This is a genomic window from Actinomycetes bacterium (assembly GCA_035506535.1).
In the GTDB taxonomy this organism is placed as follows: domain Bacteria; phylum Actinomycetota; class Actinomycetes; order DATJPE01; family DATJPE01; genus DATJPE01.
Genome location: DATJPE010000003.1, coordinates 1 through 56,667, shown reverse-complemented (window position 1 = coordinate 56,667; position 56,667 = coordinate 1). Strand labels below are relative to the sequence as shown.

Annotated in this window: 55 protein-coding genes (1 of these 55 only partly in view); 31 read left to right on the top strand and 24 right to left on the bottom strand. The window is 72.6% G+C overall.

Annotated elements, in window-relative coordinates; translation table 11 throughout:
- The 4 genes in view from VMI11_00770 to hutH are tightly spaced (at most 58 nt apart) and all read left to right on the top strand, a layout consistent with a single transcriptional unit that may run on beyond the window.
- A protein-coding gene (locus VMI11_00770) for an MFS transporter (protein HTY70938.1) crosses the window boundary here: on the top strand, positions 1-1,501 show its 3' portion. It extends 20 nt beyond the left edge of the window; 1,501 of the gene's 1,521 nt are visible here — the last part of the coding sequence; its start codon lies off the left edge, out of view; it ends in the stop codon at positions 1,499-1,501.
- Between the two features lie 58 nt (positions 1,502-1,559).
- Positions 1,560-4,082, top strand: a complete 2,523-nt coding sequence (locus VMI11_00765; protein HTY70937.1) for a DUF4118 domain-containing protein — start codon at positions 1,560-1,562, stop codon at positions 4,080-4,082.
- A complete protein-coding gene (locus tag VMI11_00760) occupies positions 4,079-4,756 on the top strand; it encodes a response regulator (protein ID HTY70936.1) in 678 nt (225 codons plus the stop codon). Before VMI11_00765 ends, VMI11_00760 begins: the two co-directional genes overlap by 4 nt.
- Before the next feature lie 39 nt (positions 4,757-4,795).
- On the top strand, positions 4,796-6,337 hold the full coding sequence (hutH, locus tag VMI11_00755) for a histidine ammonia-lyase (GenBank protein ID HTY70935.1): 1,542 nt from the start codon (positions 4,796-4,798) through the stop codon (positions 6,335-6,337).
- Between the two features lie 7 nt (positions 6,338-6,344).
- On the opposite strand, the gene hutI is transcribed toward hutH, so the two are convergent.
- The 7 genes from hutI to hutU form a co-directional block, all read right to left on the bottom strand.
- On the bottom strand, positions 6,345-7,541 hold the full coding sequence (gene hutI / locus VMI11_00750; GenBank protein ID HTY70934.1) for an imidazolonepropionase: 1,197 nt from the start codon (positions 7,539-7,541) through the stop codon (positions 6,345-6,347).
- A 37-nt stretch (positions 7,542-7,578) separates the two neighbouring features.
- Entirely contained in the window at positions 7,579-8,058 is a 480-nt protein-coding gene (locus tag VMI11_00745) for an HNH endonuclease signature motif containing protein (protein ID HTY70933.1), read from the bottom strand.
- A 58-nt stretch (positions 8,059-8,116) separates the two neighbouring features.
- Complete coding sequence (locus VMI11_00740) at positions 8,117-9,277, bottom strand: hypothetical protein (GenBank protein ID HTY70932.1); 1,161 nt, start codon at positions 9,275-9,277, stop codon at positions 8,117-8,119.
- Between the two features lie 123 nt (positions 9,278-9,400).
- Positions 9,401-9,655 carry a hypothetical protein gene (locus tag VMI11_00735; GenBank protein ID HTY70931.1) on the bottom strand — a complete coding sequence of 85 codons (255 nt, stop codon included), beginning with the start codon at positions 9,653-9,655 and terminating at the stop codon, positions 9,401-9,403.
- Between the two features lie 413 nt (positions 9,656-10,068).
- On the bottom strand, positions 10,069-11,412 hold the full coding sequence (locus VMI11_00730) for a formimidoylglutamate deiminase (GenBank protein HTY70930.1): 1,344 nt from the start codon (positions 11,410-11,412) through the stop codon (positions 10,069-10,071).
- A complete protein-coding gene (locus VMI11_00725; GenBank protein ID HTY70929.1) occupies positions 11,403-12,590 on the bottom strand; it encodes an allantoate amidohydrolase in 1,188 nt (395 codons plus the stop codon). The genes VMI11_00730 and VMI11_00725 overlap by 10 nt, the downstream gene beginning before the upstream one ends.
- Positions 12,591-12,592: 2 nt before the next feature.
- Positions 12,593-14,251 (bottom strand): urocanate hydratase, encoded by a 1,659-nt coding sequence (gene hutU / locus VMI11_00720; GenBank protein HTY70928.1) that lies wholly within the window; start codon positions 14,249-14,251, stop codon positions 12,593-12,595.
- A 68-nt stretch (positions 14,252-14,319) separates the two neighbouring features.
- On the opposite strand from hutU, the gene VMI11_00715 reads away from it, so the two are divergent.
- Both VMI11_00715 and VMI11_00710 read left to right on the top strand, forming a co-directional pair.
- A complete protein-coding gene (locus VMI11_00715) occupies positions 14,320-16,617 on the top strand; it encodes an EAL domain-containing protein (GenBank protein ID HTY70927.1) in 2,298 nt (765 codons plus the stop codon).
- Positions 16,618-16,635: 18 nt separating this feature from the next.
- A complete protein-coding gene (locus tag VMI11_00710; GenBank protein HTY70926.1) occupies positions 16,636-17,901 on the top strand; it encodes a cytochrome P450 in 1,266 nt (421 codons plus the stop codon).
- An 18-nt stretch (positions 17,902-17,919) separates the two neighbouring features.
- Here VMI11_00710 and VMI11_00705 read toward each other — a convergent pair whose 3' ends face one another.
- Positions 17,920-18,291: a CBS domain-containing protein gene (locus VMI11_00705; GenBank protein HTY70925.1), complete on the bottom strand. Its 372-nt coding sequence runs from the start codon at positions 18,289-18,291 to the stop codon at positions 17,920-17,922.
- 110 nt (positions 18,292-18,401) lie between these two features.
- On the opposite strand from VMI11_00705, the gene VMI11_00700 reads away from it, so the two are divergent.
- Entirely contained in the window at positions 18,402-19,130 is a 729-nt protein-coding gene (locus VMI11_00700) for a hypothetical protein (GenBank protein ID HTY70924.1), read from the top strand.
- A 148-nt stretch (positions 19,131-19,278) separates the two neighbouring features.
- The gene (locus tag VMI11_00695; GenBank protein ID HTY70923.1) at positions 19,279-19,500 is read left to right on the top strand and encodes a hypothetical protein; all 222 of its coding nucleotides are present in this window, start codon (positions 19,279-19,281) and stop codon (positions 19,498-19,500) included.
- Positions 19,501-19,509: 9 nt separating this feature from the next.
- On the opposite strand, the gene VMI11_00690 is transcribed toward VMI11_00695, so the two are convergent.
- The gene (locus VMI11_00690; protein HTY70922.1) at positions 19,510-20,202 is read right to left on the bottom strand and encodes a TetR/AcrR family transcriptional regulator; all 693 of its coding nucleotides are present in this window, start codon (positions 20,200-20,202) and stop codon (positions 19,510-19,512) included.
- A 159-nt stretch (positions 20,203-20,361) separates the two neighbouring features.
- Here VMI11_00690 and VMI11_00685 point away from each other — a divergent pair, with 159 nt between their 5' ends.
- Genes VMI11_00685 through VMI11_00655 form a run of 7 tightly spaced genes read left to right on the top strand, consistent with a single transcriptional unit; the run spans position 20,362 to position 28,836 of the window.
- Positions 20,362-22,029: an amidohydrolase gene (locus VMI11_00685; protein ID HTY70921.1), complete on the top strand. Its 1,668-nt coding sequence runs from the start codon at positions 20,362-20,364 to the stop codon at positions 22,027-22,029.
- A gap of 41 nt (positions 22,030-22,070) precedes the next feature.
- Positions 22,071-23,741, top strand: a complete 1,671-nt coding sequence (locus tag VMI11_00680; protein HTY70920.1) for an ABC transporter substrate-binding protein — start codon at positions 22,071-22,073, stop codon at positions 23,739-23,741.
- Entirely contained in the window at positions 23,738-25,162 is a 1,425-nt protein-coding gene (locus VMI11_00675) for an amidase family protein (GenBank protein HTY70919.1), read from the top strand. Before VMI11_00680 ends, VMI11_00675 begins: the two co-directional genes overlap by 4 nt.
- Positions 25,144-26,145 (top strand): ABC transporter permease, encoded by a 1,002-nt coding sequence (locus VMI11_00670; protein HTY70918.1) that lies wholly within the window; start codon positions 25,144-25,146, stop codon positions 26,143-26,145. The genes VMI11_00675 and VMI11_00670 overlap by 19 nt, the downstream gene beginning before the upstream one ends.
- Positions 26,142-27,005: an ABC transporter permease gene (locus tag VMI11_00665; protein ID HTY70917.1), complete on the top strand. Its 864-nt coding sequence runs from the start codon at positions 26,142-26,144 to the stop codon at positions 27,003-27,005. The genes VMI11_00670 and VMI11_00665 overlap by 4 nt, the downstream gene beginning before the upstream one ends.
- Positions 27,005-28,018 (top strand): ABC transporter ATP-binding protein, encoded by a 1,014-nt coding sequence (locus VMI11_00660; protein HTY70916.1) that lies wholly within the window; start codon positions 27,005-27,007, stop codon positions 28,016-28,018. The genes VMI11_00665 and VMI11_00660 overlap by 1 nt, the downstream gene beginning before the upstream one ends.
- A gap of 5 nt (positions 28,019-28,023) precedes the next feature.
- The gene (locus VMI11_00655) at positions 28,024-28,836 is read left to right on the top strand and encodes an ATP-binding cassette domain-containing protein (protein ID HTY70915.1); all 813 of its coding nucleotides are present in this window, start codon (positions 28,024-28,026) and stop codon (positions 28,834-28,836) included.
- Between the two features lie 9 nt (positions 28,837-28,845).
- Here the strand turns inward: VMI11_00655 and hisN are convergent, their stop codons facing one another.
- Positions 28,846-29,661, bottom strand: a complete 816-nt coding sequence (gene hisN / locus VMI11_00650) for a histidinol-phosphatase (protein ID HTY70914.1) — start codon at positions 29,659-29,661, stop codon at positions 28,846-28,848.
- A 20-nt stretch (positions 29,662-29,681) separates the two neighbouring features.
- Between hisN and VMI11_00645 the strand changes: the two genes are divergently transcribed.
- Both VMI11_00645 and VMI11_00640 read left to right on the top strand, forming a co-directional pair.
- Complete coding sequence (locus VMI11_00645) at positions 29,682-29,990, top strand: DUF2087 domain-containing protein (GenBank protein ID HTY70913.1); 309 nt, start codon at positions 29,682-29,684, stop codon at positions 29,988-29,990.
- A gap of 48 nt (positions 29,991-30,038) precedes the next feature.
- Positions 30,039-30,566 (top strand): DUF2231 domain-containing protein, encoded by a 528-nt coding sequence (locus VMI11_00640; protein HTY70912.1) that lies wholly within the window; start codon positions 30,039-30,041, stop codon positions 30,564-30,566.
- Between the two features lie 3 nt (positions 30,567-30,569).
- Here the strand turns inward: VMI11_00640 and rsgA are convergent, their stop codons facing one another.
- Together rsgA and aroA are read right to left on the bottom strand one after the other, a co-directional pair.
- Positions 30,570-31,598, bottom strand: coding sequence for a ribosome small subunit-dependent GTPase A (gene rsgA / locus VMI11_00635; protein ID HTY70911.1), 1,029 nt, complete (start codon positions 31,596-31,598; stop codon positions 30,570-30,572).
- 7 nt (positions 31,599-31,605) lie between these two features.
- Positions 31,606-32,868, bottom strand: coding sequence for a 3-phosphoshikimate 1-carboxyvinyltransferase (aroA, locus tag VMI11_00630; GenBank protein ID HTY70910.1), 1,263 nt, complete (start codon positions 32,866-32,868; stop codon positions 31,606-31,608).
- A 74-nt stretch (positions 32,869-32,942) separates the two neighbouring features.
- Here aroA and VMI11_00625 point away from each other — a divergent pair, with 74 nt between their 5' ends.
- Positions 32,943-34,157 carry a Rieske 2Fe-2S domain-containing protein gene (locus VMI11_00625; GenBank protein HTY70909.1) on the top strand — a complete coding sequence of 405 codons (1,215 nt, stop codon included), beginning with the start codon at positions 32,943-32,945 and terminating at the stop codon, positions 34,155-34,157.
- On the top strand, positions 34,154-35,434 hold the full coding sequence (gene codA / locus VMI11_00620; protein ID HTY70908.1) for a cytosine deaminase: 1,281 nt from the start codon (positions 34,154-34,156) through the stop codon (positions 35,432-35,434). Before VMI11_00625 ends, codA begins: the two co-directional genes overlap by 4 nt.
- A gap of 73 nt (positions 35,435-35,507) precedes the next feature.
- Here the strand turns inward: codA and VMI11_00615 are convergent, their stop codons facing one another.
- Positions 35,508-36,977 (bottom strand): cytosine permease, encoded by a 1,470-nt coding sequence (locus VMI11_00615; GenBank protein ID HTY70907.1) that lies wholly within the window; start codon positions 36,975-36,977, stop codon positions 35,508-35,510.
- Between the two features lie 140 nt (positions 36,978-37,117).
- Here VMI11_00615 and VMI11_00610 point away from each other — a divergent pair, with 140 nt between their 5' ends.
- The 4 genes from VMI11_00610 (at position 37,118) to rsrA (ending at position 39,518) form a co-directional block, all read left to right on the top strand.
- The gene (locus VMI11_00610) at positions 37,118-37,840 is read left to right on the top strand and encodes an SOS response-associated peptidase (protein ID HTY70906.1); all 723 of its coding nucleotides are present in this window, start codon (positions 37,118-37,120) and stop codon (positions 37,838-37,840) included.
- A gap of 5 nt (positions 37,841-37,845) precedes the next feature.
- Positions 37,846-38,469 carry an alpha/beta family hydrolase gene (locus tag VMI11_00605; protein ID HTY70905.1) on the top strand — a complete coding sequence of 208 codons (624 nt, stop codon included), beginning with the start codon at positions 37,846-37,848 and terminating at the stop codon, positions 38,467-38,469.
- Between the two features lie 135 nt (positions 38,470-38,604).
- Complete coding sequence (locus tag VMI11_00600; protein HTY70904.1) at positions 38,605-39,210, top strand: sigma-70 family RNA polymerase sigma factor; 606 nt, start codon at positions 38,605-38,607, stop codon at positions 39,208-39,210.
- Positions 39,207-39,518, top strand: coding sequence for a mycothiol system anti-sigma-R factor (gene rsrA, locus VMI11_00595; protein HTY70903.1), 312 nt, complete (start codon positions 39,207-39,209; stop codon positions 39,516-39,518). Before VMI11_00600 ends, rsrA begins: the two co-directional genes overlap by 4 nt.
- 123 nt (positions 39,519-39,641) lie before the next feature.
- Here rsrA and VMI11_00590 read toward each other — a convergent pair whose 3' ends face one another.
- Positions 39,642-40,301, bottom strand: a complete 660-nt coding sequence (locus VMI11_00590; protein ID HTY70902.1) for a hypothetical protein — start codon at positions 40,299-40,301, stop codon at positions 39,642-39,644.
- Positions 40,302-40,311: 10 nt separating this feature from the next.
- Positions 40,312-40,965, bottom strand: coding sequence for a hypothetical protein (locus VMI11_00585; GenBank protein ID HTY70901.1), 654 nt, complete (start codon positions 40,963-40,965; stop codon positions 40,312-40,314).
- Positions 40,966-41,658: 693 nt separating this feature from the next.
- Between VMI11_00585 and VMI11_00580 the strand changes: the two genes are divergently transcribed.
- The 5 genes from VMI11_00580 to VMI11_00560 all read left to right on the top strand — a co-directional run bounded on the left by VMI11_00580 (position 41,659) and on the right by VMI11_00560 (position 47,257).
- Entirely contained in the window at positions 41,659-43,020 is a 1,362-nt protein-coding gene (locus VMI11_00580; GenBank protein HTY70900.1) for an HD-GYP domain-containing protein, read from the top strand.
- On the top strand, positions 43,017-44,300 hold the full coding sequence (locus tag VMI11_00575; protein HTY70899.1) for an HD domain-containing phosphohydrolase: 1,284 nt from the start codon (positions 43,017-43,019) through the stop codon (positions 44,298-44,300). The genes VMI11_00580 and VMI11_00575 overlap by 4 nt, the downstream gene beginning before the upstream one ends.
- 47 nt (positions 44,301-44,347) lie before the next feature.
- A complete protein-coding gene (locus VMI11_00570) occupies positions 44,348-44,563 on the top strand; it encodes a biotin/lipoyl-binding carrier protein (protein ID HTY70898.1) in 216 nt (71 codons plus the stop codon).
- Positions 44,564-44,642: 79 nt separating this feature from the next.
- Positions 44,643-45,731 carry a PilT/PilU family type 4a pilus ATPase gene (locus tag VMI11_00565; GenBank protein ID HTY70897.1) on the top strand — a complete coding sequence of 363 codons (1,089 nt, stop codon included), beginning with the start codon at positions 44,643-44,645 and terminating at the stop codon, positions 45,729-45,731.
- 71 nt (positions 45,732-45,802) lie between these two features.
- Complete coding sequence (locus VMI11_00560) at positions 45,803-47,257, top strand: histidine kinase N-terminal domain-containing protein (GenBank protein HTY70896.1); 1,455 nt, start codon at positions 45,803-45,805, stop codon at positions 47,255-47,257.
- Positions 47,258-47,331: 74 nt separating this feature from the next.
- Here VMI11_00560 and VMI11_00555 read toward each other — a convergent pair whose 3' ends face one another.
- The gene (locus VMI11_00555; GenBank protein ID HTY70895.1) at positions 47,332-47,583 is read right to left on the bottom strand and encodes a WhiB family transcriptional regulator; all 252 of its coding nucleotides are present in this window, start codon (positions 47,581-47,583) and stop codon (positions 47,332-47,334) included.
- A 312-nt stretch (positions 47,584-47,895) separates the two neighbouring features.
- Complete coding sequence (locus tag VMI11_00550; GenBank protein ID HTY70894.1) at positions 47,896-48,816, bottom strand: diacylglycerol kinase family protein; 921 nt, start codon at positions 48,814-48,816, stop codon at positions 47,896-47,898.
- A 60-nt stretch (positions 48,817-48,876) separates the two neighbouring features.
- Between VMI11_00550 and VMI11_00545 the strand changes: the two genes are divergently transcribed.
- Positions 48,877-49,254, top strand: coding sequence for a hypothetical protein (locus tag VMI11_00545; GenBank protein HTY70893.1), 378 nt, complete (start codon positions 48,877-48,879; stop codon positions 49,252-49,254).
- A 6-nt stretch (positions 49,255-49,260) separates the two neighbouring features.
- Here the strand turns inward: VMI11_00545 and VMI11_00540 are convergent, their stop codons facing one another.
- Genes VMI11_00540 through sodN form a run of 4 tightly spaced genes read right to left on the bottom strand, consistent with a single transcriptional unit; the run spans position 49,261 to position 51,327 of the window.
- Positions 49,261-50,052 carry an RNA polymerase sigma factor SigF gene (locus VMI11_00540; protein ID HTY70892.1) on the bottom strand — a complete coding sequence of 264 codons (792 nt, stop codon included), beginning with the start codon at positions 50,050-50,052 and terminating at the stop codon, positions 49,261-49,263.
- Positions 50,049-50,435, bottom strand: a complete 387-nt coding sequence (locus VMI11_00535; protein ID HTY70891.1) for an anti-sigma regulatory factor — start codon at positions 50,433-50,435, stop codon at positions 50,049-50,051. The genes VMI11_00540 and VMI11_00535 overlap by 4 nt, the downstream gene beginning before the upstream one ends.
- Positions 50,436-50,918 (bottom strand): GNAT family N-acetyltransferase, encoded by a 483-nt coding sequence (locus VMI11_00530; GenBank protein HTY70890.1) that lies wholly within the window; start codon positions 50,916-50,918, stop codon positions 50,436-50,438.
- Between the two features lie 28 nt (positions 50,919-50,946).
- Positions 50,947-51,327: a superoxide dismutase, Ni gene (sodN, locus tag VMI11_00525; GenBank protein HTY70889.1), complete on the bottom strand. Its 381-nt coding sequence runs from the start codon at positions 51,325-51,327 to the stop codon at positions 50,947-50,949.
- Positions 51,328-51,464: 137 nt separating this feature from the next.
- Between sodN and VMI11_00520 the strand changes: the two genes are divergently transcribed.
- Entirely contained in the window at positions 51,465-51,800 is a 336-nt protein-coding gene (locus tag VMI11_00520; protein ID HTY70888.1) for a S24/S26 family peptidase, read from the top strand.
- A 5-nt stretch (positions 51,801-51,805) separates the two neighbouring features.
- On the opposite strand, the gene VMI11_00515 is transcribed toward VMI11_00520, so the two are convergent.
- Positions 51,806-52,348: a PadR family transcriptional regulator gene (locus VMI11_00515; protein ID HTY70887.1), complete on the bottom strand. Its 543-nt coding sequence runs from the start codon at positions 52,346-52,348 to the stop codon at positions 51,806-51,808.
- A gap of 136 nt (positions 52,349-52,484) precedes the next feature.
- Between VMI11_00515 and VMI11_00510 the strand changes: the two genes are divergently transcribed.
- Positions 52,485-53,453, top strand: coding sequence for a zinc-binding dehydrogenase (locus VMI11_00510; GenBank protein ID HTY70886.1), 969 nt, complete (start codon positions 52,485-52,487; stop codon positions 53,451-53,453).
- 114 nt (positions 53,454-53,567) lie between these two features.
- Here the strand turns inward: VMI11_00510 and VMI11_00505 are convergent, their stop codons facing one another.
- Both VMI11_00505 and VMI11_00500 read right to left on the bottom strand, forming a co-directional pair.
- A complete protein-coding gene (locus VMI11_00505; GenBank protein HTY70885.1) occupies positions 53,568-53,747 on the bottom strand; it encodes a DUF6104 family protein in 180 nt (59 codons plus the stop codon).
- Between the two features lies 1 nt (position 53,748).
- Positions 53,749-56,667 (bottom strand): multifunctional oxoglutarate decarboxylase/oxoglutarate dehydrogenase thiamine pyrophosphate-binding subunit/dihydrolipoyllysine-residue succinyltransferase subunit (locus tag VMI11_00500; GenBank protein HTY70884.1); only part of this gene is annotated, 2,919 nt, incomplete at its 5' end.

Sequence of the window (56,667 nt, the reverse complement as noted above, 5' to 3'; positions counted from 1 at the left end):
CGAAGGCGCCGCGACCACCCCCGACCCCAGGCGCTGGCTCGCGCTGTGCGTCATCGGGCTGACCCAGCTGATGATCGTGCTCGACGCGTCGATCGTGAACATCGCCCTGCCGCACGCGCAGGCGGACCTGGGCATGAGCTCGATCGACCGGCAGTGGGTGATCACCTCCTACACCCTCGCCTTCGGCGGCCTGCTGCTGCTCGGCGGGCGCATCGCCGACTACCAGGGCCGCAAGCGCATGCTGATCATCGGCCTGCTCGGCTTCGCCACCGCGTCCGCGCTCGGCGGGGCGGCGCAGAACGCGGGGATGCTCTTCGCCGCGCGCGGCCTGCAGGGCGCCTTCGGGGCGGTCATGGCGCCGGCCGCGCTCGCGCTCATCACCACCACCTTCACCGAGCCGCACGAGCGGGCGAAGGCCTTCGGCGTCTTCGGTGCCATCGCCGGCGGTGGCGCCGCCATCGGCCTGATCATCGGCGGGATCCTCACCGAGTACACCTCGTGGCGGTGGTGCCTGTACGTCAACGTGCCGGTGGCCATCATCGCCGCCGCCGCCGCCGTCCCCCTCGTCCACGAGAGCCGGGCCCAGGGCGATCGCCGCTACGACATCCTGGGTGCCGTCCTGGTCACCGCCGGGCTGGCGCTGCTCGTCTACGGGTTCACCGAGGCCGGCAAGCCGGTCCTGGACGCGAACGGGCGGGCCGTCGGCACGGTGGGGTGGACCGACCCGGTCACCCTCGTCTGCCTGTTCAGCGCCGCGGCGCTCCTCGTGGGCTTCTTCGTGTGGGAGCGGATCACCGCCAGCCCGCTGCTGCCGTTGCGCGTGATCCTGGACCGCAACCGCGGCGGCTCCTACCTGGTGTTCCTGCTCCTCGGCGCCGGCCTGCTGGGCATGTTCTTGTTCCTGACCTACTACTTCCAGGTCCAGCTGGGCTACAGCCCGCTCAAGGCCGGCTTCGCCTTCCTGCCCTTCAGCCTCGGCATCATCCTCTCCGCGGGGCTGGCCTCCCAGCTGCTACCGCGCTTCGGCCCGAAGCCGTTGATGCTCACCGGGCTCTCCATGGGCATCGTGGCCATGCTCTACCTCACCCAGATCACCCTGACCAGCAGCTACCTGACCCATGTGCTGCCCTCCGAGATCGTCATGAGCATGGGCCTGGCCCTCGTCTTCATCCCGACCGCGAGCACGGCTCTGATCGGGGTGGCCCCCCACGACGCAGGCGTCGCGAGCGCCGTCCTCAACGCCGGTCAGCAGGTCGGCGGCTCCCTCGGCACCGGCCTGCTCAACAGCGTGTTCTTCACCGTCAGCACCGCGTTCGCGGCGGCTCATGCTGGATCGATCAAGGACCCGCAGGAGCTGGCCAACCTCGCGAGCATCCACGGCTATCACGTGACGTTCCTCATCAGCGCGGGCCTGTTCACCGTGGCGCTCATCATCACCGCCGCGCTGATCCGGGCCAGGCGCACCGACCTGCCCGCCGAACAGGTGGTCGCCGTGGCGTGAGACCTCGCCCGCGGTCCCGGGGGCCTGCGGGTCGCCCGCCTCCGCGACAATGCCGGTCATGGGACGCGGGCGGCTGCGGGTGTACCTCGGCGCGGCACCCGGCGTCGGCAAGACCTACGCCATGCTCGGCGAGGGACATCGCCGGCTCGCCCGCGGGACCAGGGTGGTGGCGGCCTTCGTCGAGGATCACGGTCGCGCGCAGACCCGAGCCCTCGTCGAGGGGCTGGAGGTCGTCCCGCGGCTGGTGGTCGAGCATCGCGGCGTCCGGCTCGAGGACATGGACCTCGACGCCGTCCTCGCGCGGCACCCCGAGGTCGCGCTCGTCGACGAGCTCGCCCACACCAACGCGCCGGGGATGCGCCACGCCAAGCGATGGGAGGACGTCGAGACCCTGCTCGCCGCGGGCATCGACGTCATCACCACGGTCAACATCCAGCACCTGGAGTCGCTGACGGACACGGTGGCGGCCATCACGGGCATCCGGCAGACCGAGACGGTGCCCGATACGGTGGTCCGGTCCGCGGACCAGATCGAGCTGGTCGACATGTCCCCGGAGGCGCTGCGCCGCCGCCTGGCCCACGGCAACGTCTACCCGGCCGACGCGATCGACGCCGCGCTGTCCAACTACTTCCGGGTCGGCAACCTGACGGCGCTGCGGGAGCTGGCGCTGCTCTGGCTGGCCGACCGGGTCGAGGAGGGGCTGGAGGCCTATCGCGCGGAGCACGGCATCGACGTCGCGTGGCCGGCTCGCGAGCGCGTGGTCGTGGCGCTCACCGGTGGACCCGAGGGCGAGACGCTCATCCGTCGGGGAGCGCGTATCGCGGGGCAGTCGGCGGGCGGGGAGCTCATCGCGGTGCACGTCGTCGCCGACGACGGGCTGGTGCACGGCGACCCAGCGGTGCTCACCCAGCAGCGCATCCTCGTCGAGTCCCTGGGCGGGACCTTCCGCACGGTCGTGGGCTCCGACGTCGCCGAGGCGTTGCTGACCACCGCCCGGGCCGTCAACGCCACCCAGCTGGTCATCGGGGCCAGCCGGCGCCGCGTCTGGGAGCGCCTGTTCGGGGGTGACGTGGGGGACCGCGTCGTCCGGGACTCGGGGGACATCGACGTCCACCTGGTCACTCACGCGGCCGCCGCCAAGGGGCTCGGGCGGGCCGCCCCGAGGGCCCTGGGGCACCGTCGCGTGCTGATCGGTTGGGTCATCGCGCTGCTGGGCCCGATCGTCTTCGTCCTGGTGATGCTGCCCTTCCGCGAGCACATCAGCCTGGCGTCCGCCCTGCTCGTGTTCCTCGCGCTCGCGGTCGCGGTCGCCCTCGTCGGCGGACGCTGGCCGGCGGTCGCCGACGCCGTGCTCGGGAGCCTGCTGCTCAACTGGTTCTTCACGCCGCCGTACGGGACCCTGACCATCGCCCACCCGCAGAACGCCTTCGCCCTGCTGGTCTTCGTCCTGGTCGCGGTGTCGGTGGCCTCGGTCGTGGACGAGGCCGCGCGGGTTCGCCAGGAGGCATCCCGGGCGGCCGGTGAGGCCGCCGTCCTCTCGACCCTCGCAGGCGGCGTGCTGGATGCGCCGGACGACCTGCCGGACCTGCTCGAGCACCTGCGCTCCACCTTCGCGCTCACCTCGGTCGTGCTCCTCGAGGCCGAGGCCCCCGGCTCCTGGGTCGCGGTCGAGGGCGCCGGATGGCCGCGCTGCCACGGTCCGGAGGACGCCGACGTCACGGTCCCGGTGTCCGCGAACCTCGTCCTCGCCTTCGTGGGTGGTCCACTCGACGCGGGTGACCAGCGGGTGGTGACCGCGTACGCCGCGCGCGTCGGCGCCATCCTCGAACGCACGCGGCTCGCCGACGAGGCCGCCGAGGCGCAGCGGCTGGCCGCGGGCAACGCGGTCCGCACCGCGCTTCTCGCGGCGGTGTCACACGACCTGCGCACCCCTCTCGCCGGCATCAAGGCGGCCGTCTCGAGCCTGCGGATGACCGACGTGAGCTACTCGCCCGAGGACGAGGCCGAGCTGCTCGAGACCATCGAGGTCTCCGCCGACCGTCTCGACGCGCTGCTGTCCAACCTGCTCGACATGAGCCGGCTGCAGACCGGCGCGGTCCACCCCCGGACCGAGGAGACGGCCGCCGACGACCTGGTCGCGCGCGGGGTGGCGGGTGCCGCCGTGGGTGGGGCCAAGGACCTCCAGGGCCGGGTGGAGGTGCACGTCGATGAGGACCTCCCGACGGTGCGCACCGACCCCGGCCTCGTGGAGCGCGCCCTGGCGAACCTGCTCGAGAACGCCATGCGGCACGCGCCGAGGTCCCCGGTCCTCGTCACGGCCAGCGCGGTGCCCGAGCGGTTGGAGATCCGCGTGGTCGACCGAGGTCCCGGCGTCAGCGACGCGGACAAGGCCGCGATGTTCGCTCCGTTCCAGCGGCTCGGTGATGCGCCGAACGGCGCCGGGGTCGGGCTGGGACTCGCCGTCGCCCGTGGCCTCACCGAGGCGGTCGGCGGGTCCCTCTCCGCCGAGGACACGCCGGGCGGCGGGCTCACCATGGTGCTGTCCCTGCCCACCGCCGAGGCCGAAGGAGGGGCGCCGTGACCCGGGTCCTGGTGGTGGAGGACGAGCCCCCGATCGCGCGGGCCCTGGCCATCAACCTGCGCGCTCGCCACTACGAGGTCGACGTCGCCCCGGACGGGCGTACCGCGCTCGACCTGGCCGCCACCCACCACCCTGACGTCGTCCTGCTCGACCTCGGGCTGCCTGACCTCGACGGCACCGAGGTGATCGCCGGGCTGCGCGGCTGGTCCGACGTGCCGATCGTCGTGCTCTCCGCCCGGGCGACCAGCGACGACAAGGTGGAGGCGCTGGACGCCGGTGCCGACGACTACGTGACCAAGCCCTTCGCCATGGACGAGCTGCTCGCCCGGCTGCGTGCGGCCCTGCGGCGCACCGCGCCCGTCGCCGAGTCCGACCTCGTCCTGGTCACGGCCGACTTCACCATCGACCTGCCCTCGAGGCGGGTCGTGCGCGACGGCCACGACGTCCACCTCACCCCGACCGAGTGGCGACTGCTCGAGGTGCTGGTCCGCAACCGGGGACGGCTGGTCTTCCAGAAGCCCCTCCTCCAGGAGGTGTGGGGGCCGGCCTACGGTCGGGAGACCAACTACCTGCGGGTGTACATGCAGCAGCTGCGGCGCAAGCTCGAGCCCGAGCCCGCCCGGCCCCGGTACCTCATCACCGAGCCCGGCATGGGCTACCGCTTCGAGGCATAGCCTCGCCCGCCCAGGCCCGACGTGGGCTTGGATGGGCGCATGGTCGACACCGTGGTCGTGGACGGGTCCGCACTCGCCGAGGCGGACGTGGTGGCGGTGGCTCGAGGCGGCGCGGGCGTCCGCCTCGCGCCGAGCGCGGTGGAGGCGCTGTCGGCGTCGCGAGCCCGGGTCGAGGCACTGGCGGTGTCCGACGTCCCGGCGTACGGGATCTCGACCGGGTTCGGGGCCCTCGCCACCCGGCACATCCCCGTCGAGAGCCGCCGGCAGCTGCAGCGCAGCCTGGTCCGCTCGCACGCCGCGAGCTCCGGGCCGGAGGTGGACCGGGAGGTCGTCCGCGGGTTGATGCTCCTGCGGCTGCGCACGCTCGCCAGCGGACGCACCGGGGTACGTCCGGGGACGGCACAGGCCCTGTGCGACCTGCTGTCCAGCGGGTTGACCCCGGTGGTCCGGACCTACGGCAGCCTGGGCTGCTCGGGCGACCTGGCCCCGCTCGCGCACGTGGCGCTGGCCCTCATGGGCGAGGGCGAGGTGCACGAGACCGACGCCACCCTCGTTCCGGCCGCGGCGGCCCTGGCCGCGCACGGCCTCGTCCCCGTCGAGCTCACCGAGAAGGAGGGGCTCGCCCTGCTCAACGGCACCGACGGCATGCTCGCCATGCTGGTGCTGGCCTGCCACGACCTCGACGCCCTGCTCAAGGTCGCCGACATCTCCGCCGCGATGAGCGTCGAGGCTTTGCTCGGCACCGACCGGGTGTTCGCGGCCGATCTGCAGGCGCTGCGGCCACACCCCGGGCAGCGCGACGCCGCGGCGAACATGCGCGCCCTGCTGGCCGGCTCGCCGATCGTGGCCAGCCATCGCGGGCCGGAGGACACCAGGGTGCAGGACGCCTACTCCCTGCGCTGCGCCCCGCAGGTGAGCGGTGCAGCCCGCGACACCCTCGCGCACGCGCGTATGGTCGCCGCCCGCGAGCTCGCCGCGGCGATCGACAACCCCGTGGTGCTGCCCGATGGCCGGGTTGAGTCCAACGGCAACTTCCACGGTGCTCCGGTCGCCTACGCGCTGGACTTCCTCGCGATCGTGGCGGCCGACGTCGCGTCGATCGCGGAGCGGCGTACCGACCGGATGCTCGACGTCGCGCGCTCCCAGGGCCTGCCGCCGTTCCTCGCCGGCGACCCGGGCGTGGACTCCGGGCACATGATCGCGCAGTACACCCAGGCCGGCATCGTCTCGGAGATGAAGCGGCTGGCCGTGCCGGCCAGCGTGGACTCCATCCCGTCCTCGGCCATGCAGGAGGACCACGTCTCGATGGGCTGGGCCGCCGGGCTCAAGCTCCGCCGGGCCGTGGACGGGCTCGCCCGCGTGCTCGCCATCGAGATCCTCTCCGCCGCTCGAGCCCTCGACCTGCGCGCACCGCTGGAGCCCGCGGCCGCGACGGGTGCGGTCCGGGCCGCGCTTCGCCGCGAGGTCGCGGGTCCGGGTCCGGACCGCCACCTGTCCCCGGAGATCGAGGCGACGGTGGCGCTCGTCATGGACGGGTCGCTGCTGGACGCCGCGGAGTCGGTGACGGGTCCCCTCGTCTGAGCCTGCGTCAGACGACCCGCTCCCCGCCGCGCCAGACCTGGTGCACGAGCGGTACGCCGGGGCGATAGGCCACGTGCGTGGCGGTAGGAGCGTCCAGCACCTGTAGGTCGGCACGGGCCCCTGGGGTGAGCCGGCCGACGTCGTCACGCCGCAACGCCCTGGCGCCGCCTTCGGTCGCCGACCAGATCGCCTCCTCGACGCTCATCCGCATCTCGCGGACCGCGAGGGCGACGCAGAGGGGCATGCTCGTCGTGTAGCTCGACCCGGGGTTGCAGTCGGTCGCCAGGGCCACGGTGGCGCCCGCATCGATCAGGGCGCGTGCGTCCGGATAGGGCGAGCGCGTGGAGAACTCCGCACCTGGGAGCAGCGTCGCGATCGTGGCGGAGCCCGCCAGCGCGTCGACGTCAGCGCGCGACAGGTGCGTGCAGTGGTCCGCGGAGACGGCCGCGACCTCCACCGCCAAAGCCACTCCCGGTCCCGGGCCGAGCTGGTTCGCATGGACCTTGGGCAGCAGCCCGCGGTCGATTCCCGCAGTCAGCACCGAGCGAGCCTGGTCGGCGTCGAAGGCGCCGCGTTCGACGAAGGCGTCCACGAACCGGGCATGGGGAGCGCACGCGTCGAGCATCGGCCCGGTGAGCAGCTCGAGGTAGGACTGGGTGTCGATGTCCGGCGGCACGACGTGCGCGCCGAGGTAGGTCGTCTCGGTCGTCACCTCGGCCGCGATCCGCACGGACCGCGCCTCGTCCTCGACCGTCAGGCCATACCCGCTCTTGCACTCGATCGTCGTCGTCCCCTGGCGCAGCGCCTCGGCGACGAGGCGGGTCAGCGTCCCTCGCAGCACGTCGTCACCGGCGGCCCGGGTCGCTGCGACGGTGGTGCGGATCCCGCCGGCGGAGTATGCCCGTCCCGCCATCCGCGCGGCGAACTCCTCGGCGCGATCCCCCGCGAAGACGAGGTGGGCGTGGCTGTCGACCCATCCCGGCAGCACGGCCCGCCCGGCCACGTCGACGCGGCGGTCCGCTGCGGGGGCGTCGCCGCTGGGACCCAGCCAGGCAACGCGGCCGTCCTCGACCACGAGCGCCGCGTCGCGGTGGACGCCGAGGATCCCCTCGCCGATGTTGGCGTCGCAGGTCACGAGCTCGCCGATGTTGGTGAACACCACGGCGAACGGGCTCGTCCCGTGGCCGAGGTCCGGGGCAGGCACGCCCGGACTGTACGCCCGCCCGGTGCGATGCCGGTGCTCAAGCGCCGGTGGTGCCGTAGCGGGTGGTGCGCACGTCGTCCGGGGGCTTCTCGTAGGAGTTGCCGCCCGGCGTCGTCCAGGTGCGCGTGCCGTCCGGCGCCGCCGTCGCCGTGAACCCGAGGAACGTCTTGAGGTGATGGGTGTGCGTGCAGTACGGCGAGAGGTTGTCGCGGTCGGTCCGCCCGCCCAGCGTCCAGTCCGTGGCGTGGTCGATCTCCCAGGGGGTGCGCGTGCAATAGGCACCGCGACACTCGGCGACCGAAGCCATGAGGTAGTCGCGCAGAGCGCGCGAGGGTCGGTACTGCTTCCGGCCCAGGTCGAGGAGCTGCCCGGTCGTTGGCTGGACGAGCAGCCGGCGCCATCTCGCGTCCACGGCGAGTGCCCGCCCGAGGTCCGCTGGGATCTCGCCGATGCCCTTGAGCACTCCGATGCCGGCACCCGGATCCTGCTGGAGGGCGAGGAGGTCGGGCAGCTCCATGATCAGGTCGAGGCGAACCTGTGGCGCGCCACGGGGGAAGCCCGCCGGGTTCCAGATGTCAGCGGGAGGAGGGTCGGCGAGCGTGGGCGCCGAGTCGGGCGGGGGTTCGGGAGGATCGCCGGTGGTTCGGGACTCGGAGCAACGGGCCAGCTCTCGCGCGCTGCGCGGCTGGCCGAGCTGGTCGGCGACGAGCCATGCGACGTCGACTGGGTCCGCAGACCCATCGGCTGACAGGTCGCTGTCCGGCGAGCAGGTTGGCGCAGCACGTTCGGCACGACCCGACGTCGGTCCCTTCCTGCGGGCCTGCGGCGTGGCGGTCGAGGTGCGCGGTGGTCGCCCAGCGCCAGAGTGCGGCGAGCTCGCGCATCCCGATCGGCTGTCTCGGCTGACCAGCCCGTGTCGCCGCCGCGTGCTGCGCACGTGCCTCGTCGCGGACGGCCTGGACAATGGGGCGGACCACGGCGGTGGGTCCGGTGAGCATCATGCGGGAGAAGCCGGTGTCGTCGTCCCAGCACGTCACGCGGGTCTCGTGCGGGATGGCCCGCTCGACCCGTTCGACGAACAGGTCCGGCCGCAGCGCACGTACGACCCGGCGGACGCTGCGGCGGAAGGACGCCGACGTCTGCGACAGGCCTCGCGGGAACACGCGTGCCTCGGCGGTTGCGCACTCCTCGTCGGAGAGCGGACCGGTGAGCTCGACGACGATGGCCGCCTTGATCGTCGGGATGCGACCTTCCGTCAGCATGGCGCGGGTGACCGGCAACCGGGTCGCGAGCGCGTCCGCCAGCAGGATGCGCGATCCGGCGTACTGCTCCGAGGAGCCCAGGGCAAGGCGGGTCAGCTCGAGCCGGACGCCATCGTCCGGGGCGGCCGTCGCCGCGGTGGCCGGCTCCGGCTGGCCCAGCGCGTGCACTCCCGCCAGGAGCAGGGAGTCGAGGTGGGCACGCTGGGCCTCGATGGCGCTCACGTACTCGACGCGGTCGTGCCCGTCGAGGAGACGAGGGTCCATGGCTGCAAGTTCGGCGAACGCGGTGACGCCGGTCGGGATGACTCCGGTCGTCTCGCGGGCGTCCAGCACCGAGCGGGCCGGCTCCACGCCGATGAACGTCAGGAACTCCTCGGGCGGATAGGCGTACGGCGCGTCGGAGAAGTCCGGCGGCCCCTGCGCGACGAGCGCCTCGAGCTCCGCTGGGGAGATCTCCTCCACCGCTTCGAACATATGTCCACACTAGCGATCGGGATCGGTGGAGTCAACCCTCATGTTGAAGAATCTCCAATGACCACAACGGTTTTCGGCGCCTCGCCCGTCGGGTGAGCGGAGGACCGAGTCCGCCCGCCTGGCTCAGACGGGTGTCGGTGTGCCGACGACGAAGGAGAGCCTGGGGTCGTAGCTCAGGGCCTCGCCCTCCCACGTGAAGTAGACCGTGATGCCGCCGATGGTGGCATCGTGCCCCGTCAGCTTCACGCCGATGACCACGTCCACTTCCTGGCCCGGTTCGACGGTGAACCCCTCGGCTCGCGCCCGGCCGGCCCACTGTCTCCGAAGGCGGGGGACCTGCAGGTCCAGCTTGGGTGGGTAGGTGTTGTCGGACCCCATCGACAGATAGCCAGTGATGGGAACCGCCCAGCTCCGAACGATCGTGCTCCCGGGGGCCTTCGACAGGCTGATCCGATCGACCCGATACGGCTCCTTCGTCCGGTTGTGGAGGATGACGACCAGAGACGCGCTGCTGGTCGCAGACGGCGGGAAGGTCCATTCCCACGACCTGTATCCGACGCGGGGCAGCGGGGGCTTGCCTGCCCGTGCGCCCCAGGGAGACCCAGCTCCTGAGGAAGCGCCAGCACAGCCGCTGAGTACCGTCGCGGCGAGCAGCCAGCAGGTGACACCTCGACGAGCTTTCGACCACATGGATCCCCCGATCCGGTTCCGCTTCGTCTCCACGCGTCGCTTTCACGCGGCACGCCGTGCAGCCGCTTGACCAGATGTCCGATTGTGACGCCTCGCCCGCGTCAGCGGGACACGACGGCCTCGATGGCTGCCTGCAGCATCGGGGCGACGTCGCCGAGGAGCACGTGGTGTCCCTCGCGGACCACGGTGCGCCCGCTCACCACCACCTCACGAACATCGGCGGCGGTCGCCGCCGCGAGCGCCACGGCCAGCGCGTCCGCGTCCGCGCCGCCGGACGTACGCACGCTCGTCAGGTCAACGGCCACGAGGTCGGCGACCGCCCCCACGGCGAGACCGCCGGCCTCCGGCCAGCCCAGGGCCGCGTGACCGCTCGCGGTCGCGATGGTGAGCAGTTCGGCTGCGCTGAAGTGGCCGCGGATGCCGGTCCGCAGCCGCTCGTACCCCTCGACCAGCCGCGTCTCCTCGAGCAGGTCGATGACCGCCTGGCTGTCGCTGCCCACGGCGAGCGGGATCCCGGCCGCTCGCATCCGCCCGAACGCGCCGATGCCGTCGGCGAGGTCACGCTCGGTGGTCGGGCACAGCCCGATGCGCGTGCCGGTCATGGCCAGCAGCTCTAGGTCGTCGTCGGTGAGGTGCGTCGCGTGCACGGCCGTGGTGCGGGGCCCCAGCACGCCGCGCTCGTGCAGCCAGGCGGTGGGGGTGGAGCCGTACGCCTGCTCGCACGCCGCGTTCTCCGCCGGCTGCTCGGAGACGTGCACATGCAGCGGGGCCTCGCGGCTGCGAGCCCACTCGGCGACCACCTCCGCGTCAGCCGCGGGCACCGCGCGCACCGAGTGGACCGCGGCACCGAGGCGCACCGACTCCCCGGCGTGGAAGCCGTCCACCCGCGCGGCCCAGGCCCCGGCCGTACCGTCGGAGAAGCGTCGCTGGACCCCCGCGAGGGGCTCGCCGAAGCCCGCGGACAGGTAGCAGGTGTCGAGCAAGGTGAGCCGGATGCCGGCCTCCGCGGCAGCGGTCGCCAGGGCGGCGGACATCGCGTTCGGGTCGGCGTACGGCTGCCCGTCGCCGTCGTGGTGCAGGTAATGGAACTCACCCACGCAGGTGATGCCCGCCAGCGCCATCTCCGCGTACGTCGCGCGGGCCAGTGCGAGCATCCGGTCGGGGTCGAGGCGCTCGGCGACGGCGTACATCCCGGTCCGCCACGTCCAGAAGGTCCCCTCGGCCGGCAACGCGCGGCCGCGAAGCGCCCGGTGGAAGGCGTGGCTGTGCACGTTCGCGAGGCCGGGCAGCACCAGCCCGCGCAGCGTGGTCGCTCCCGCGGGAGGACGCAGCACACCGGTCTCGACCGTGGTGAAGCGGCCGTCCTCGGCGCTGAGGACCACCCCGGACGCGGGTGCCTCGCCACCGAGCCAGGCGAGCTCGCACCACCACGACGTCACCGGCATGCGAGCTCCTCGAGGACGTCGGCGAGGGCCAGGACGCCGCTCACGCAGTCGCCGGGCTCCGCGTGCTCGACGGGGGAGTGGCTGACCCCCGACGGGTTGCGCACGAAGATCATCGCAGCCGGGACACCGGCCGCCGCCAGCACCCCGGCGTCGTGGCCCGCGCCGGTCGGGATGCGCGGTACGCCGCCCAGCGTGGCGGCCAGCCGCTCCCGCAGCTGCTCCGGGAACCTCGTCTCGGGCGACCACGACTCCTCGACCGGCTCGACGCCCGCCGCCGCGCCGACGCCCGTGACCACGGCCCGCACGGACGTCTCGTCCGCTCCTCGCACGTCGAGCCAGGCGCGGACCAGGCTCGGGATGGCGTTGGTGGCGTTCGGCTCGACGTGGACGCGACCGACCGTGGCGAGGGCGGCGGCGGCCTCGGCCTCCTGGCGTGCGGCCAGCACGGCGTCGGCGAGGTGCAGCATCGGGTCGTCGCGGTCGGCGAGCGCGGTGGTACCGGCGTGGTCGGCCCGCCCGGGCAGGTCCAGCCGCCAGCGCCCGTGCGGACGGATCGCGGTCGCCACCGCCACCGCCGCTCCTCGGTCCACGAGATCCCTGCCCTGCTCGACGTGCAGCTCGACGAACGCGCTCGGGGTCTGGAGCAGGTCCGCCGGGCCGGGAGGAGCGGGCAGGTCCAGCTCGGCGAGCGCGTCGGCGGCGGTGCGGCCGTCCCGGTCCCGCAGATCCCGCAGCCGAGCCGGGGGGAGCGCGCCCGACAGGAGGCGCGAACCGAGGCAGGCCAGCCCGAAGCGGGACCCTTCCTCCTCGGCGAAGACCGCCACCCCGAGCGGACGGCGGGGGGTCGCTCCGCGCTCGCGCAGCACGTCGACGGCGGCCAGCGCGGAGGTGACCCCGAGCGGGCCGTCGAAGGCCCCGCCCTGCGGAACCGAGTCGAGGTGGCTGCCGGTCACCACGCCGCCGACGGCGGGTGGTCCGGTCCGCCACCACGCGACGAGGTTGCCGTTGCCGTCGCGTTCCACCTGCAGGTCGCGCCGGCGCGCCTCGTCGAGGAACCACTCCCGGCACTCCCGCTCGGCTGTGCCGAAACCCGGGCGGTCATACCCCCCGGTACGCGCGTCGCGGCCGACCGGCGCCAGGGCCGCCAGCAGGTCCAGCACGCCCTCCGCCGCGCTCATGCTCACCCCAGGTCGGCCATCGGCACCGCGACCCCCCGGCTGCGCGCCACCTCGCGCGCCTCCTCGTAGCCGGCGTCGACATGGCGGATGACACCCATGCCCGGGTCGTTGGTCAGGACGCGGCGCACCTTCTCCCCGGCCAGCAGCGACCCGTCCGCGACGCAGACCTGGCCGGCGTGGATCGAGCGGCCGATCCCGGTCCCCCCGCCGTGGTGGATGGAGACCCACGAGGCGCCGGAGGCGACGTTGACCATGGCGTTGAGCAGCGGCCAGTCCGCGATCGCGTCCGACCCGTCGAGCATCGCCTCGGTCTCCCGGTAGGGCGAGGCGACCGACCCGCAGTCCAGGTGGTCGCGCCCGATCACGATGGGCGCGGACACCTCGCCCTTGGCGACCATGTCGTTGAACCGTTCCCCGGCCTTGTCCCGCTCGCCATAGCCGAGCCAGCAGATGCGCGCCGGCAGTCCCTGGTAGTGCACCTTCTCCCCGGCCATGCGGATCCAGCGGGACAAGGACTCGTCCGCGCCGAACATCTCGAGGACGGCGCGGTCGGTGGCGGCGATGTCCGCGGGGTCGCCCGACAGCGCTGCCCAGCGAAACGGGCCCTTGCCCTCGCAGAACAACGGGCGGATGTAGGCCGGCACGAAGCCGGGGAAGTCGAAGGCCCGGGTGTAGCCCGCGAGCTGCGCCTCGCCCCGGATGGAGTTCCCGTAGTCGAAGACCTCGGCGCCGGCATCCATGAACCCGACCATCCCCTCGACGTGGACGGCCATCGACTCGCGCGCGCGACGGGTGAGGCCCTCGGGGTCGTCGGCGCGCAGCTTCGGCCAGTCCTCGAAGGCCACGCCGATCGGCAGGTAGGCCAAGGGGTCGTGGGCGGAGGTCTGGTCGGTCACGATGTCGACCGGGGCGTCCCGCCGCAGCAGTTCCGGAACAACGTCGGCGGCGTTCCCGAGCAGGCCGACCGACAGCGGCCGGCGGTCACGGACCGCCTCCTCGCAGCGGCGAAGCGCGTCGTCGACGTCGTCGGCCGCCTCGTCGAGGTAGCCCTGCTCGATGCGTCGGTGGATCCGTGACGGGTCGCACTCGACGCACAGCGCGACGCCGTCGTTCATGGTCACGGCGAGGGGCTGAGCACCGCCCATGCCGCCCAGGCCGGCGGTGAGCGTGAGCGTCCCCGCCAGCGTGGCGTCGAAGCGCTTGCGGGCCACCGCGGCGAAGGTCTCGTACGTCCCCTGGAGGATGCCCTGGGTCCCGATGTAGATCCACGAGCCCGCGGTCATCTGGCCGTACATGGTCAGCCCGAGCGACTCCAGACGGCGGAACTCCTCCCAGGTCGCCCAGTCGGGGACGAGGTTCGAGTTCGCGATGAGCACCCGTGGCGCCCACTCGTGCGTGGTCATGATCCCGACCGGTTTGCCCGACTGGACGAGCAGGGTCTCGTCGGCGCGAAGCGCGCGGAGAGAGGCGACGATCGCGTCGAAGGCCGCCCAGCTGCGGGCGGCGCGTCCGCTCCCGCCGTAGACCACGAGCTGGTCGGGGTGCTCGGCCACCTCGGGATCGAGGTTGTTCATCAGCATGCGCAGCGCGCCCTCCTGCTGCCAGCCGAGGCAGGACAGCTCGCTGCCTCGGGGGGAACGGACGGGGCGCGCGCCGGGAATTGTGGTCACGGGTTCACCCTGCCACCACCGCGGGTCAAGCACGGCCGTCTTGGCGTCGATAAGCGACCATGGCGACGCGCCTGTCCGGTGCGCGGTCGGTCGCCGGCCGCGTCGCGTCGTCGCGTCCCCTGATCGTGGTGGCCCTCGCCGTCGCGGTGGGCGCGGGCCTCGGGTGGAGCGTGGCGAGCCTGCGGGACCGGGCCGACGACCATTGGCAGCACGTCGAGGCGATCGGCCGTGCTCAGGCGCTCGCGGACCGCGAGGTCGCGGCCGGCTGGGAGTGCGCCGCCACGCTCACGCCCACCTGCCGCGCCCAGCTGTCGGACCAGGCGGACGGGTTGGACCAGGAGGTGGCGCGGCTTGCCCGAGCCGGTGTCCACGGGGTGGCGGCGCCCCTGCGACAGCACGACCGAGCCGCGGCTGCCGCGCGCGCACAGCTCAGCGCACCCCGCGCGAGCACGCGGATCGCGGCTGCCAAGGTGCTGGCGGCCGAGGAGCCGTCGCTGTCCGACGCCCTGGACCACGTGGCCTTGGTCGAGCGCGGCCGGGCGCACACCGACTCGCGCCTCGCCGACCTCGAGTCGCTGCTGATCGTGCTTCTCGCGGCGGCCGTGGTCGTCGCCCTCAGCCGCCGCCAGTCCGCCGTGCGCGCGGCCTCCGAGGTCGCGGCCGCCGAGGAGCGCGCTCGCGGCGAGGCGAGGTTTCGCTCACTGGTCACCAACTCCAGCGATGTCGTGACCCTCACCGACGCCGACGGGGTCATCAGGTTCCAGACCCCGTCGGTGCGGCGGGTCCTCGGCTACGACCCCGAGGATGCGATCGGTCGCCACGCTCTGGAGTCCTGCCATCGAGACGACCACGACGTGGTCCGGTCGGCCCTGGCACGCACCCTGGCGGGGGAGGACCACGTGGTCAGCGTGACCCGGTGGCGCCACGCGGACGGGTCCTGGCGCTGGCTGGAGAGCGTGCGGACCAACCTCCTCGCCGACCCCGACGTCCAGGCGATCGTCGTGAACAGCAGGGACGTGACGGAGCAGCGCCGCCTCGCCGACCAGCTGGAGCACTCGGCGCTGCACGACGCCCTGACCGGGCTGCCCAACCGCGCGCTCTTCGTCGACCGGGTCGCGCAGTCGCTGCGCAAGGGGCTGCACCCGGCGGTCCTGTTCGTCGACCTGGACGACTTCAAGGCTGTCAACGAGCGCATCGGGCACGTGGCTGGGGACGCGGTGCTGCGCGAGGTGGCCGACCGGCTGGCGGTGGGAGCCGGCCCGGGCGACACCATCGCGCGCACCGGAGCGGACCACTTCGCGGTGATGCTCGAGGACGTGGCAGATGCCGGCCGGGCCGAGGAGGCCGGAGGGCGGATCCTGGCCGCGCTCTCCGCCCCGGTCACCGTTTCCGGCCACACCGTCGTGCCGGAGTCAAGCATCGGCGTCGCCGTCGCCGACGAGGACGTCCCCGACGCGGACGAGCTGTTGAGCCGAGCCGACCTCGCGCTCTCGGAAGCCAAGGCTGCCGGCAAGCGGCAGGTCGTCTGCTACGCCCACACCATGCGGGCGGCGGTCCTGGGGGCCGTCGACGCGCGGACGCGGCTGTCGCAGGCCCTGCGCCACTCCGAGATGGTGGTGCACTACCAGCCGATGGTCGAGCTCTCGACCGGCCTGGTCGTCGGGGTCGAGGCGCTGCTTCGTTGGTACGACCCGGTCCGCGGCGTCGTACCGCCCGAGGAGTTCATCCCCCTCGTCGAGTCCTCTCCCACCATCGTCGAGCTCGGGAGGTTCGCGATGACGACCGCCTGCCGGCAGCTCGCGGCCTGGCGGCGGGCGGCCGTGGTCGGGCCTCGGTTCACGGTCAGCGTCAACGTCGCCGCCCGCCAGATCGAGGCGACCGACTTCGTCGACGAGGTCGCTCGCTGCCTGCGGGAGAACGGGCTGCCGCCGGAGAACCTGACCCTCGAGGTGACCGAGGGACAGCTCGTTCGCGACGTCGACGCCTCCGCCTCGACCCTCATGCGCCTGCGTTCGCTCGGCGTCCGCGTGGCCATCGACGACTTCGGGACCGGCTACTCCTCTTTGAGCTACCTGGAGCGCCTCCCGGTGAACCTGCTGAAGATCGACCGTTCCTTCGTCTCCGGCGGTACCGACTCCGCCGACCACGACGGGTCGGTGCTGCTGCGTGGGATCGTCGAGCTCGGCCTTGCCCTGGGCCTGCAGGTGGTCGCCGAAGGCGTCGAGACCGAGGAGCAGCGCGAGACCCTTCGCGGGCTGGGATGCGTCCTGGGGCAGGGCTTCCTGTTCGCCGGTGCCTTGCCGGCCGAGGAGGTCTCGACGGTGCTGGCGCATCCGCTGGCCGCGGAACCGGCCTAGGGGTGCTTGCATGAGCCGGTGAGCACCGCGGCGCGACCGGACGGCCGCTGGATGCTCATGCATGCCTGGAGCATGGCGACCGACCCGCTGGGCTTCCTCGAGCAGACCTTCGACCGCCTCGGTGACGTGGTGGAGCTGCCCATGCCGCGCCGTCCGGTGCTGCTGATGAACGACCCCGAGGGGGTCGACCACGTGCTGCGTGCCGCTCACCGCCGCTACGGCAAGCGCACCGCCCAGTACGACGCCCTCGCACTCGTGACCGGCAACGGCCTGCTCACCACTGATGACGACGAGGCCTGGCTCGTGCACCGCCGGGCCAGCCAGCCCGCCTACCGAGCGACCCAGTCCCTCGCGGCCACCACGGCGACGGTCCTGGGCGCGGTCACCGCCGGCTGGGTCCCCGGCGAGGTGGTGGACGTCGAGGCGGCGATGAGCCACGTCTCCCTCGAGGTCGTCACCCGCACCCTGCTGGGGGCGGCCGCGGGGGAGGTCGCCTCCCTCGTCCGCGCGGTGGCCGTGGCCCTGGACCGGGTGATCGCTCGTGCGCGCAACCCCCTCGCACCCGCCCTGGGGGTGCCGACCCCGGGCAACCTGCGCCTGCGAGCCGCGATCCGCCGCCTCGACGAGGAGGCCGCGCGCCTCGTCGCGTCCTCCGGGGACGCCGGCCTGGTCCCACGGCTGCGCGAGGCGGGGCTGGACGAGCGGGCGGTCCGGGACGAGGTCGTCACCACCCTGGTGGCCGGCCACGAGACGGTGGCCAGCTCCCTCACCTGGGCGCTGTTCCTGCTGGCCCGGCACCCGGACGTGCTGACGCGGGTCGCGGACGAGACCGACCGGCTCCCCCCCGACTGCCTCACGCCCGACCAGCTGCCGTGGACGCGTCAGGTGGTCGACGAGGCGCTGCGGCTCTATCCCCCCGCGTGGGTCATCTCGCGACGGGCTCGCGTCGACGACGAGGTCTGCGGGACACCGGTGGGCGCGGGGACCCTCGTGGTGGTCTCCCCGTGGGCCCTGCACCGGCGGTCCGCGGCGTGGGTGCGGCCCGAGCAGTTCCGTCCGCAGCGCTTCGACGCGGTGCCGGCGCGCGGCACGTACCTGCCCTTCGGCGCCGGTCCGCGCCTGTGCATCGGGCGAGAGCTCGCTCTCGTGGAGTCGACCGTGGTGCTCGCCGGCATCGCGCGCCACTGGGTCCTCGAGCCGGTCTCGGCCGCCGACCCTCGCCCCCGCGCGTCCGTGACCGTCCACCCGAAGGGCGGCCTACGACTGCGGGTCAGCCCGCGCTGACGCCTGCCCGAATGCCCGTCAGACGGGAGCCACCCGCTCGGCGTGCCAGTGGCGGACGATGTCACGCACGCTCAGGATCCCGACCACCTCGCCGCCGTCCATGACCACGAGGTGACGGAACCCGCCGCGCAGCATGGCTTCCGCGGCCTGCTCGAGCGTCCAGCCGGGCGCCGCGTAGACCAGGTCGCTGGTGAGGTGCGCTCCGACCAGCTCGCGGTCGGGGTCGCCGCCGTCGGCGATGGCGTGCAGGAGGTCCCGCTCGGTGATGATGCCGGCGCCCTCCCCGTCGGGGTCGGACACGACGGCCGCGCCGACCTTTCGCGCGATCATGGACCGGCTCGCCTCGCGCAGCGTGTGCCCTGGCCCGACGGTCAGCACGACGCTGTTCATCGCTGCTCTGACGTCCGTCACGTTCCCGCCTCCCCGGTCGAGGAACTGATGAGGCACATCGTGGCGGTGCCGTGCCGCGCTGTCCATGCAAGACACGGCAGGATGGGCCCGTGCCCGCGCTCGTCGTCCTCGTGTGGGTACCGGCCGTCCTGTGGCTGGACCGAACCGCCTCGCTGAGCCAGCAGCACGGCCTCGGGCTGCTCACCTGGCTGCTCCTCGTGGCGCTGCTGCGACGAGAGACCCCGCTCGTGCGCATGCAGACCGCGGTCGTCGTGGTGTTCGCGACCGCGGTCGAGTACACCTTCGCCGGCTGGCTCGGTGTGTACGTCTACCGGCTGCACAACGTCCCCTGGTTCGTGCCGCCCGGCCACGGGCTGGTCTACCTCGGCGCGCTGGCGATCGGGCGCAGCACGTACGTGCGCGGCCACCTGCGGCCGCTCATCGGGCTGACCGCCCTGGCCGGCGGGGCGTACGCGCTCTGGGGCCTCTCGCCGCTCGCCCCGCGCCTCGACGTGCTGGGAGCGTTCTGGTACCTGTGCCTGCTCGGCTTCTTCGTGTTCGGTCGCTCCCGCGGCCTCTACGTCGGCGCGTTCGTCGTCGTGACCTACCTGGAGCTGCTGGGCACGCGGCTGGGCACCTGGGCGTGGCAGCCGCACGACCCGACCGGCCTGGTGGCCATCGGCAACCCGCCGTCCGGGGCGGCAGGCGGCTACGGCTGGTTCGACCTCGCCGCCACCCTGCTCGCCCCTGCGCTGCTGGTGCGCTGGCCGGCCCGGTTCAGCCGCCCGTCGGAGCCAGAGCCGGCCCGCCAGGACGCCGCGCCGTCGCCGGCGGCATGAGGCCGGTCGAGGGTCTCGAGGTCTTGTGGGGGTGCGAGGCTCCTCCTAGGCTCGGTTCGAGCGAGCGCTCAACCGCCGGGGACCCAGATGGCAGCCCCGACCACTCGGTCCCAGGCGACCCACATGTTCTGCGGGAAGGCTGTACGGCATGACCGAGCCCGCCCTGCGCTCACCGGCCGTCGACCTGCGGGTCCTCATCGATGTCGAGGCGAGCCGACTGCTCGGGATCAGCGGCGATGACTTCCGGCGTCGCTGGTACGCGCACGGCTACGAGGACGACCCCAGCCCGGCGGTGCGCGCCCTCGACCTGCTCATGCGCACCGGTCGGTGGCTGCCTCCTGGCGAGGCCGAGGCTCCGGCCGGCGGCTGAGACCGCCCGTCAGGAGGCCGGCCCGGCCCGCCTAGCGGCGCCGGCGGCCTCGGCGGCGTCCAGGATCACGGCGAGCCCGGTCTCGAACACCTCGGCGTCGGTGAGCCGGATCAGCTCCGAGGCGTAGCTCGCGACGTGCGGGTGACGCTGCGGATCGATGCGCGCGAGCGGACCGACCCACCGGTTGTCGTAGTCCTCCTCGGTGCCGGAGGCGGTCAGGCGGCCAGCCGCCATGGCGCTGGCGAAGGCCACGACATAGCTGGTGAACACACCGTAGAAGCGCACTGCTGACTCCTCGTCGAGCCCGGCCTCGTCGAGTGCCGCGAGGACGATCTCGATGGCGTCGCGCTCCGCCGGGCCCTGGGTGGACCGAGTGCCGACCTCGACGCCCACGCAGGGGTGAGCCGTCATCTCGGCCACCGTCGACACGCCGAGCGCGAGCAGTCGCCGGCGCCAGTCGCCCTCGCGCGCCGCCGCGGTGACCGTGACCAGCAGCTCGTCGATGAGGGCCTCGACGAGCTCGTCGCGTCCCCGGAAGTGCCGGTAGATGGCCGTGGGATCGACGCCGAGCTCGGCCCCGAGCTTGCGGAAGGAGATCGCGTCCGCCGTGCCCGTCGCGGCCAACCGCAGGGCCGCGTCGACGATCGTGCGGCGGTCCAGCTGGGCCCGCCTCGTCCGTCGTCGTGCCGCCGTGTCGGCCACGTCAGCTCCTCCTCCTGGCCCATCCGGCGTCGCTCGCCGGGAGGGGAAGCGTGCCCGCGCCCAGCGTCTTTGTCAACGATGTAGTCAACAGTGTTGACTCCTCAGGCGGGCTGACCTAACCTCACCCGACCGACATCAGCCGAGGAGGCCAGGGTCAGGGTGAACGCCGATCGTGTCTTCGTCCGTGGACGACTCTTCAGCCCCGGGCAGGTGACCTCCCACCCTGGGGCGCTCGCCGTCGCCGACGGCCGGATCCTGGCGGTCGGCACCGACGAGCAGGTCGGCGAGCTCGTCGGCCCGCGGACCGAGGTCGTCGACCTGGCCGGCGGGCTCCTCCTGCCGGGGTTCCAGGACGCCCACGTCCACCCGGTGATGGCGGGCGTGGGGATGCTGCGCTGCGACGTCCACGGCTGCGCCGACGCCGACGCGGCGCTCGCCGCCATCGCCGCCTATGCCGCCTCGAACCCGGACCTGCCGTGGATCGTCGGGTCGGGCTGGTCGATGGACCACTACCCGTCCGGTACGCCGACCCGGCAGCTGCTCGACTCGGTCGTGCCCGACCGTCCCGCCTACCTCACCAACCGCGACGGGCACGGCGCGTGGGTCAACACGGCGGCCATCGAGCGCGCCGGTCTCGGCCCGCACACACCCGATCCGGTGGACGGGCGCGTCGAGCGGGAGGCCGACGGGTTCCCCGCCGGCACCTTGCACGAGGGTGCCGCCGCCCTGGTGGCGGGCCTGCTTCCCGGTGTGACCGCCCAGGAGCAGCGTCAGGGGCTCCTCGCGGCGCAGGACCACCTGTTCTCCCTCGGCGTGACGAGCTGGCAGGACGCGGCGGTCGGGGAGGTCTTCGGCGACCAGGACATCCTGCCCGTCTATCTCGACGCGGCGAGGGACGGCGAGCTGCGGGCCCGAGTCGTCGGCGCGCTCTGGTGGGACCGCCAGCGCGGGCTCGAGCAGCTGCCTGAGCTGCTCGAGCGGCGCGGTGAGGGTCGCTACGGCCGCTTCCGGCCCACCACGGTCAAGATCATGCAGGACGGCGTCGCCGAGAACTTCACTGCCGCCATGCTCGAGCCGTACCTCGACGCATGCGGCTGCCGCACCGCGAACGCGGGCCTGAGTTTCGTCGACCCCCTCGCGCTGCGAGAGCACGTCACGGCACTGGATGCCGCGGGCTTCCAGGTGCACTTCCACGCCCTGGGCGATCGCGCGGTGCGCGAGGCGCTCGACGCGCTCGAGGCGGCGTACCGGCGCAACGGGCCGGGCGAGGGCCGCCACCACCTGGCCCACCTCCAGGTGGTGCATCCCGACGACCTCGGGCGCTTCGCCCTGCTCGACGCCGTCGCCAACATCCAGCCGCTGTGGGCGGCCCACGAGCCGCAGATGGACGAGCTCACCATCCCGTTCCTCGGCGAGCGCCGGGCCTCCTGGCAGTACCCGTTCGGCGACCTCGAACGCGCGGGGGCACGGATCGCCGCCGGCAGCGACTGGTCGGTGAGCAGCGCCGACCCGCTGGCCGGCGTGCACGTCGCGGTCAACCGGCGCACGCCGGGCGCCGGGCCGGACGCGGAGCCCCTGTACGCCCGCAACGCGCTCGACCTCGCCACCGCACTGACGGCCTACACGGCCGGCTCGGCCTGGGTGAACCACCAGGAGGAGCTGACCGGCCGGCTGCGCGAAGGCATGGACGCCGACCTCGTCGTCCTCGACCGCGACCCCTTCGCCCACCCGAGCGAGCTCATCTCCGACGCCCGGGTTCGCCAGACCTATGTCGAGGGCGCCCGAGTCTTCGCCCGCGACGACGCCCCCCTCGACCCGATCTCCTGACCGATGCGTTCGTGACCTCGACCGCTGACCCCGCTGGAGGAATGTTGACCAGATTCGCCCCCGGGCGCCGCCTCGCCGCGGCGGCCACCGTCGCCGCGGCGACCGTCCTGCTGGCCGCGTGCAGCGGCACCGCGAGCTCCTCCGGTGGGGCGGGCGCATCGTCGTCCGTGTCCGGCGACAGCGCGTACCAGCTGACCGCGCAGACTCCGGCACCGGCGGGGGACATCGACTCCTTCACGTGGTCGCTGTACGCCGAGCCCCTCTCGCTCAGCTACGCCTACGCCTTCGACTACCCGCCGAACACGGTGCTGTCCAACGTCTGCGAGAGCCTGCTGCGCTGGAACTCCGACCTGTCGTACTCGCCAGGTCTGGCGACGAAGTGGGCGAACCCCGATCCGACGACGTGGGTCTACACGATCCGGCAGGGCGTCCACTTCCACGACGGCACCCTCATGACCGCGAACGACGTGGTCGCGTCGCTGAAGTACAACCTCAACCCCAAGGTCGGTTCCTACTGGGCGAGCGTCTTCCGCAATGTGAAGTCGATCGAGAAGACGGGGCCCTACCAGGTCACGGTGACCCTCTCCCGACCCGACGCGACCTTCAACCAGTACATGGCGGTCACGCCCGGCACCGTGGAGTCGGCCGCGACGCTGGCCAAGGACGGCGCCAACTACGGGAACCCGAGCACCGGCGTGAACTGCACGGGACCGTTCGCGCTCTCCTCCTGGACGCCCGGGCAGAGCATCGTCCTCAAGCGCTTCGACCAGTACTGGGACCCCACCCTGCGTGCCAAGGCGGCACAGGTGAAGTTCGTGTTCCTCGAGGACCCGAACACGAGGATCAACGCGTGGCAGTCCGGTGAGGTCGACGGCGGCTGGCAGGTGCCGCCGAACGCATACGCGCAGCTGAAGAACGGCGGCCAGGGCAGCCTCTACTTCGGCACCAACACCACCGTGGTCGACGAGATCGTCAGCAACCTCAAGGGAGTCCTCAGCGACAAGCGCGTCCGTCAGGCACTGCTCATGGCGACCGACCGGCAGGGCATCATCAAGGCCGGCGAGCAGGGTGTCGGCGACCTCGCCGACTCACTGGTCACCAGGAGCGACTGGGTCGGCGTCCCCCCGGCCACCGTCGACTCCTACTACGCCGGGCTGGCGAGCTACCCCTACGACGTCGCCAAGGCCAAGGCCCTGGCGGCCCAGGCGGGCGTCAACGGGCAGAAGGTCGTCATCGCGACCAGCCCGATCTCGGCGGACTCGGACATCGTCGCCCAGGCGACGGCGGCCGCCGCGAAGGCGATCGGCCTCGACCCCGTCATCCGCACGATCGCCCCGGACAAGTACACCGCGCTGTTCAGTGACCCCGCGGCTCGCAAGGGGATCGACTTGTTCATGACCGCCTGGTACGTCTCGATCGGCGACCCGCTGGACATGTACGGCGTCTTGCGCACCGGTGAGTTCAGCAACTACGGCTCCTGGTCCGACAAGGCCTTCGACGCAGCGGTGGACGACGCGATCGCGACCGCCGACCCGGTCCAGCGCTCGGCGTACACGGCGAAGGCGCAGCAGATCAGCCAGGTGGAGCTGCCCTGGCTGCCCCTCTTCACCGCGCCGACGTCGCTGTGGCTCGGGAAGCGGATCACCGGCGTCTCGCCGTCGATCAACTTCCTCTACTACCCCTGGGCCGCGACGATCGGGGCCGCGAAGTGAACGACCTCCACTACATCTCCGCGACCGAGGCGCTGGCGAGGTTCCGTCGCGGGGACCTGTCGCCCGTCGAGGTGCTCGACGCCGTCCTCGCGAGGGCGGACGAGGTCGAGCCGGACGTGAACGCCTTCACCGAGCAGATGCGGGAGGAGGCCTACGTCGCCGCGCGCGAGTCCGAGCGACGCTACCGCGACCGCGACGCGGAGATCCGTCCGCTCGAGGGAGTGCCCCTGGCCCTGAAGGAGGAGCAGCCCATCGCGGGACGGCTCATCGAGGAGGGATCCCTCCTCGAGCAGGGTGTCGTCGCCGACGTCACCCACCCAGTGGTCAGCAGGGTCGTCGCGGCCGGTGCGGTCGTGCACGCGCGGACCACGACTCCTGAGTTCTCGTGCGCGCCGTTCACGCACTCGAAGCTCTGGGGAGTCACCCGCAACCCGTGGAACACGGCCTTCTCCCCGGGCGGCTCGTCCGGGGGCGCGGGCGCCTCGCTGGCCGCGGGCACCACCGTCCTCGCCACCGGCTCGGACATCGGGGGCTCGATCCGCATCCCGTCCTCGCTGTGCGGTGTGGTCGGTTTCAAGGCTCCCTTCGGCCGGATCCCGGGGCTCGCGCCGTTCAACCTGGACAGCTACTGCGCGGACGGCCCGATGGGCCGCAGCGTCGCCGACGTCGCCCGGTTGCAGGACGTCCTCGCCGGGCCGTGGGCGGGCGACCAGGCGTCGCTCCGCCCGACCTACCACCTCGGCGAGGTCGACGACCAGGTCGAGGGGATGCGGGTCGCGCTCTGCGTGCGCCTGGGCGACTTCCCGGTCGAGCCCGTCGTCGAGGCGAACACCCGAGCCGCCGCGGACGCCCTGCGCGGAGCCGGCGTGCACGTCGAGGAGGTGGAGCTCCCGTGGCGACGGGAGGTGATCCTGGCCGCCGCGTGGGCGCACTTCGGCTCCATCTTCGGTGCCTTCGTCGACAGCATCGCCGGGGACGACGCCGAGCTGCTCATGCCGTACACGCGAGCCTTCGCCGCCCGGGCGACGGCACACGGCGACACCGCCTCACGCCTCGCGGGGCTGGCCGCCGAGACCGAGGTCTACCGCCCGCTCGGCGACCTGCTCGACTCCCATGACGCGCTGCTCTGCCCGACCATAGGCACCGAGGGGCTGGTCGCCGGCGACGACTACGTCGACGCGGTGGTGCGCATCGACGGCGGGGACCACGCGTGGGAGGACGCCCTCATGACGATCCCGTTCAACGTGATCGGCCGGGTCCCGGTGCTGTCGGTGCCGAGCGGCCTGGCGAGCAACGGGGTGCCCACCGGCGTGCAGATCGTCGGTCGGACCTACGACGACCGGACCGTCTTCCGTCTCGGCGCCGCGTTGGAGCGCCAGCAGCCTCGGTGGGGCGACGCGACGTGGCGACCGACGCTGTGAGCCTCGACGGTGCCGGGGTCGCGCCTCCCCGCACCGCGACGTTCGTCGTCTGGCGACTGCTCGGGCTGATGCTCACCCTGCTGGTCACCTCGTTCCTGGTGTTCGCGTCGCTGTACGTCGTCCCCGGGAGCCCGATCGACTTCCTCATCCAGGGGCGCAGCCCGTCGCCGGCGACCATCGCGGCGATCAAGAAGCAGTACGGGCTCGACCAGCCGTTCCTCGTCCAGTACGTCCACTGGCTGGCCGGCGTGCTCCACGGTAACTTCGGCCGGTCGCTGGAGTACCGCGAGAACGTCTCCACGCTCATCGCGTCGAGACTGCCGACCACCTTCTCCCTCGTCCTGCTGTCGGCGGTGATCATCCTCGTCGTCGGTCTCGGTGCCGGGATCCTCGGAGCGCTTCGCGCCGGGCGCAGCAGCGACAAGGCGGTCCTGGTCGTCGTCACGTTCTTCGCCGCGATCCCCTCCTTCGCCGCGGCGATCGTGCTGATCTCGTTCTTCTCGGTGCGCCTCGGCCTGTTCCCCACGTTCGGCGCGGGCCAGGGCCCCGTGGACCGGCTCTACCACCTCACGCTGCCGGCGATCGCACTGTCTCTGACCTTCATCGCGCTGGTCGCGCGCATCACCCGGTCGTCGATGCTCGACGTGCTGAGCCGAGAGCATGTCGAGGTCGCCCTGAGCCGCGGGCTGGCGAGGAGGACGGTCGTGCGCCGGCATGTCCTGCGCAACGCCGGTGGGCCGATCCTCACGATCTCCGGGCTGCTCGTGGCAGGGCTGCTCGTGTCCAGTGCGGTGGTCGAGACCGCCTTCGGCCTCGACGGCATCGGCTCACTGCTCGTGGCGTCGGTGGACAAGCTCGACTTCCCCGTCGTCCAGGCGCTCGTGCTCCTCGTCGTCGCCGCTTTCGTGATCATCAACTTCGTGGTCGACCTGGCGTACCCGCTGATCGACCCCCGGGTGAAGGCAGGTGACGCGGCCCGATGAGCGTCGCGATCGAGACGCCCCGCGTCGGCCGGCTCGGCGCGGTGCGCGACTTCGGCGGAAGCTGGCTGTTCTGGACGTGCGTCACGATCCTCATCGGCTTCGTGCTGATCGCGCTGTTCGCTCCCGTCCTCGCGCCCTACGACCCGAACGCCACGGACCTGTCGAACGCCTTGTCCGGCCCGAGCCTGCAGCACCTGCTGGGCACCGACGAGTCGGGCCGCGACACCTTGTCCCGGGTGATGTTCGGTGCGCGCACCAGCCTGGTCGGTCCGCTGTTCGTGGTCGTGCTCTCCACGGTGTTCGGGATCGTCGTCGGACTCCTCGCCGGCTGGCGAGGCGGCTGGGTCGACCTGGTGCTGTCGCGGGTCCTCGACATCCTGTTCGCCTTCCCGGGACTGCTCCTCGCGATCCTCGTCGTGGCCCTGTTCGGCAAGGGCATGACGGCGCCGGTCGTCGCGATGTCAGTCGCCTATCTGCCCTTCGTCGCTCGGCTCACCCGCAGCCTGGTCGTGCAGGGCAAGACGCAGCCGTACGTCGCCGCCTACCGCGTCCAGGGCTTCGGGCCGACGTACACCGCGACGAGGCGACTGCTGCCGAACGTGTCCTCGACGGTGCTCGCGCAGTCCACGCTGAACTTCGGCTACGCGCTCCTCGACCTCGCTGCGCTGTCCTTCCTCGGGCTCGGCGTCCAGCCTCCGACGCCCGACTGGGGCGCCATGGTCGAACAGGGTCGAGGTGCGGTCCTCTCCGGTCAGCCCATGTCCGCGATCGCACCGGCCGTGGCCATCGTCGTCGTCGTCGTGGCGTTCAACGTCGTCGGCGAAGAGATCGGCGACCGCATCGCGCGAAGGGAACGCTGATGGCGCTGCTGTCGATCTACGGGCTGTCGGTGCGGCTTCCCGGCCGGGCGCGCCGTCCCATCCTCGACGGGGTCGACCTGACCGTGGAGGCCGGCGAGATCGTCGGCCTGGTCGGTGAGTCGGGGTCGGGCAAGTCGGTGACCGCGCGGGCGGTGCTCGGGCTCACACCGTCCGGGTCGGAGGTGGCCGGTCGGGTGCTCGTGGGCAACGTCGACGTCGGCTCCGCGGCCCCGGCGCAGCTGCGCACCCTGCGCTCGTCCACCGTGTCGATGGTCTTCCAGGACCCGCGGGCCGGGATCAACCCGATGCGCACGGTGGGCGACTTCATGACCGAGTCCCTGCGGTTGAACCGCGGCTGGTCCAAGGGCGCCGCCACCGAGCGGGCCGTCGAGCTGCTGGCTGCCGTCGGGATGCCCGACCCGCCCCGACATCTTCGCCAGCACCCGCACGAGCTCTCCGGGGGCATGCTCCAGCGAGTGATGATCGCTGCCGCGCTGTCCACCGAGCCAGCGCTGCTCCTCTGCGACGAGCCGACGACGGCTCTGGACGTCACCACCCAGGCCGAGATCCTCGCGATCCTCACCCGTCAGCAGGCCCAGCGGGGCATGGGGATGCTCTTCATCACCCACGACCTCGACCTCGCCTCGGCGGTGTGCACCAGGGTCTATGTCATGTACGCCGGACGCGTCGTCGAGGCCGCCCCGGCCCATCGGTTGTTCTCCGAGCCGAGGCATCCCTACACGGTGGGCCTGCTCGCCTCGACGCCGGACATCCACGGCGCCCAGGAGCGGCTCGTCCCGATCCCGGGCACGCCACTCGGCCTGCTCGAGGACCCGCCCGGGTGCGCCTTCGCCGCGCGCTGCCCGCTCGCCGTTCCAGATCCGTGCCTGTCCCTTCGACCCGGCCTCGAGCCGGTCACGGGCAGCGCCGGCCACGAGGTGGCCTGCCCGCGGGCCCAGCTCTCCACGGGTGACCTCGTCCGGCTGGGCAGCCTCGAGGAGGGTCGTCCGTGAGCCCGTTGCTCGAGGCCGTCGGCCTCACCAAGACCTACCGCAGCGGCGCGACGCTGGTGCGCGCCGTGCACGACGTGTCCTTCCGTGTCGACGCCGGTGGCAGCGTCGGCCTCGTGGGGGAGTCGGGGTCCGGCAAGTCCACGACCGCTCGTCTGCTGGTGGGCCTGGAGCGCCCCGACGCGGGGGAGGTGGTCATCCAGGGCCGCCCGCTGGCCTTCGACGCCCGCCGGCGCTCCGAGAGACTGGCGCGCGCTCGTGCGGTGCAGATCGTCTTCCAGGATCCGTACCTGTCCCTGGACCCTCGGGTGACCGTGGACGACTGCCTCGACGCCGTGCTGCGGCTGCACACCCGGCTCGACCGCTCGAGCCGGGCCCGGCGCATCGCCGAGCTGCTCGACCAGGTGGGGCTGGGCGCCCGCGAGGCCGCTGCCCTGCCACGGGCGCTCTCCGGCGGCCAGCGGCAGCGAGTGGCCATCGCGCGAGCGCTGGCGGTCGCCCCCAGCGTGCTCGTCCTGGACGAGGCGGTGTCGGCCCTCGACGTCTCTGTGCAGGCCCAGGTGCTGAACCTGCTGGCCGACATCCGGCGGGAGACCGGCATCGGGCTGGTGTTCGTGAGCCACGACCTGGCGGTCGTGCGCTACGTGTGCGACGAGGCGCTGGTGCTCCACCGGGGGCGAGTGGTCGAGCAGGGGCCCACCGCCCAGCTGCTCAGCGACCCCCAGCACCCGTACACGAAGCTGCTTCTCTCCTCGCTGCCGCGACCCGGCTGGGACCTGGAGGCGATCAGCGCGCTGCGCCGCGAGGTCGCGGCCGGCTGAGCGAGGAACCTAGGAGGCCGCGCCGGCCAGCACGGACAGGACCTGCTCGTGCAGGATCCCGTTCGTCGTGATCCCACCGGTGGGGCCGGTGCACCGAGAGGCGTCCCAGCCGGTGATCCGCCCGCCCGCCTCCTCGACCACCGGGACCAGGGCCGCCACGTCCCACAGCGAGAGCTCCGGCTCTGCCGCGACGTCGACCGCGCCCTCGGCGACCAGCATGTGGGACCAGAAGTCGCCGTAGGCGCGGGCGCGCCAGGCCGCCTCGAGCAGGGTCTCGAAACCGGCCAGCCGGCCGACCTCGGCCCAGCCACGGCGGTCGCTGACCGAGACCGAGGCGTCCGCGATCACCCCCACGGAGGACACGTGGATGAGCCGTGTCTCCACCAGGGCCCCCCCGGTCCAGGCCCCCGCTCCCGAGGCGGCCCACCAGCGGCGCCCCAGCGCGGGAGCGGAGACCGCGCCGACGACGGGCAGCCCGTCGACGAGCAGAGCGATCAGGGTCGCCCAGACGGGCACCCCGCGGACGAAGCTCTTGGTCCCGTCGATCGGGTCCAGGACCCACACCCGCCCGGTGTCGGGGTCGCCGTCGGCGCCGTACTCCTCGCCCTGCACCGCATCCGCGGGGCGCCTCGCCGCCAGGTGCCCGCGCAGCAGACGCTCGACGGCGCGGTCGGCGTCGGTGACCGGGGTGAGATCGGGCTTGGTCTCGACCACCAGGTCCTGGGCGAGGAAGCGCTCGAGGGTGAGGGCGTCGGCCTCGTCGGCGAGGGCCAGCGCGAGCTCGAGGTCGTCGTGATGGGTCGCTGAGGAGGTCGCCTCGTCCACGGTCCGGGACCCTATCGAGCGTGGCAGGCTGGGCGTCCATGGGCAGGCTGAACCACGGCAGGCTCGACATCGTGAAGATCGAGCGGGCGTTCTTCGTGGACGGCCGGCTCGTGCGGCTCCCCGCCAAGCGCTCCAAGCGGCTGGTGGTCCTCGACCGGCTCGCCCAGGAGTTCGTCCCGGGACTGCACTACCTCGAGGCCCAGGTCGACGAGCGGCTGCGGGAGTTCCACCCGGACTACCCGGCCCTTCGGCGCGCCCTGGTCGACGAGGGCTTCCTGCACCGCGAGCGCGGTGTCTACTGGCGCGCCGGGGGGACCGTGCCGATCTAGGACAGCGCGCCCACCCTCGGCGCCCAACCGCCCGGACGAAGGAGCGACATGCCGGCGAGCATCTTCGACACGGTCACCGGCCTGCCGGTCCACATCCTCGTCGTGCACGCCGTGGTCGTGCTCGTGCCGCTGGCCTTCCTCGGGGTGCTCGTCGCCGCGGCGAGCCGGACCTGGCGGGAGCGTCTCGCGGTGCCGATCCTCGTGCTCCTCGTCATCGCCCTGCTCGCCTCGCTCGTCGCGGTCCAGTCCGGGCGGGCGCTTCGCGCCCGGATCGGCGCGTCCCCGGCGATCCAGCACCACGCTCACCTCGGCGTGTGGGTCGTCTGGTTCGTGCTGCTGGCCGCGGCTGCGGCCGGGGTGTGGTTCGTCGTCGAGGAGCGGATGGGCAACCTCAGCCTGCGCTCCTCACCGCCCGAACCCGTTGCGTCGCCGCCGTCGCCGGGGGCGCGGCTGGTCGCGTGCGCCGTCGCCGTCGCCTGTTGCGCCCTCGCGACGGGGTGGGTCGCCTACACCGGCGATGCCGGCTCCCGGGCCGTGTGGCGCCCGATCGTCCAGGCGACCGACCACCGCCAGTGAGTCTCAGGAGCCCTCGGGCTCCTCGAGGCGCGGCTCCTCCCTGGTGCGCAGGAGCCGGCGCAGCGACGCCAGCCGCTCGGGCGCCGCCCACCCAGCGGCGACCCAGGCGTCCAGGGCGCAGTCCGGTTCGTCGTGCGAGCAGGCTCGCGGGCAGCCGTCGGTCCCCGCCTGCAGGTCGGGGAAGGCGTGGATCACCCGAGAGGGATCGACGTGCGCGAGCCCGAAGGAGCGCACCCCGGGCGTGTCCACGACCCAGGTGTCCGCCATGCCCGGGACGGGCAGCGCGAGCGCGGAGGAGGAGGTGTGCCGGCCGCGTCCGGTGACCGCGTTGACCCGGCCGGTCGAGCGGTCTGCCCCGGGGACGAGGGCGTTGACGAGGGTCGACTTCCCGACCCCGCTGTGGCCGACGAGGACGGTGACGCGGCCGAGAAGTCGCTCGCGTAGCGCCGTGAGGTCACCGCCCTTCGTGACGACGACGTGGGCGACGTCGAGGGCGGCATAGGTCGAGAGCAGCGCCTCGGGTCCCGCGAGATCGGCCTTGGTGAGGACCAGCAGCGGTCGCAGCCCGGCGTCGTAGGCGGCGACCAGGCAGCGGTCGATCAGGCCGACGCGGGGTGCCGGGTCGGCGAGGGCGGTCACGATGGCGAGCTGGTCGGCGTTCGCGACCAGAACGCGCTCCACCGGGTCGGTGTCATCGGCACTGCGCCGCAGCGCGGAGCGCCGTGGCTCGACGCGTACCACGCGGGCCAGGGCGTCGGGGTCCGAGGACACGTGACCGACGAGGGCGACCCGGTCACCGACGACGATCCCCCTGCGGCCGAGCTCGCGGGCCTTGACCGCGACGACCTCGAGACCGTGCGCGTCGGACTCGGGGTCGAGCACCAGGCAGGTGAAGCGGCCCCGGTCGACGGTGAGGACCACGGCCTCCACCGCGCTGCCGTGAGCCGGGCGGTCCTTGGTACGGGCTCGCGACTTCGCCCGGCCGGGACGTACCCGGACGTCGTCCTCGTCGAGGTCGGATCGGCGCGGCATGGCCGGGTCAGCGGCCGAGCATGTGCAGCCAGAGGTCGACGAACCCGGGCAGCGTCTTCGCGGTCGTCGCGACGTCGACCACCTGGACGCCGGGCACGACCAACCCGACGACCGCTCCCGCCGTCGCGATCCGGTGGTCGTCATAGGTCGGGAACGGCCCTCCGTGCAGGGGGCGCGGCCGCACCTCCAGCCCGTCCTCGCTGGCGCGCACCTCGGCTCCGAGCCCGCCGAAGGCCTCGGCGAGGGCGGTCAGTCGGTCTGTCTCGTGCCCGCGAAGGTGGGCGATGCCGCGCAGGCGGGACGGAGAGCTCGCCAGCACGGCGAGGGCCACCAGGGTGGGGGTCAGCTCGCCGACATCGTGCAGGTCGGCGTCGATGCCGGCGACGGATCCCGTTCCGCTCACGGTGAGGCCGTCCGCCCCCCACGACACCTTGGCCCCCATCGACGCCAGCAGCTCCCGCAGCGCGTCCCCGGCCTGGCTCGTGCCGGACGGCCAGCCGGGGATGGTGACGCGTCCTCCGGTGACGAGCGCGGCGGCCAGGAACGGTGCGGCGTTGGACAGGTCGGGTTCCACGTCGAGGTCGCGCCCCACCAGGCGGCCGGGCGCGACGCGCCACACGTCCGGGGTGTCGTCGTCGACCACGCCTCCGGCCGCACGCAGCATCGACACGCTCATCCGGACGTGCGGGGCCGACGGCATGGGGGGTCCCTGGTGCCGTACCTCGAGTCCCTCGTCGAAGCGGGGGCCCACCAGGAGCAGCGCAGACACGAACTGCGAGGACGCGGATGCGTCCAGCGTCACGGTGCCGCCTTTGACGAAGCCGCGTCCCCGCACCGTGAGCGGCAGCGCCCCACGGCCGTCGTCGTCGACCTCCACGCCGAGGGTTCGCAGCGCGTCGACGAGCGGACCCATCGGACGCTCGTGGCTTCGGGGGTCCCCGTCGAAGCGCACGTCGGAGTCGGCCAGACCGGCGACGACCGGCAGGAAGCGCATCACGGTGCCGGCGAGGCCACAGTCCACGTCTGCGCCGTGCATCCGTCGGGGCTGCACGGCCCATGCCGACTCTCCCTCGACCTCGGCACCCATCCGGCGCAGCCCCTCGGCCATCAGCTCGGTGTCGCGGGCGCGCAGCGGGTGCCTGATGAGCGAGGCCGAGTCGGCCAGGGCGGCCAGCACGAGGGCTCGGTTGGTCACGGACTTCGACCCTGGCAGCGTCACGACGGCGTCGACGGGACCCTCGGCGACGGGTGCGGCCCACAGGTCGGTCATCGCCGACCAGCCTAGAGCGCCGGAGCCGGGCCGCCGCGTTGGGCGGCGGCCGGGTCGAGGGAGAGGATGGCCCGGTGGACCCGTGGATCAAGGTGGCCGCGTCGGCCGATGTGACGACCCGTCCGAGCCGCGTCGACGTCGGCGGGACGCCGTACACGCTGCTTCGTGGCAGCGACGACGGGCCACCCGTCCTCCTTTCGGCGCGCTGTCCGCACCGGCTGGTGCCCCTCGACGCGGCGCGTCTCGCGGACGGGGTGCTGACCTGTCCGTACCACGGATGGCAGTTCTCCCTCGACGGCCGGTGCCTGCGTGTCCCCTCGATGGGCGACGCCGACGTGCCGCGAGGAGCGCACCTGCCCGACGCGCCGCGGGTCGTGGAGCGGGACGGCGCGGTCTGGGCGCAGGCGACGCCGGCGGGGGGGCGAGCCGTGGTGCGGGCGGGTCTCGGGAACACCGATCCCGCGCTCGCCAGGGCCTGGCACGCGGTGCTCGAGGCCGATGCACCGGGGCAGACCGTCGAGGTACGGCTGCTCGGGCGCGACCTCACGCTGAGTCGCGGCCCCGGCGGCTGGACCGCGGACCCGCCGGTGCACGCGATCACCGAGCGCTGGGGCCTGGTCCACGTCGCCCTGGAGCCCCCGCTCGTCCCGTTGTTCGACGAGCCCGACGTCGAGGACCGCGACTTCGTCGGCGCCTGGCTGCCGCCGGCACGTACCGGCGTCTCCTGCGGTGCCGTCGCGGACAACTTCCTCGACGTGGCGCACTTCCCGTTCGTCCACGCCGCGACCTTCGGCGCGGACGTCGAGGTCGTGCCGGCCTATGAGGTGGTAGAGGAGCCGAACGGCTTCCGAAGCGTCCAGGTGCAGGACTTCGACAACCCGGAGGACCCAGGGGTGGTGGCCGGCCTGCGCCCGGTCCGGCAGCGGCGCCGCGCGACCTATGTCTACCGCGCGCCGTTCCAGCTGCTGCTGCGGCTGGAGGAGCTCGACGCCGGGGCGGTCAAGACGATCCTCTTCCTCGCCACCCCGGAGGACGAGGGCTCGACGCTGATCTGGACGAAGATGCTGCTGCACGGGATCGGCGGCGTCGCCGACCCCGACGCCCAGGTGGTGGCTCGTGAGGTCGCCTTCGAGGAGGCCGTGCTCGCCGAGGACCTCGCCCTGCAGGTCGTGATGGACGCCCCCACGTTCCCCCTCGACCTCAAGGCCGAGATGCACGTCCGCGCGGACCGCCTGGGCGTGGCCCTGCGGCGCGCCCTGGCGGCCTTCGTCGCGGAGGCGGCGGCGTGACCGCGCCCGAGATCGACCTCCTGCTGCGAACGGCGCGACCGGTCGGCGCGCAGGACCCGGTCGACATCGGGGTCGACGGCGGGCGCGTCGTGGCGGTGACGCCTGACACCAGGGCGCGGGAGGTGCTCGACCTGGGCGGGGCGCTGGTGACCCCGCCGCTCGTCGAGCCGCACATCCACCTCGACGCGGTGCTCACCGTCGGCCAGCCGAGACCCAACATGAGCGGGTCGCTCTTCGAGGGCATCGCGGTGTGGGCGGACCGGGTGAAGGACCTCACCGTCGAGGACGTGACCGCCCGCGCCGGGGAGGTGCTGCGCTGGCAATTGGCCCACGGCGTGCAGCACGTACGGACGCACGTCGACGTCTGCGACCCGCAGCTGACCGCCTTGCGGGCGATGGTCGAGCTCCGGGAGCAGGCACGCGGCATGGTCGACCTGCAGATCGTCGCGTTCCCCCAGCTCGGGATCCTGGGCTTCGACGACGGTCCTAGCCTCATGCGCCGCGCCGTGGAGCTGGGCGCGGACGTGGTCGGCGCGATCCCGCACTACGAGCTGACCCGCGAGGACGGCGTCGAGTCGGTGAAGTTCGCGATGGCCCTGGCCGACGAGTTCGGGCTCCTCGTCGACATCCACTGCGACGAGACCGACGATGACCACTCACGCTTCGTCGAGACGATGGTCGCCGAGACGCTGCGGCGCGGGATGTCGGGGCGGGTGACGGCCAGCCACACGACCGCGATGCACTCCTACAACGCGGCGTACGCCTACCGACTGGTGCGCAACATCGCCCGGGCCGGGCTGCACATGGTCACGAACCCGCTGGACAACGCCGTGCTCCAGGGGCGCTTCGACACCGGGCCGATCCGGCGCGGCCACACCCGGGTCAAGGAGCTGATGGCGGCCGGAGTCAACGTCTGCATCGGGCACGACTCGGTGATGGACCCGTGGTACCCGCTCGGGCACGGGGACCCGATGCAGGCCGCGTTCGTGCTCGCCCACCTCGGCCACATGAGCGGCGACGCCGAGCTGCACCAGCTGCTGGAGATGGTCACCGTGAACCCGGCCCGCGCCCTGGCGCTCGACGGCTACGGGCTGGACGTCGGCAGCCCCGCCGACCTCGTGGTCTTCGACGCCCCGACCGACGTCGACGCGCTGCGCCTGCAGGCGCCCCGCACCCTGGTGCTGCGCGCCGGCCGTGTCGTGGCACGCACGCAGCCTCGGAGCACGACGGTGACCTGGCACGGCGTCGAGCGGTCGGTCGACTTCCTCCGCGGGTGACCGACTCTGCCCAGCGGATCCCCGATTCCGCCCACTCGACGGGGTGGGCGGGACCGGCTGGGGGCCGCGCCGGTCAGCTCGGGAGGACGAGGACCTCGTCGGGCTCGGGGCGACGCGACTTCTCGATCGAGTAGATCGCCCAGTAGACCAGCGCGGCGATGACGAAGCCGACCTCGAAGGTGATGTCACCGAAGCCCGGGTGGTGCTTGGGCACCCAGCCGACGTACTCCGTCTGGTTGGAGAACAGCGTGATCGAGACGATCATCGCGAGAGCCATGGCGACGAAGCCGGCGACCGGGTTGTGCTTGCGGTCGTAGAGGTATCCCGACACCACGTGGCGTCGGCGCAGGTACTGGTCGACGATCACGACGCCCAGCCAGGGGCCGATCCAGTACGAGATCACGAGAAGGAAGTTCTCGTACTTCTGGCCCTCGTCGTGCAGGCCGGACCAGGCGAGGAGGAAGCCTGCCGTCCCGAAGACCGCGGCCACGATGGCCCGCCGGAGCTTGAGCGGCAGCTCGATGCCCAGCGCCAGGAAGGACATCGAACCGGAGTAGACGTTGATCGCGTTGGCCGAGATCGCGCCGACCACGATGGCGAGGAGGGTGAGGTTGCCCAGCGTCGAGCTGAGGTGGCTGACGAACTGGTCGGTCGGGCTGCCCTTGCTGTTCGTCGCGAGCAGTGCCGAGGCCGCGCCCACCGTCTCGAGCAGCACGCACGAGACGAAGATGCCGGCGCCCGACCAGAGCCCGGCCGCCCGACCCTGGCCCCTGGGCAGGTAACGGGTGTAGTCGGTCGCGTACGGGTTCCACCCGGCCGCGTAGCCGAAGGTCGCTCCCAGCGCGATCAGCCAGCCACCTGGTACGTGCCCGCTCGATGCGGCCCCGAGGTGGCTGTGCGCCTTGTCCAGGATGACGATCGAGGTCACCGCGAAGATGATCAACAGCGCGTACGACGCGTAGCGCTCGAAGACGTGGATGAGGTTGTGGCCCAGGAAGGCGATGGCGATCTGGACCACGGCGATGATCAGCAGCGCCAACGGCTTCGGGATGCTGATCAGCGAGTTCAGCGCGAGGGCGCCGCTGACGCTGTTGACCGCGAACCAGCCCACGCCCGCGACGAGGGAGTTCAGTCCCGCGGGGAGGATGTTGCCGAAGAAGCCGAACGGGATCCGGCTGACGATCATCTGCGGGGCGCCGAGCTCCGGCCCGCGGGCCGCGAGCACGACCTGGAAGAAGGCGCCCAGGCCGGTGCCGAGGACGATGGCGGACACCGCCTGCCAGAAGGTGAGCCCGAAGTACAGGACCGCGATCACGCCGACGAAGACGGTCGCGAACTCGAGGTTCGGTGACAGCCACGTCCAGAAGAGGTTGATCGGCCGGCCGTGCCGCTCCTCCTCGGTGATCAGGCCCGCCCCGCCGGGCTCGACGGTCGCGACGCGGTCTCCGTAGGTGCCTTCCCGGACCTCGGCGACCACCTCGATGACAGGGGCGGACCCCCCGTGGACGGTGGGCTGGTCCGACGGCGTCTCGACTGAGTCCATGGGTGGGTCACCAATCGGGAGAGGGCGGTTGGCCGAAGACTAGGGGGTGGCGGGACGTGCTGGGTGACGAACGTGTTTCCCTTCCGTTCACCCGGCGGACAGGTGGCCACGCCGTCGGAGGCATCGACGAGGATGGCGCCATGTGCGGGCGCTACGCGGCCAGCCGCAACCCCGACGACCTCGTGGAGGAGTTCGAGGTCGAGCGGGTCGAGCTGCGCCATCCGTTGGAACCCGACTACAACGTCGCGCCGACCAAGCCGGTGCCGGCCGTCCTGACCCGCCGGGACCGGGACGCGCCGGTGGACTCCCCGCCCGTTCGTCGCTTGCGCGTGCTGCGCTGGGGACTGGTGCCCTCCTGGGCCAAGGACGTCAGGATCGGCAGCCGGCTGATCAATGCGCGGGTCGAGACCGCCGCCGAGAAGCCGGCCTTCCGCAAGGCGCTGGCCGCGCGGCGCTGCCTGTTGCCCGCCGACGGCTTCTACGAGTGGTACGCGGAGGAGGGCCGCAAGCAGCCGTACTTCATCCACCGCGCCGACGGGCACCCGCTTGCCATGGCCGGGCTGTACGAGGTGTGGCGCGACCCCGCCCTGGACCCCGCCGAGCAGGAGGCGTGGGTCTGGACCTGCACGGTGCTGACGACCGAGGCGGTGGACGAGGTGGGCCGCATCCACGACCGGATGCCACTGCTGGTCGAGCGCGCGGCCTGGGCCTCCTGGCTGGACCCGGGGGCCACCGACCCGGCCGCGGCGCTCGCTCTCCTCGCCCCGCCTTCGCCCGGCGAGCTCGAGGCCTACCCGGTGAGCACCCGGGTGAACAACGTCGCGCACAACGGCGCCGAGCTGCTCGACCCGGTGCCGGCGTGACCGAGCTGCGCGTGGACACCCCGGTCGGGCCCGCCCGGCTCGTGGTCGAGGAGGCGGCGCGACCGCGGGTCGTGCTCGTCCTCGGGCACGGAGCGGGAGCCGGCGTGGAGACGCGGGACCTCCAGGCGTTGGCGACGGACCTGCCGGGGCGGGGGATCACCGTCGTGCGCATGGAGCAGCCGTGGCGGGTGGCCGGCCGACGGGTGGCCGCCCCGCCGGGCCAGCTCGACCAAGCGTGGGCGGCGGCCCTCGCCCACGTCACCCGGCCACGCCGGGGCCGCCTGGTGGTCGGTGGACGCAGCGCGGGGGCCCGGGTCGCCTGCCGGACCGCCGCCCAGGTCGGCGCGTCCGCCGTGGTGGCCCTGGCCTTCCCGCTCCACCCGCCGGGACGGCCGGATCGATCCCGGGCCGATGAGCTGCTCGGCTCGGGCGTGCTCACCCTCGTCGTGCAGGGCGCGCGCGACGCCTTCGGGGGACCCGAGGAGATCCCGGCCGGCCCTTCCGTCGTCGCCATTCCGGGGGCCGACCACGGGTTCGCCGTCGGCAAACGCTCGGGTCTCACCCAGAGCGAGGCCCTGGCGATGCTCACCGAGGCCGTCGGCGACTGGGTGCTCGACCACTCGCACTGACGCCCGGGAATGCCGCCCGACGGCCGAGATGTTGCAGGCGACATGCTTGCTGCGCCGGGTGAGCGGCCGCCCTTCCTCGAGTGGCCGGAGTGGCCGATACCCTCGTCGGGTCCGGACCGAGGTGCAGGCAGGGAGGTGCGGGTGTCCGACGAGGACCTCGAGGAGACCCCCGAGCAGCGTCAGGCGCGCTTCGAGCGAGACGCTTTGCCGTTCCTGGACCAGCTCTACGCCGCCGCGCTTCGGATGACCCGCAACCAGTCCGACGCCGAGGACCTGGTGCAGGAGACCTATGTGAAGGCGTTCGCCGCCTTCCACCAGTTCACCGAGGGGACCAACCTCAAGGCGTGGCTCTACCGCATCCTCACGAACACCTTCATCAACACCTACCGCAAGAAGCAGCGCGAGCCGCAGCAGTCCAGCGGCGAGGACGTCGAGGACTGGCAGCTCGCGCGGGCGGAGTCGCACAGCTCGACGGGGTTGCGCTCCGCCGAGGCCGAGGCCCTCGACCGCCTGCCCGACTCCGACGTCAAGGAAGCCCTCCAGCAGATCCCCGAGGACTTCCGGATCGCGGTCTACCTGGCCGACGTCGAGGGCTTCGCCTACAAGGAGATCGCCGACATCATGGGTACGCCCATCGGCACCGTCATGTCGCGGCTGCATCGCGGCCGCCGGGCGCTGCGGGCGTTGCTCGAGGACTACGCGCGCGAGCGTGGTCTGGTCCCCGCAGGGGAGGCGTCATGACCGGCCCGCACGATGACGCGCTCGGGCAGGACTGGGAGCCGAGCGAGACCGACTGCCGGGAAGCGCTCGAGCGGGTGTACAGCTACATCGACGGGGAGATCCCCGACGAGGAGAAGCTGCGGATCCGCCAGCACCTCGACGAGTGCGCCCCGTGCCTTCGCCAGTACGGCATCGAGCAGGAGGTCAAGGTGCTCATCGCGCGCTGCTGCGGGGCTGAGACGGCGTCGCGCGAGCTGCGGTCGCGGGTGCTCTCCAGGATCGCCCAGGTGCGCATCGAGATCTCGAGCGTGGAGTACCGCCCCGAGTAGGCCCGCGCAGCCGGCCGCGCGGCGCGCCCGGTCAGGCGTTGGGCCGCTTGCCGTGGTTGGCCGCGCCCTTCTTGCGGTCGCGACGCTTGCGTGCTCGCTTGCTCATCGTGGCTCTCCCAACGCTCAGCCGGACAGTCGGCGGTTGAGGGCGTCGAGCACGGAACGGGCCACCGCCTCCGCCTCGTCGCCGCGGACCACGGCGCTCCCGCTCACGAGCTGGGCTCCCGAGCGCGGCACCATGACCGTGAGCAGGGTAACCGCCACCAGGTGGTCCCCGTGGGGGTGGACCCCGGCACTGTCGACCTCCGCGGCGGATCCGAGCAGCTCGTCCACGGCGCGCAACGTCGCCTGGGCGACGATGCGCGGGCGCTGCGAGGCGACGGCCGGTCCGACCACGCGTCCCTCGAAGACGTGACCGGCGGTCGTGACCTCGACGACAGCCTCCACCTCGCTGCCGGCCGTGCGGACCATGATCGAGCTGATCACCGGTCGCGGCGCCGACTCCGGCTCCGGGCCCGGCACCACCCGCGGGCGGTCCTCGGCGACCTCGTCCGAGCCGATCTGGACGACGCTGACGATCCGGTGGTCGATGTCGAGGCCGTGGACGGCCAGCGCGTAGGACTGCACGTCCCGCACCACCTGCTTCGCCGGCTTGCCGGGCTCGGCGAGGATGTGCACCTCGGTGGGCACTGCATCCGGTCCGGTGACCACGCTCGCCGCGATGATGCCGGGCAGTCGCTTCAGCTCGTCCTCGAGCTCAGGCAGCAGTCGCAGCGTGGGCACGGGTGGTCCTCTACTCCTTATGTCGGTCGCGATGCCGGTCGAGCACGGATTCTCGCCGAGCCTGCCCGCCGCCGCTGCCGCGGGGCAAGGGGTTGAGACCGGCCACGATCAGCCGTCGTGGACCGTCGGGCTCGGCGAGGTCCGGCGACGCGCTGCGCGCGGCCGGGATGGCCCACGGACCCTCCTCCGGGACCCGCACCGGCTGCGACTCGGACGCGCCTTCGGGCTCCTGGGCCGCGGGTCGCGACGGCTCCTGGGGCACCGGTCGCGGGGGCTCGGAGGGCGCACGGGGGGCCTCCGGTCGGTGGTCGCGAACCGCCGTCTCGGCCGGCGCCGGCGCGGGCGAGAGGTCCAGCCGGGGACGGGTGGTGGCACGTTCCCAGGCGTCCGCGGCGTCGTCGTTGTGCCGTGCCGCGTCGGCATCGGCGTCGTCCAGCGCACCCAGGGCAGGCGGGATAACTGCGCGTGCATGCTCGATCACTGCACGTACTGACTCGCGCTGCCACCACCGGAGGACCCGCGCGGTCCGTTCGTCGATTCGACCGTCGGCCTCGGCGGCCGCGACCTCGGCGTCGAAGCGCGCCGACGCGGCGTCGTGGCGAGCCTCGAGCAGCCCGCTGACCAGCTCGGCGTACGCCGCGCTGCGGTCCGCCCGTCCCGTCACCGTCGCCTCCCTGGCCCTTGCCGCGAGGGTAGGTCATGGCCTTCCCGGTGCGGCAGAGGGGCGGCGCCAAACTGCTCCTTCCGGGTGAAACCGCTCCTGCCCCGTGGTCGGACCTGTCGTTTTGGTGGCGAAACGGGCACCCTGATCCGGGGAAATTCACTCCTGGTAGTCAAAGATTCACTTGACGAGTTCCGGCGTCACACCGTTCACTTCCGTCACGTCTCTTGGCATGATCAACCCGCAGGAGGTTCGCTCGACCGGACCAGCCGGCGCGGCGAGGGAACGAGCGAGGACGGGGACACCGGAAACCACGGGGACACCGGAAACCACGGGGACGACGGAAACGACGGAAACGACGGGGACGACGGAAACCACGGGGACGACGGAAACCACGGGAAAGACGCAGGAAGACAACTGAACAGGGCGAGAAGGGGATCGGCAGCTCGGTTGCCCCCCGCTCAGAGGTAAAGCGGCCTGCGGGCCGCTGCCCGCATCTACCAGCGGAGCGGATCTCGCACGGACGATCAGCGGCGTCCGTGACGTGAATCCAGGGGTGATGCACCCAATGAGCAAGATCGCGTCAGCAGTCGAGCGTTTCCTCACGACGAGTTCGCACTGGAACTGGGAGTGAGGGCCTCCGAGCTGCCGATCCCCGTCTCGCTCTGGACCGCAGGGCTGTTGGGGGGTTCTTTCGTGCCTGTTCGCGGCAAGGTCTACGTCGGCGTGGTCTGCCTGGCCGCGCTCGTCGTGATCACGCTGCCGTACGCCCCGCACAGCGTGAACGTCGAGGTCGTCGCGTCCCTCACCCTGCTCTCGGTCGTGGTCGAGCGCGTCAACCTGGCCGTGCTCAGCCGCGAGCGCCTGGGCGTCGCCATGCGGATGACGCTGCCGATCAACATCGCCGCCGGGCTGGTCTCGGGACCCCGTGAGGCGGCGCTCATCGGCGCGCTCGGCGGTTTCATGAGCTTCCGCGGAGCCTGGATCAAGCGGGCCTTCAACTCCGCCGCCCTCGCCCTGTCCTCCTTCGCCGCAGCTGCGGTGATCGCCCTGGCCGGTGACTCCCACCTGCAGTTCATGGCCGGCGGTTTCCGGCCCTCCGCGGTGGCCGCGGTGCTGCTGGCCGGCGCCGTGCACTGCCTGGTCAACGGCGCGCTGCTCGTCGGCGTGCTCTGGTCCGTGGAGGGCGTCGCGCCCGCCCGGGTGATCCGCTCGGCGCTGCTGCCCACCGCCCCGGGCTACCTCGGCTACAGCCTCCTGGGGCTGCTCATGGCGGTCCTGTGGCCCTCGATGGGTGCGCTGTCAGCGGCGCTCGTGCTGCTGCCCCTGGTGGTGGCCCGCTGGGCGATCTCGCAGTACACCGCCGAGCAGGCGGCGTACGAGGCCACCGTCCGCGCGCTCGTCCAGGCGGTGGAGACCAAGGACCTGTACACCCGCGGCCACAGCGAGCGGGTCGCGACCGCCTCGGTGATGATCGCCAGGGTGCTGGGCATGCGCGAGGAGCGGGTGAACGCGCTGCGTTACGCCGGGGTGCTGCACGACGTCGGCAAGCTCGGGGTACCGACCAAGATCCTGCACAAGACCAGCGGTCTCACGCCCGATGAGTTCGCGGCCATCCAGGTCCATCCCGTCCGGGGGACCGAGATGCTGCAGGGCATCGAGTTCCTGGACGAGGCCTTCCAGGGGATCCTGCACCACCACGAGCGGATGGACGGCTTCGGCTATCCGATGGGCCTGGCCGGCCCCAGCATCCCTGAGTTCGCGCGCGTCATCGCGGTCGCCGACGCCTTCGACTCGATGACCTCGACCCGCTCCTACCGCGGGGCCCGCTCGCAGGAGGAGGCGGTCGGTGAGCTCGAGCGCTGCAAGGGCACCCAGTTCGACCCGGTGATGGTCGACGCCCTGGTGTCCGCGCTGCGCAAGCAGCCATGGACCCCGGCGCCCGCCCACATGGACCCGCAGCCACCGGGCGCTGTCGACGACGACGACCCGACGCTGCTGGCCCTGCGCACCCGCCACGGCGCGCTGCCGGCGGTGGGGCAGCGGGAGCCCAGATGACCATGGCCCTGCCCACGCGCGCGCGCTCGACCGAGATGCGAGGGACGGCGCTCGTCGCCAGCGCCGCCGTCCTCCTCGTGCTGTGGTCGGTGGTGCTCACGGCTGGCGAGCACGTGCACCAGCCGGTGATCGCAACAGCCTTCCTGGTCCTGGTCGCGCTCGGCGAGGTCGTCCGGCTGCAGCTGCCCGGAGACCGCGAGGCTGCCCCGGTCGGAGCCGCGGGCATCCTGGCGTACGCCCTGCTGGCCCGCTTCGGCACCCAGCCCACCACCTACCCCGCCACCCAGGTCATCGCGCTGGCGGCGGTGGCGGTCCTGCTGGGCGCCGTCCCGCACGTGCTGGCCGGGCGTACCCCGCGTGTCGACGAGCCCGCCCGGCGGATCCTGCTGGCCGCGCTGGCGGCTTACGCCTTCCGCCCGGCCTGGAACGGGGGGCAGAGCTGGCTGGCTCACCAGCCGACATGGGTGCTCGCTCTGGTGATGCTGGGCGTCGCCGTCCTCGTCCTGCTCGCCGACGCGGTCCTCGCCGCGTTCCTGCGAGCCGACCGTGACCGGGCGCCGTACCTCATCTCGCTGCGTGACGAGCTGCGCGCCGTGCTGGCGCTCGGCTCGGCCGTCGCGGCCACCGGAGTGCTCATCGCCCTCGCGGCCCAGGTCATGGCGTTCTGGGCCCTCCCGGTGTTCTGCGTCCCCCTGCTGCTCACCCAGATGTCGTTCCGGCGCTACTCGGTGATCCGAGCGACCTACCTGCAGACCATCCGCTCCCTGTCCCGGGTGACCGAGCTCGGGGGCTACACCGAGACCGGCCACGCCCAGCGGGTCAGCGAGCTGTCCCTGGCCGTGGGGCGCGAGCTGGGCATGCGCGAGGACGAGCTGCTCGAGCTGGAGTACGCCGCGCTGATGCACGACCTCGGCCAGCTCTCGCTGACCGAGCCGGTCCCCGGCGGTGCCACGATCATGGTGGACCGCGGCGAGCAGCGGCGCATCGCGGAGCTGGGCGCTGCGGTGATCCGCGAGGCCGGCGTGCTCGACCGGGTGGCCCTGGTGGTGGCGCGTCAGGCCGACCCCTACCGGCGGCCCCACGAGACCACCGACGAGACGCTGCCGCTCGCCAGCCGCATCATCAAGGTCGTCAACGCCTTCGAGGACCTCGTCCCCGAGGGGGCTGAGTACTCGCGGGGCCTGGACGCCATCGAGCGGCTCCGGCTGGGCATGGCCTACGACTACGACCCGCGGGTCGTGGAGACGCTGGCGCGCATCGTGCGACGTTCCGGGCGCTGACCGCTCGGGGGTAGGTTTTCCGACCACGTCGAACCGGGAGGGGACAGGTGGCCCACGAGGTCCGCGCGGAGATGGTCGCGAACGTGTGGAAGGTGGTCGTCGTCGAGGGCCAGGTCGTCGCCGTGGGCGACACGATCGTGATCCTCGAGTCGATGAAGATGGAGATCCCCGTCCTCACCGAGGAGTCCGGTGCGGTCACCGCCCTCGGCGTCGCCGAGGGCGACGTGGTCCAGGAGGGTGACCTCATCGCGATCGTGGGCTGACCGGACGGTCCGGTGCGCAGGCCCGGCAGAGCCGTGCAACGGGGTCAAGGTTTGCGCGTGAGCGCCCGATGACCTCAAGGTGAGCGACCCGGCCCTGAGCATCGAGCCGTACCTGCGGGCCCTCGTCGAGTGCGGGGGCTCCGACCTGCACTGCAAGGTGGGGTCACCGCCGCGGGTGCGCATCGACGGACGCCTGCGCAAGCTCCAGGCCCCGGTGCTGACCCCCAACGACACCGAGGCCTTCGTCTCCGAGGTGTTGCGCGAGGACCTCGTCGAGGAGTTCCAGAAGACCAACGAGGCCGACTTCGCCCACTCCATCCCCGGCGTCGGCCGCTTCCGCGTCAACGCCTTCCGCTCGCGTGGTTCGGCCGGCCTGGTCTTCCGCCGGGTGAGCATCGGCGCGATCCCCCTGGAGGACCTCGGCGTCCCCCCGGTGCTGACGTCGCTGGCGATGGAGCCTCGAGGACTGGTGCTCGTCACGGGGCCGACCGGATCCGGGAAGACCACGACCCTGGCCGGGATGATCGACCACGTCAACAACAACCGCGAGGTCCACATCGTCACGATCGAGGACCCCATCGAGGTCCTCCACTACGACAAGCTGGCCATGATCAACCAGCGTGAGGTGCGGGTCGACACCGACGACTTCGCGAGCGCCCTGCGCGCCGCCATGCGCCAGGACCCCGACGTCATCCTGGTCGGCGAGATGCGCGACAGCGAGACGGTGAAGGCGGCCCTCGCCGCGTCCGAGACCGGGCACTTCGTCATGTCGACGCTGCACACCACCGACGCGCAGGAGACCGTCAACCGCGTCATCGACTTCTTCCCGCCGCACGAGCAGAAGCAGGTCCGCCTCTCGCTGGCGGGTGCGCTGCGCGGAATCATCTGCCAGCGCCTGGTCCCGCGGGCGGACGGGTACGGCCGCTGCGTCGCGATGGAGATCTGCATCAACACCGGCCGCGTCGCCGACGCGATCGCCGACCCGGACAAGACGGCGACGATCGGTCAGCTCATCGCCGAGGGCGGCTTCTACGGGATGCAGACCTTCGACCAGCACCTGGTCTCGCTCATCCGTGACGGCGTCATCACCCTGGAGGCGGCCATGCACGCCTCAACGAGCCCGCACGACCTCACCGTCGAGCTGCGCCGGCTCGGGCTCGTCGCCTGACCAGGCCACCGCGAGCCGAGGCCGCGCCGTCGGCGAGGAGCCGTCCCGCGGCCGCGGGTTAGCCTTCGGACGTGGCCGGACTGGAGGAGCTGGCGGCGCGGCACACGGAGTGCTCCCCCGCCGACCTGGAGCGCCTGCGGCTGCTGCTCGCCGACTGGCAGCTGCTGGCCGACCTGTCCTTCAGCGACCTCGTGCTGTGGCTGCCGACGTGGAACGGGTCCGGGTACGTCGCGGCGGCGCAGATCCGCCCCACCACCGGGCCCACCGTCTTCGCCGACGACCTGGTCGGTTCCTTTCTGCCCAAGGGGCGGCGTCCGCTCGTGGACGAGGCCCACGTCCGCCGGCGCGTGATGTCCTCGTCCGGGACGCACGCGCTCGTCCCGTCCGAGACCATCCCTGTCCCAGGTGTCGACGGCGGCGTCATCGCGGTCATCGCGCGGCACAGCGACCCCAGCGTGGTGCGAGCCGGTGGTCGCCTGGAGGCCTCCTACGTCGATGCGTCGGCCCGGCTGGCCCGGATGATCTGTGACGGGACGTTCCCCTACGAGGGGGGGCTCACCGACCCCGACGCGGCCCCGAGGGTGGGGGACGGGCTCGTCGTGCTCGACGAGGCGGGAGTCGTCACCTACGCCAGCCCGAACGCGCTGTCGGCCTACCGCCGGCTGGGGCTCGCGGCCGACCTGGTCGGGATCTCCCTGGCCCACACGACCGCGCGCGTCGCCGCCGGCCGCGGGCCGGTGGACGAGGACCTCGCGGTCGTCGCCGGCGGCCGGGCCGCGCGCGACGTCGAGGTGGAGGCGCGCGGCGCGGTCGTGCTGCTCCGGGCGATCCCGCTGCTTGCCGCCGGAGGGCGTACGGGGGCCCTCGTGCTGGTCCGTGACGTCACCGACATACGCCGTCGCGAGCGAGAGCTGCTCACCAAGGACGCGACGATCCGCGAGATCCACCACCGGGTGAAGAACAACCTGCAGACCGTGGCGGCGCTCTTGCGGCTGCAGGCCCGCCGCGCGGTCGAGCCCGAGGCGAGGGTCGCCCTGGAGGAGGCCGTGCACCGGGTCGGGTCGATCGCCATCGTCCACGAGACGCTGTCGACGACGCCGCACGAGGAGGTCCCCTTCGACGACATCGCCGACCGGCTACTGGCGATGGTGACCGAGGTGGCCCGGTCCCATCCCGAGGGCGCGGGACGCGTCGTGGCGGCTCGGGAGGGCAGCTTCGGCGAGGTCGGTGCCGAAGTGGCCACGCCGCTCGCCCTCGTCCTGACCGAGCTCGTCCAGAACGCGGTCGAGCACGGCTTCGCCGGGACGGGTGGGCGGGTGGTCGTCCGGCCCGAGCGTACGGCCGAGTCGCTGCACGTCGTCGTCGAGGACGACGGCCGTGGACTGCCCGAGCACTTCGAGCTCGCCACCGGATCGAGCCTGGGGCTGCAGATCGCGCGCACCCTGCTGGAGGAGCTGCACGGCAGCCTGACCCTCGGCCCGGGCGAGGCGGCCGGCACGCGCGCGGAGATCGGGGTCCCGCTCTGAGGGTGCACCGCGCCGCCACAGCAGCGGGCCCCGGAGTCCTCCAGGAGTCCGGGGCCCGCGCGGTGGTCGGTGGGTCAGGCCATGCGCGCTCGGGCTCGTGCGTTACGGCGCTTGAGCGCGCGGCGCTCGTCCTCGCTGAGGCCGCCCCACACCCCGGCGTCCTGCCCGCTCTCCAGGGCCCACGCCAGGCAGGCGTCGATCACGGGGCAGCGGCGGCAGACCGCCTTGGCCTCCTCGATCTGGAGGAGCGCCGGTCCGGTGTTGCCGATGGGGAAGAACAACTCGGGATCTTCCTCGCGGCAGGCGGCACGGTGGCGCCAGTCCATCGTCGTCCTCTCGTTGCTTGGTCCCTCGCGTCGAGGGGGCTTGTGAATTCTTTCACGAAGCCGCTCACGACGCACGCGCCTGGTCCCGTGGGTTGGCGGGCCGCGGCGCTACGGGCTTGCTTGCTCCCCCGGACCGTCGGTCACGGGGAGTGAGCGTCGGTCCGGATCTCTCCTACAGCCTGGCAAACGCATCAGACCTCGGCAAGGGTTCCGCCGGTTCCGTCTGGTGTGGCGGAGGTGGTCTCGGTCACATCTCGATAACGACATTCGGACACCGTGGGTCATCGGCGAGCACTGACCGTAGCCACGACGTCAGGCGAGGACGCACAGTGCCTGCGGGACGCTGCGGAAGCAGACGGCGGAGCGTTCGCCGAGGTACTCACCGTCCACCTGGTGGGCCACCGGCCGGTCGGAGACCACGGTCATCTCCTCGACGTCGTGCAGGGCGACGACGTGCTTTCCGTGGGGGGCTCGCCGCCCAGACAGCAGCTGCCGTGAGTGTCGCAGCGCGGTCGGCGTGCCGAGCCCGCGCAGTGCGAAGAGGTCGAGCCCCTTCTCGAAGGCCGCGTCGGGACAGGGGTCGATCGGGCGGTTGCCGAAGTACGTCCACGGGCTGGTGTTCTGCACGATCGCCAAGGAGAGCCCGTCGACCGGCTCCCCGCCGGGCCGCTGCAGGGTCAACGGCGGGTCGCGACGCTCGGTGGCGAAGAACCGCCGCACCGCCGAGGCGACGTACAGGCGACCGGTCGAGCGCCGGCCGTCGTCGCGGTGTCGCTCCACCGTCGCCACGACGTCAGCGTCCAGGCCGAGTCCCGCACAGAAGGTGAACCAACGCTCGTCGGCCCGGCCGAGGCCGATCGTGCGGGTTCGTTCCGACCGCAGGGCGTCGAGGATCTGCCCCGTTGCCTCGACCGGGTTGTTCGGCAGGCCCAGGGAGCGGGCGAAGACGTTGGTGCTCCCGCCGGGAACGACGGCCAGCGCCGGCCGGGTCGGTCCCGGCTCGGCGTGCAGCATGCCGTTGACCGTCTCGTTGACCGTGCCGTCGCCACCGAAGGTGATCACGAGGTCGAGCCCGTCCAGCGCGGCGCGCCGCCCCAGCTCGGCCGCGTGGCCGCGGTCCTTGGTCTCGACCGCCTCGAGGTCGAGGTCCGCCGCGAGCGCGTGCAGGAGGACGTCGCGTACGCGAGAGGTCGTCGAGGTGGCCGCCGGGTTGACGATCATCAGCGCTCGCACGCTCACAGGGTACGGGAGCACCCGCCCGTAAGGCTGGCACCGCTGCCCTAGCCTCCTCGCATGCCCACCCGGCCGCTCGTCCCGCGCATCGCGGTCTGGCTGGGCTGGGCGACCGGTGCCGGGCTGCTCGCCTACGCCGCGTTCGTGGCCGAACAGGCCGCCACCCAGGCGCCGGACAGCGCCGCCGGCGCCGCACTCGTGCTGGTCAGCGTGGTGCTCTGGGGCGTTGGCGTGCTGGCCTCGGCGCGCGGCCTCGGCCGAGGCCGCCGCTGGGCGAGGTCGCCGCTGGTCATGACCTACCTGCTGCTGCTCGCCGTGGGCTGGGCGCTGGCGCGCGGGTCGGGCGCCGAGGTCGCGGTCGGCGTGGCGGTTCTTGCGCTGGCGGTGCTCGGCCTCGTCGTCATGCTGGCACCGTCCGTGGGCGCCCAGCTGCGCTGACCCCGCTCACTCCTCGGCCGCCTCGCGGAGGCGTCTCAGGCTGCGGGAGAGCAGGCGCGAGACGTGCATCTGCGAGATCCCGACCTCGGCGGCGATCTCGCTCTGGGTCATGTTGCGGAAGAACCGCAGGAGCAGGATCTGGCGCTCGCGCGGCTCCAGCCCCGCCAGGAGCGGCTTGAGCGCCTCCCGGTTCTCGACGTCGGCCAGCGCCTCGTCCTCGGCCCCGAGGGTGTCGAGGACCGCCGCGCTCTCCGCCGCGGTGTCCGCCGTCGCCTCGAGCGACACGGCCGTGTAGGCGTTGGCGGTGTCGAGGCCCTCGATGACTTCGTCCTCGCTGATCCCGAGATGGGCCGCCAGCTCGGCGACCGTGGGGGAGCGCCCCTGCGCCTGGGTGAGCTCCTGCCCGGCTGCGGCCAGCTGGAGGCGCAGGTCCTGCAGGCGTCGTGGGACCCGGACCGCCCAGCCCTTGTCCCGGAAGTGACGGCGGATCTCGCCGACGACCGTGGGCGTCGCGTAGGTCGAGAACTCCACCCCCCGCTCCACGTCGAAGCGGTCCACCGCGTTGATCAGCCCGATGGTCCCGACCTGGACGAGGTCGTCGTAGGGCTCCCCCCGGTTGCGGAAGCGCCCCGCTAGGTGCTCGACGAGCGGCAGGTGGAGGGCGACGAGCTCGTCGCGCAGCCGGCGGCGCTCGCCCTCGTCGCCCGGCGTCCCACCCAGTGCGCGAAGGCGGACGAACAGCTCCCAGCTGCGCTCCCGCTGCTCCTCGCGCGAGGCCGGCTGTCCCTCGGGGGTCATCCGCCGGGGCCTCGCCCGCGTCGTTTGCACAGGGTGAAGTAGGTGCGCCCGTCGACGCGACCCGACTCCACGGAGCCGGCCAGCGCCTCGAGGACCGTCCAGCCGAAGCTGCCGCGCTCGGGGCGGTGGTCGCCCACGGTACGCGCGGAGACCGTCACCTCGAGCTCGTCGGAGCCCACGCGGAACAGGCACTCGAGGGACTCACCACCCGCGACGTCGGGCAGCAGGATGGCGCAGGCCTCGTCGACCGCGATCCGCAGGTCCTCGATCTCATCGACCGTGAAGTCCAGGCGCGCGGCCAGCCCGGCGGTGGCGGTCCGGACGACGGAGACGTACGCCGCCTCCGCCGGGAGCCGCAGCTCGACGACGTCGTCCTGGGCCACCTAGGCCTGCCGGGCGAGGTCGTCGAGGGAGGCGCCGGAGATGCGCATGACGGTCCACTCGTCCATCGCCTGCGCACCCAGCGAGCGGTAGAAGCCGATCGAGGGCGCGTTCCAGTCCAGCACCCACCACTGGAGCCGGGTCAGCCGCCGGGAGACGCACTCGGCGGCCAGTGCCGCCAGCAGCGCCCGACCCAGGCCGCTGCCGCGGTGCTGCGGTCGCACGTACAGGTCCTCCAGGTAGATGCCGTGGCGGCCGTCCCACGTCGAGTAGTTGAGGAACCAGACGGCGAACCCGGCCAGGTCGCCGTCCGGCGCCTCGGCCACGTGCCCGAACAGCGCCGGGTTCGGGGCGAACAGCGCGGCTCTCAGGTCCTCGGCGCTGGCCCGGACCTCGTGCCGCGAGCGCTCGTACTCGGCGAGCTCGAGGATCATCGCGTGGACGTCGTCGACGTCCGCGGGACGTACCCGCCGGATGGCATCCATCCGGCCCACGGTAGCGAGCGGGGTCCGGTCAGGCCTTCTTGGTCTCCCAGAAGATCTCGGCGATCTCGTCGATCTTGGCGAGCAGCTGGTCGGCCACGGCGACGTCGGTCGCCGCCTTGCTGCCGCCCGCCCCGGCCAGCTTGGTGGCCTGGTTGAACAGGGTGTGCAGCTGGGGGTACTCCTCGAAGTGCGGCGCCTTGAAGTAGTCCGTCCACAGCACCCAGAGGTGGTGCTTGACCAGCTCGCTGCGCTGCTCCTTGATGATGAGCGCACGTGTCCGGAACGCGGGGTCGTCGGAGCCGTTGTACTTCTCCATGATCGCCTTGACGGACTGGGCCTCGATCCGCGCCTGGGCGGGGTCGTAGACACCGCAGGGGAGGTCGCAGTGCGCGTGCACGAGAGTGGGCATGCCTGTCCTTCCGACTTCGGTCGACTCGGGTGCGGGGGGCCGTCGCGGCGCGCCAGCTCCCTCGCGCGACCCTACTCCCGCGGTCCGGCCCCAGTCGGGCCACGCTCCCGCTGCACGGCCCCGGCCCGGGTCGGGCGATGAGGCTGCTGCGCTGGGGACGCGTCGTCGTCGCCGGCCGCTCGATGGAGCCGACCTTGCGCGCGGGCGACCGGCTGCTCGTGCGCTGGTCGGCGCCCGCCGCGAGGGGCGACGTCGTCGTCGTCCGCCTGCCGGATGGCCGCCCGCTGTCAGTGAAGCGGGCGATCCACCACGACGCATCGGGCTGGTGGGTCGAGCGGGACAACCCGGCGGAGGGCGTCGACTCCTGGGCCCTCGGGGCTGTTGCGGACCGAGACGTCCTCGGGGTGGTCCGCTGGCGATACCGGCCGCTGCGGCGCGCCGGTCGCCTGCCGCCGCCGCCGGTGCCCCTGTAGTCGGGTCAGCTCGCGCCGGTTTCCGTCGTCTCGGCGGGCTCGGCGTCGGCGAGCACGAGGTAGACCGCCCGGCGCGCGTCGATCAGGATCCGCTCGACCTGCCCCCGCTGGGTGGCGGTGCCGGTACGGGCCACCTGGCGAACGGCGCCGCCCAGTCCCTCGAACGCGGCCCGCAGGCTGCCGTGGTCTCCCGCTTCGCGCAGCTCGGCGAAGGGGTCGCCGATGCTCTCGGCGTTGGCCTCGAGCTCGGCGCGGCCCGCGTCGGTGAGCGAGGCGAGCTTGCGACCGCCCTCGCGGGTGACGACGACCAGGCCCTCGTCCTCGAGCTGGGCGAGCGCGGGGTAGATGGCGCCGGGGCTGGGCCGCCAGGCGCCGTCGGTACGAGCCGACATCTCCTGCATGAGCTGGTAGCCGTGCATCGGGCGCTCGGCGAGCAGGAGCAGGATCGCGCCGCGGACATCGCCGCGACGGGCCCCGCCCCGTCGCCCGCCCGCGAAGCGCGGGCCTCGGGGGCCGCCCGGTCCCCTGTGGTGCATGTGGTGCTTCATGAGGTCTCCTCAGTCGATGGTTCGTCTGTGTTCAATCTGTGTCGCGTGTCTATCACGCTGCACTCAAGATATATCGAGATTGCATCGTGTGTCAACCCGGCCCCCAGACAGCCGTCCGGGCGGCTAGCGTCAAGACGTGCTCGCTGCCTACGCCGCCCGCCTCTCACCCGACGACCCGCTGGCCGGACTGGAGGTCGGGTCCGTCCCGGACCCGGAGCCGCCGGAGGGCTGGACCGTCGTCACGGTCCGCGCCGCCGCGCTCAACCATCACGACCTGTGGTCGCTGCGCGGGGTCGGCCTGCCCGCGGACCGGCTGCCGATGATCCTCGGCTGCGACGCCGCGGGCGTGGACGCCGACGGCAACGAGGTCGTGGTGCATGCCGTCATCGCCGACACCGACGCGGGCGGCGGCGACGAGACCGCCGACCCGCGGCGCTCCCTGCTCTCGGAGGTCCACCCCGGCACCCTCGCGGAGCGGGTGGCCGTGCCCCGGCGCAACCTGGTGCCCAAGGCTCCCGAGCTGTCCTGGGCGGAGGCCGCTTCGCTGCCCACCGCGTGGCTCACCGCCTATCGGATGCTGTTCGTCAAGGCCGGTGTGCGTCCGGGCGACCGGGTGCTCGTCCAGGGCGCCGGCGGCGGGGTCTCCTCCGCCGCGCTCGCCCTCGGGGCCGCCGCCGGGTTGCGCATGTGGGCGACCAGCCGCGAGGAGGAGCGTCGCGCTCGTGCGGTCGAGCTCGGCGCCGAGGCGGCGTACCCGCCGGGGGCCCGGCTGCCCGAGCGGGTCGACGCAGTCCTGGAGACGGTCGGGTCGGCCACGTGGGACCACAGCCTCAAGGCCCTGCGTCCGGGCGGGACGGTGGTGGTCGCCGGGGCGACCAGCGGCCACGAGGTGGTGACCGACCTGCGCCGGGTCTTCTTCCTGCAGCTGTCCGTCGTGGGGTCCACGATGGGCACCCGCCGCGAGCTGGTCGCGCTCCAGCACTTCCTGGTCGCCTCGGGGGTGCGGCCGCTCGTCGACTCGACGTACGTCCTCGCGGACGCCCGGGACGCCTTCGAACGGCTGGCCTCGGGGGAGGCCTTCGGCAAGGTCGTCGTCGAGCCCTGAGCCTCGAGCGCTGAGCCTCGATCCCGCCCTGATCCCCCACTGGTGGCGGGTTCCGCGTCTCTCACGTCACGTTGATCGACGTAGACCCCGCCACAAGTGGGGGGATGGATGGGCTCAGTCGTCGTCGGCGTCGTCGAGGCGGGCCAGCCAGGTGGCCAACCGCTCCACGGGCACCTCGAAGTCGGGGTTGAGGTCGACGAACTCGCGTAGCCGCTCGGCCAGCCAGGCGAGGCTGACCTCCTCGATTCCGCGGCGCGCCTCGAGCTCCTCGATGCCGCGGTCGGTGAAGTACACCTCAGGCCAGCGCGGCGTCGATGATCTCGCGCTGCTCCTGCTCGTGGCGGTGGTGGGAGCCCGCCGCCGGTGAGGACGAGGCGGTTCGGGTCACCGGCGCCAGCGTGCGGCCGATGATCTGGGGGACGTTCATCGACATCGACCACCAGGCCCCCTGGTTCGCCGGCTCCTCCTGCACCCAGCGGACCTGTGCCGACGCCGGGTAGCCCTCCAGCGCCACGGGCAGGGTCTTCGCGGGCAGCGGGTAGAGGCGTTCGAGGCGCACGATGGCGACGTCGTCCGCCCCGCGCTTGGCACGCTCGGCCACGAGATCCCAGTAGACCTTCCCGCTGCACAGGATGATCACTCGTACGCCGGCCCGGTCGACGTGCTCGTCAGGGATCACCGGGCGGAAGTGGCCACTGATGAACTCCTCGGTCCGCGAGGTCGCCGCCTTCAGGCGCAGCATGGACTTGGGGGTGAAGACGACGAGCGGGCGCTGCAGCTCGGAGTGCACCTGCCAGCGCAACAGGTGGAAGTACGACGCCGGCGTCGACGGCATGGCGACCGTCATGTTGTCCTGGGCGCACAGCTGCAGGAAGCGCTCCACCCTGGCCGAGGAGTGGTCCGGCCCCTGGCCCTCGTAGCCGTGGGGCAGCAGCAGGGTCACGGCCGAGCGCTGGCCCCACTTCTGCTCACCGGAGGCGATGAACTCGTCGATGATCGTCTGCGCGCCGTTCGCGAAGTCGCCGAACTGTGCCTCCCACATGACCAGGGCGTCCGGCCGGGCCACCGAGTAGCCGTACTCGAAGCCCATCGCGGCGTACTCCGACAGCAACGAGTCGTAGACGTAGAGCTTCCCGCCGTTCTCGTAGCAGCGCTTGAGCGGCTTGTACTGCCAGCCGGTCACCCGGTCGACGATGACGGCATGGCGCTGGCCGAAGGTGCCGCGCCGCGAGTCCTGCCCGGCGAGTCGTACCGCACGGCCCTCGGTGAGCAGCGAGCCGAAGGCCAGTGCCTCGCCCATGGCCCAGTCGATCGCGTCCTGCTCGACCATCTGGGCGCGCCGCTGCAGTTGAGGGGCCAGCCGAGGGTGCACGGTGAAGCCCTCGGGCACGGTCAGCTGCGACTCCACGACGCGCTTGACCACGTCGAGGTCGATGGCGGTGGGTACGTCCGCCGAGGGCCGCTGCGGCTCCAGATCCTGCTGGCCCTCCCGCTCGACCTGGCCGGACCGCTCGTTCAGGGGCCCGGCGCCCGAGTCGTCGACCGACGCGTCCTGGGCGCGGGTTGCTTGGAAGACCTTCTCGAGCTGCTCCTGGTAGTCGCGCAGCGCCGCCTCGGCCTCCTCGACGGTGATGTCGCCGCGGCCGATCAGCGCCTCGGTGTAGAGCTTGCGGATGGAGCGCTTGAGGTCGATGAGGTTGTACATCAGCGGCTGGGTGAGCGAGGGGTCGTCGGCCTCGTTGTGCCCACGCCGTCGGTAGCAGATCAGGTCGATGACGACGTCCTTGTCGAACTCCTGGCGGAACTCGAAGGCCAGGCGTGCCACCCGGACGCAGGCCTCGGGGTCGTCGCCGTTGACGTGGAAGATCGGCGCCTGGACGGTCCGGGCCACGTCCGTCGCGTAGGTGGACGAGCGGCTGGCGGCCGGCGAGGTCGTGAAGCCGACCTGGTTGTTGACGACCACGTGGATCGTCCCGCCCGTGCGGTACCCGCGCAGCTGGCTCAGCTCCAGGGTCTCCGCGACCACGCCCTGACCGGCGAACGCGGCGTCGCCATGGAGCAGCACCGGCAGGACCGGGAAGTCCTCGCCGCGGTCGAGCACGTCCTGCTTGGCGCGGGCGATCCCCTCGAGGACCGGGTTGACGGCCTCCAGGTGTGACGGATTGGCGGCCAGGGAGACCGCGACCGTGCGGCCGTCCTCCACCGTGAAGGTGCCCTCCGCCCCCAGGTGGTACTTGACGTCGCCCGAGCCGTGCGCGGCGCCCGGGTCCACCGTGCCCTCGAACTCGCGGAAGATCTGCCCGTAGGACTTGCCCACGATGTTGGCGAGGACGTTCAGGCGGCCGCGGTGCGGCATGCCGATGCACACCTCGACGAGGCCGTCGTCGACGGCGGAGCGCAGCACCGCGTCCAGCAGCGGGATGACCGACTCCCCGCCCTCGAGGGAGAACCGCTTCTGGCCGACGTACTTGGTCTGCAGGAAGGTCTCGAAGGCCTCCGCCGCGTTGAGCCGGCGCAGGATCCGCAGCTGCTCGTCACGCTCGCAGCGCGCCTGCGGGCGCTCCACGGCGGCCTGGATCCATTCGCGCTGCTCGGGGTCCTGGATGTGCATGTACTCGATGCCGACGGTGCGGCAGTACGAGTCGCGCAGGATCCCCAGGATGTCGCGAAGCTTGGCGATCGGCCGACCCCCGAACCCGCCGGTGGCGAACTCGCGGTCGAGGTCCCACAGGGTCAGTCCGTGGCTGACGATGTCGAGGTCAGGGTGGCGGCGCTGGCGGTACTCCAGCGGGTCGGTGTCGGCCATGAGGTGCCCGCGCACCCGGTAGGCGTGGATGAGCTCCTGGACACGCGCGCCCTTGGTGACGTCGTCCTCGTGGCTGGCGCTGATGTCGCGCTCCCAGCGCACTGGCTCGTACGGCACGCGCAGCGCCGCGAAGACCGTGTCGTAGAAGCCTTCCTGGCCGAGCAGGAGCTGCTCGACCGACCGGAGGAACTCCCCGGACTGGGCGCCCTGGATGATCCGGTGGTCGTAGGTCGAGGTGAGGGTGAGGATCTTGCTCACGGCGTTGCGGGCGAGGGTCTCCTCGGAGGCGCCCTGCCACTCGGCGGGGTAGTCGAGCGCACCGGCGCCGATGATCGCGCCCTGGCCGCTCATCAGCCGGGGCACCGAGTGGACGGTCCCGATGGTGCCGGGGTTGGTGAGGCTGATCGT

What these genes read in the sequence shown, in the direction of transcription:
- VMI11_00765 (HTY70937.1), top strand. Translation starts at nt 1,560, where the DNA reads ATGGGACGCGGGCGGCTGCGGGTGTACCTCGGCGCGGCACCCGGCGTC.
- hutH (HTY70935.1), top strand. Translation starts at nt 4,796, where the DNA reads ATGGTCGACACCGTGGTCGTGGACGGGTCCGCACTCGCCGAGGCGGAC.
- VMI11_00745 (HTY70933.1), bottom strand. Translation starts at nt 8,058, where the DNA reads ATGGAGCTGCCCGACCTCCTCGCCCTCCAGCAGGATCCGGGTGCCGGC.
- VMI11_00740 (HTY70932.1), bottom strand. Translation starts at nt 9,277, where the DNA reads ATGTTCGAAGCGGTGGAGGAGATCTCCCCAGCGGAGCTCGAGGCGCTC.
- VMI11_00735 (HTY70931.1), bottom strand. Translation starts at nt 9,655, where the DNA reads ATGGGGTCCGACAACACCTACCCACCCAAGCTGGACCTGCAGGTCCCC.
- VMI11_00730 (HTY70930.1), bottom strand. Translation starts at nt 11,412, where the DNA reads ATGCCGGTGACGTCGTGGTGGTGCGAGCTCGCCTGGCTCGGTGGCGAG.
- VMI11_00725 (HTY70929.1), bottom strand. Translation starts at nt 12,590, where the DNA reads ATGAGCGCGGCGGAGGGCGTGCTGGACCTGCTGGCGGCCCTGGCGCCG.
- VMI11_00715 (HTY70927.1), top strand. Translation starts at nt 14,320, where the DNA reads ATGGCGACGCGCCTGTCCGGTGCGCGGTCGGTCGCCGGCCGCGTCGCG.
- VMI11_00705 (HTY70925.1), bottom strand. Translation starts at nt 18,291, where the DNA reads ATGAACAGCGTCGTGCTGACCGTCGGGCCAGGGCACACGCTGCGCGAG.
- VMI11_00695 (HTY70923.1), top strand. Translation starts at nt 19,279, where the DNA reads ATGACCGAGCCCGCCCTGCGCTCACCGGCCGTCGACCTGCGGGTCCTC.
- VMI11_00680 (HTY70920.1), top strand. Translation starts at nt 22,071, where the DNA reads ATGTTGACCAGATTCGCCCCCGGGCGCCGCCTCGCCGCGGCGGCCACC.
- VMI11_00665 (HTY70917.1), top strand. Translation starts at nt 26,142, where the DNA reads ATGAGCGTCGCGATCGAGACGCCCCGCGTCGGCCGGCTCGGCGCGGTG.
- VMI11_00660 (HTY70916.1), top strand. Translation starts at nt 27,005, where the DNA reads ATGGCGCTGCTGTCGATCTACGGGCTGTCGGTGCGGCTTCCCGGCCGG.
- VMI11_00640 (HTY70912.1), top strand. Translation starts at nt 30,039, where the DNA reads ATGCCGGCGAGCATCTTCGACACGGTCACCGGCCTGCCGGTCCACATC.
- rsgA (HTY70911.1), bottom strand. Translation starts at nt 31,598, where the DNA reads ATGCCGCGCCGATCCGACCTCGACGAGGACGACGTCCGGGTACGTCCC.
- aroA (HTY70910.1), bottom strand. Translation starts at nt 32,868, where the DNA reads ATGACCGACCTGTGGGCCGCACCCGTCGCCGAGGGTCCCGTCGACGCC.
- VMI11_00615 (HTY70907.1), bottom strand. Translation starts at nt 36,977, where the DNA reads ATGGACTCAGTCGAGACGCCGTCGGACCAGCCCACCGTCCACGGGGGG.
- VMI11_00610 (HTY70906.1), top strand. Translation starts at nt 37,118, where the DNA reads ATGTGCGGGCGCTACGCGGCCAGCCGCAACCCCGACGACCTCGTGGAG.
- rsrA (HTY70903.1), top strand. Translation starts at nt 39,207, where the DNA reads ATGACCGGCCCGCACGATGACGCGCTCGGGCAGGACTGGGAGCCGAGC.
- VMI11_00575 (HTY70899.1), top strand. Translation starts at nt 43,017, where the DNA reads ATGACCATGGCCCTGCCCACGCGCGCGCGCTCGACCGAGATGCGAGGG.
- VMI11_00555 (HTY70895.1), bottom strand. Translation starts at nt 47,583, where the DNA reads ATGGACTGGCGCCACCGTGCCGCCTGCCGCGAGGAAGATCCCGAGTTG.
- VMI11_00545 (HTY70893.1), top strand. Translation starts at nt 48,877, where the DNA reads ATGCCCACCCGGCCGCTCGTCCCGCGCATCGCGGTCTGGCTGGGCTGG.
- VMI11_00540 (HTY70892.1), bottom strand. Translation starts at nt 50,052, where the DNA reads ATGACCCCCGAGGGACAGCCGGCCTCGCGCGAGGAGCAGCGGGAGCGC.
- VMI11_00530 (HTY70890.1), bottom strand. Translation starts at nt 50,918, where the DNA reads ATGGATGCCATCCGGCGGGTACGTCCCGCGGACGTCGACGACGTCCAC.
- sodN (HTY70889.1), bottom strand. Translation starts at nt 51,327, where the DNA reads ATGCCCACTCTCGTGCACGCGCACTGCGACCTCCCCTGCGGTGTCTAC.
- VMI11_00520 (HTY70888.1), top strand. Translation starts at nt 51,465, where the DNA reads ATGAGGCTGCTGCGCTGGGGACGCGTCGTCGTCGCCGGCCGCTCGATG.
- VMI11_00515 (HTY70887.1), bottom strand. Translation starts at nt 52,348, where the DNA reads ATGAAGCACCACATGCACCACAGGGGACCGGGCGGCCCCCGAGGCCCG.